Below are 54,728 nucleotides of genomic sequence, written 5' to 3'. Positions count from 1 at the left end.
GACGAACGTCCGGTGTCGCAGGTGCTGCGCCGGGGGCGCGGCTCGTGCAGCCAGCGGCTGGCGGTGCTGGAGGCCGTGGCCCGGGCCTCGGGGACCGCGACGCGGGTGCGCGGCCTGGTGGTCGACGGTTCGTTCTGGTATCCGCGCTTCCCCCGGATGCGGCACGTCGTCCCGGACCAGGTGCTGCTGGCCTGGCCGGAGTTCCACCTGGACGGCCCGGTCGCCGGGCAGTGGCTGACCGTGTCGGAACTCTTCGGCGGCCTGGAGCAACTGAGCGGTGAAAGCGGAGGCGGCTTCACCAACGCCGGCCCGGAGACGCTGTTCGAGGCGCTGTCGCGGACCGCGATCGACTGGGACGGCACCACGACGGCCCTGTGCCCGGCCGTCGGCGGTGACGCCACCGCCTGCGACCTCTCCGCCTATGTCCTCACCGACCTGGGCCACTTCGCCTCCCGCGACGAGCTGTTCACCCGCCACGGCCAGACCTTGTGCACCATGGCCAGACTCCTGGCCGAACCGGTCCTGGGCCGCCACGCAGCCGGCAGTTGAGGGGAGGCGACCGGCCTCCCGGGACAGAAAACCGGTCCGCTGTCGGTGGTGGGTGCGACGATCCCCAGGTCAGCGCCTGGAAGGACAAACCCATGGACGCAGTGGTCGGCGCGGCGTCCGAGGTCGCCGAGGAGTGGGACGAGGTCCCGAGCGGACCGGAGTGGCGGCAGGACATCCGCCGTCTCCGCAACGTTCTCGCCCCGCCGGCCCCGCCGGCCCCGCCGGCCCCGCCGGCCCCGCCACAATGAGCCTGTGCCTCAGGCTCCCGGCCCGCTGCCGCTGTTCAGGACGCGTCCTCGATGAGGCCGAAAGCCTCCGGGAACTCTTCCAGGAACTCGCGACGGGCCGGGTCGGACTCGGCTGAGCACGTCATGGCGGTCTCCTGACAGGTTACGGCCATCCCATCAGACACCGCTGACATCACGTTCCGTGTGCCGCACCGCGCGAACGCCCGACCTGTCAGAGCTCCTTGCGCAGGAGGGTGCACATCGTGTGGTGGCGGCGGATCGAGCCGTCGGGGGCTTCCTCGTCCCAGGCGTCCGGCTCGCGACCGTACACGGCGTAGCCCAGGCGCTCGTACAGGGCGCGGGCGCGCGGGTTGTCCTCCTCCACGGCGAGTTCGGCCCGGTGCAGGCTGCGGCTCCGGATCCGCTGTTCGGCGGCTCGGATCAGCAGGGTTCCCAGGCCGTGGGACTGTAGTGCCGGGAGCACGGCGAGCTGCCACAGGTATCCGGCTCCTTCGCTGACCCGGTAGTCGACGCCGCCGATCGCGACCGGGAGGTCCGCCGGGGTGCACACCGCCAGGTAGTCCACCTCGCCGGCCGCCGCGCGCGTCAACTCGTGCTCCACGTGGCGCAGGTGGGTGGCCGAGCCCGACCAGGTGCACGCGGGCAGGTCGCGGGGCAGCAGGTCGCGCACGCTGACGGGCAGCACGATGGTGGCCTCGGGGGGTTCAGGGGTGTGGATCACAAGGGTGAGCCTGTCTGCCGAGGCGTCGGCACGGCAACGCATTTGGCCGGGGGCGGGGTCGGCCCGGCCGGGGAATCCGCTTCGGGGTTCGGGCGTGGGCCGGGCATGATGCGTGGTGTGGATGAGTGGGGAAACCGGCGCGGGCAGGCGCGGTACACGCTGACGGAGACGGAGCACGGTGACGTCTGGGGCACGTGCGACGAGGTGGACGGGCTGTTCGGGGAGCCCGACCACGAGACGTACGAGCTGGCCGGCTGGGTGCCGGAGGAAGGCGTCGGGGCGGACGGCTGGGTGGGCAGCCGGGTCTGGCTGGTGCCGGAGGACAAGGCGCTCGATCCCTGGCTGCTGAGCGAGGCGGAAGCCCTGGGGCCGCTACCCGGGAGGGACTGCCTGCTGCTCAGCGGCGTGGACGACCACGAGGGTCCGCCCGGGGAATACCAGAGTGCCGTGCGCGTGCACGACGAGCACCGGTGGCTGGGCTCCTGCCGGGAGTTCGCCCACGTCGTCCCGGACCGGTGGGTGGCGTCGCCGATCGTGCTGCGGGGGCTCGCCCCGGGTACCCGGCTGCAGCAGACACTTGCGGCGGGCACCCGGGAGGCCCTGGAACTGAACCAGGCCGCACTGGAGATACGGGACGGCCGGGGCGGCGGCCGGCTCACCGACCGGCTGCTGTGGGGCAGGGTCCGCGGCTGGCGCCCGTCCTCCCGCGGGGCGGACCTGATCGACCTGGAGCTCGACACCGAGCTCGCCCGTCCCGTGCCCGCGTACGCCCGCCCCGTCGTGGAGCGTTGGCTCGCCGGGCCGCCGGACACCCCGGGCGCGTGGGCCGACCTCGACAGCCGGCAGCGCGGGGCCTGGCTCGACCTCGTCCGGGAGCGGGCCTGTCTGCGCACCGTCGACGACCGTCCGGCCGGGCACACCTACGTACTCGACGGCCGCCGCATCACCGACGGCCCGAGCCTCTACCTGGCGCTCGGAGAGGCGGTGAACGGCCCCGGCGGCTACTTCGGCGGATGCCTGGCGGCCGTCGACGACTGCCTCGGCGGCACCTTCGGCTACAGCGCCCCCGCAACCCTCGTCTGGGAGGACGCCGCGACGGCGCGCGAGCACCTGTCCCGGGTTCTGGCGCCCGACGGCGAGCCGTACGACCTGTTCGCGGAGGTGCTCGAAGTCCTGGCCGAGGGGCGGATGAGCGTCCGCCTGGCCTGATCCGCTGTGCTGCGGCGGCGAGCATCGCCCGGATGACGCAGTGGGCGGCCCGCTGCTGGTGCCGGTCTGGTGCCGGCCTGCATGCCGCCGGGCCCGGTGGCGGCGGAGGCCCGCGGTCTGCCGGAGCAGGCGTGGTCCCCGGCCGCCCGGACCGTCCACTTCGGGATGGCGGCGGCGGCGCGGCGCGCTGCTTCGGGCGGACGCGCGGACCGCGTGGAACGATTTCTGTATGACTGAGAGCTCGAGCCCGTACATGTCCTCGCCGCGGGTCACCGTCCTGGCGGTGCAGCCCGGCGATCCGCCGTTCCGGATCGTGGAGGTCGACGGGGAGGTGGTCGGTACGGCGAAGTCCATGACAGACGTGATCCTGATTGCCGCGGAGGCAGGCGTCAGCATCCACGACCTCGACGACCTGGACACGGTCCGGTGGGTGGGCGGCGGGAAGTTCACCTGGCAGGAGCCGCACTGGTGACCGTGCGGCCGATGACGCGCTACCCCTGGGCGAAGGCGAGCAGTTCCTTGATCCCGGGGGCGTAGCCGTCGGTGGTGTCCACGGTGAGGACGGGCAGGTCGAGGGTGATGTCGACGAAGTCGTCCGGCACGTAGCGGCCGGCGGCGATGTCGGCCAGGAGAGTGTGGTCGGCGTGCGCCGCGCGGTGGGCGTCGGTCCCGGCGCGCCGGGTGATCCGCCGGACGAGGGTTCCGGTCGACGTGGTGCAGCGGATCACCCGGATGTCGGCGATCTCGGTCAGGGGCTCCAGGCCCGGGCGCCACACCCGGTCCTGGAACGCGGACTCGGCGACCACGGTCACGCCGGCCTTCAGGAGCACGGCGAGGGTCGCGAAGAAGGCGTCCCGGGCGGGGAGGTTGAGGTGGTCGGTGCCGTCCGGTGCGGGGGCGGCACCGCGGACCATGCCCTGTTTGATCTCGTCGCGGATGATCGCCGGGCAGCCGAGCCCGTCGGCGAGAGCGCGGGCGAGGGTGCTCTTCCCGGTGCCGGGCGGGCCGCTGACGACGAGGAGGGTGGGGCGGTGCGGCATGGTGTCCTTCCCGGGGTCGGGGTCGGGAACGGGGACGGCGGCTGCGGGGCGGCAGAGCAGTCGGCGGAGCAGCGGCAGAGCACAGGGCACAGGGCACAGGGCACAGGGCACGTGCCATGGTGCCGTACGGCTGCCGGCTGCCGCGGTGTCGCCACAGCGGCGGTGCGCCGGCCGCCGACGCCTTCCCTGCCTAGAGGTTCCCGGCGCGGTCGGGGGGCCCGTACCGCAGGAGGATGTTGCCCGAGCGGAACGCGGTCACCGCCCCGGGTGTCAGGTGCATGCGGTCCTCCAGGCCGGCGAACAGGCTGCGGCCGCGGCCCAGCAGCACCGGGTTCACGAGGATCCGCAGCTCGTCCACCAGGCCGCGCTCCAGCAGGGTCGCGGTGAGTCCCGAGCTCCCGAAGATCGCGATGTCACCGGCTGCTTCGGTTCGGAGCCGGGCGATCTCGGCGTCCACTCCGCTGCCGTCGACGACGCGGGTGCCCTCCCAGGGGGTGACCTTGCCGCTGTCCGTCACCACGGTCTTCGGCACGGCGTTCATGAAGGCCGCGATTTCGGGCAGCCGCTGCGCGGCCTCGGCCGAGGTCCAGACGTCGGCGAAGTGCTCGTAGGTGCGTCGGCCGAGCAGCAGGGCGCCCACCTCGCGGGTCTGGCGCAGGGTCCAGTCGAAGAACTCCTCGTCACACAGGCCCCAGTCCAACTCCCCCTCGGCTCCCTCGTGATAGCCGTCGAGGGAGCAGAACAGGAAGGCGAACACCTGGCGGCGCCGGTCTCGGGGGGTCGGGTCGTGGCTCATCTCGTCTCCGTCCGGTGATGGCTGTACCGGGGAGGGACTGCCGGCGCAGGCGGAATTCATCGGTCGGCGGTGACCGTCTGCTGCGGGGCGCTGCCCGTCGGCCGCGGGGGCGCTGCCGCCTGCCGCGGGGGCGCTGCCCGCCGGCCGCGGTGCGGGCCGTGTTCAGCGGCGGTGGACGCGGTCGAGGCCGTACCACTTCGCCACGCAGGCGGCGACCCAGTCGCGCTCGTAGGTCCCCGTGAAGAAGGGTTCGGCGAGGTTCCCGATGTGGAGGGGTGTGTAGCCCGCGTCCGTGACGCCGCGCGCGGCCTCGGCGCGGATGCGGGCGTTCTGGGCGTCCCAGGCCGCGGCGCGGGTGACCGTGGCGGTCGTGAGCTGCTGAACGTTCGGGACGAGCGCGGCCGTCGACGCCAGCGTCAGGCAGCCCGCCGCCACCACGCCGACCCCGACAGCCGCAGCCGTGGCCGTGGCCGTGGCCGCAGCCGTGGCCTTGGCCGTAGCCGTAGCCGTAGCCGCAGTCGTGGCCGTGGCCTTGGCCGTACGGGGGCCTGCGCGGGCTGCCGGCCGGCGTGCGGCCCATGCTCCGAGCAGGGTGCCGTAGCCGCAGAGGGCCAGCTCCATCACCACGAGGTAGCTCGTCCAGGTGCGGGCGTACGTCCACCCGGTCGGGCCGTAGCCGCTGCGCAGGCCGGCCACCACGGCGAACGACCCCAGCAGCACCACGGGCACGGGGAGCAACAGCACGGTGACCGGCAGCTTGCGCCGCAGCCCGGGCGGGGAGCCCCGGCCTCGGCCCCGGCTGCGGGGGCTGCCCCCCGGGCCCAGGCTCAGGCCCAGGAGCACGCCGACGGCGGCGGCCCCGAGGTAGGCCCACTGGCCCGTGACCACGTCCCACATGCGCAGCCAGTCCTCGAAGGTGGCCCTGAGCTCGGCCGCGGAGAGCATCGACTGCCGCTCCGGCTGCTGGGCGCGCCGCCACCGGGCCCCTGGGGATGCGTAGAGCACGGCGAGACCGCAGACGAGGCCGGCACACCACAGCAGGCACCAGAGGAAGGGGCGGCGCCGGATGCGCGCCGGCCCGGGGGGCAGCAGTGCCAGCAGGCCGACCGCGGCGGCGAGCAGGCCGCTGACGAGGGCGAACGGCTCGCTCAGGGTGCCGATCGCGAAGGCGATGAGGAAGGCGGCGGCGAAGCCTGCTGCCCGGACGGCGGCGCTGCGGTGGCGGACGGTGTGGACGGCCAGCAGCAGCGCCCACACCCCGATGACGCTCGGGAGGGTGTGGGAGATCGTGGCGGGGGCCCACAGCAGGACCTGGTAGCTGCGGGTGCCGGCGAAGTAGAGCAGTGCCTGGATGACCAGGGCGCAGGCGGTGAGGGGCAGCACCCGGGGTCTGCCGCCGAGCCGGCGGACGAACTCCCGCCCGAGCAGGACCAGGCCCGCCGTGAAGGCGACGGCTATGACGGTCGGGAAGACCTTGATCCCGGTCAGTCCGTCGGCGTAGACGAGACCGCTGAGGAAGGCGTTGGTGATCCGGCCGTTCTGGGTCGTGTAGAAGTCGGCGGTGATGCCGAGGACTCCCAGGTCGCGGGACTTCCAGGCGGCGCACCAGTCGTCGGACGTGGGCCGTACGTAGAGCCCGAGGAAGCAGCCGACGGCGATCAGGGCTCCGGCCGCGGCGACGACGGTGGCGCAGACCCCCGGCAGGAGAAGCCTGCGCAGCCGCGCGCGGCGGGCGGCGCTCGCCCGGCCCGGCGCGGAGGGATGCCCGCGTACGCCCTCGCCCGCCATCGAAGCAGTGCCCATTCACCACCCCTTGTGCAGCGAGCCCCTTGTGCAGCGAGGCCCGACCTGCCGTCGTCGGGCACCCATCGTGTGCACGGTTCGCGGGCACCGGCATCCCGGGCGGGTCGGGACGGGTTACGGGGCGCGGTGCGGCGACGCGGTACGGGGGCGCGGTGCGGCAACGCAGAACGGGGGCGCGTCGCGGGGCCGCGTGACGGGCCCGCGCGGCCGGGCGGAGCCGTTGCTCACCCGTGCGGCGGTATGGCGTAGCACCCTCCGTACGGCTCTTCCACGATGGGCGATGGGGATGGGATGGGGATGGGGATCAGGGTGCGCGTAACGGAGGCCCGACGGGAGGTGTGGCGATGCCCGGTGTCCAGCTCGTCCGGTGGGCGGTCTTCCGGTGGTCGCTCTTCCGGTGGGCGGTGTTCGCGCTGTGCCTGGCGGGCGTCGCCCTTCCCGTGTGTGCTGCGGGCCGGCAGGTCGGGCGGCCGTCCGACCGGACACCGGAGCGGCCCGGGTTCCTCGTCGGACCCGTCGGGCACCAGGGGGGCGGCGGCCACGGTGACGCCGTCGGCGGCTACGCGCCGCTGTCGGTGCTCGCCGCCCCCACCGTCGGGCTCCTCGCCAACGCGACCACCGCCGTGGGCATCCCGCCGGCCACCGCCAAGGGTGCGCGGTACGTCGGGGAGAGCAACGTACTGCGGCTGCCGTCGGGCTGGTGGGCGTACCTCCCCGCCGCCAGGACGGCGTCGGACGTGGTCCCCCGCGACCATCCGGCGGCCCTGCGGCAGATCGCGCAGAGTCGCGCCTGGCTGGCCGCGGGCCGGGTCCCCGGCAGGACGCCGGCGCAGCGCGCGGCGGCCGAGCGGGCCCTGCTGTCGATGCGCGCCCTGCTCCGGCCGAACGGTGCGATGGCGGCGGGCTGGACGGCCGGCTGGCGGTACTCCTGGCCGCGGGACTCCGGCTTCGCGGCGGCCGCGTTCGCGCACACCGGCCACGACGCCGAGGCCTTCCGGATCCTGCGCTACAGCGCCGCGACGCAGCGCAAGGACGGCACCTGGGAGGCACGGACGAAGCTCGACGGTTCCGGCCCGCCGGACGGCAGGCGGTGGCAGCTGGACGCCAACGGCTGGGTCCCCTGGGCGGCGTGGCAGTGGTACCGGGCGGCTCCCCGGGACACCCGCCGGGCCCGGCTGACGACCCTCTACCCGATGATCCGCAAGGCGGCCGACCGCGCGGCGGCGTCCCTGCGCGGGGACGGGCTGCCCCCGGCCTCCCCCGACTACTGGGAGCTGATGACGACCACGCCGAACATCGGTACGGCCGCGCCCCTCCTCGCCGGGCTCAATGCCTCCGCGGACCTCGCCCGGGAGGCGGACCGGCCGGGCGACGCGGCGCGCTGGGCCGCCGCCGCGCGCCGGCTCTCCGCCGGGATCGCCGCGCGGTTCGCTCCCCTGGGGTACCAGCGCACCGTCGACGGGCGGCACGGGCGCGACAGCGCGGTGGCGTTCATGGCGCCCCCCTTCAACGCGGCCCCGGCCGACCTGCCGCGGGCGCTCGACTCCACGTACCGGGCGCTGCGCCTGCCGAACGGGGGGCTCACCCCGGGGAACGACCCCACCGCGCCGTGGGGCGGGAACGCCTGGACACCGAGTACGGCGTTCTTCGCGCTCGCCTGGGCCGGTACGGGGAGGCCGGCCGAGGCCGAACGGGTGCTGGGCTGGATCCTGTCCAAGCGGAACGCGCTCGGCGAGCTGCCGGAGAAGGTGGACAGGGAGGGGCGGCCCGCGTCGATCGCGCCGCTCGCCTGGACGGGCGCGATCACCGTGCTCTCCCTCGTGGCGCTCGACGGCCGGCCGCTGCCCACGCCGCCCTTGCGGCCTTAGCCCGCCGGTGCGCCCCACGGGAACGGTGGGACGTGGCTTCGCCGGACGTCCGGCTGCCGGGCCGGTGAGTGGCTCGTGTACGAGCGAACCTGCGGGGACGGGCCGTCGGGGGCTGGGGGGAGTCTTCGTCTTCCCGTTCGAGAGCCGCTTTCGAGAGCCGCTCTTGTCGCCGTTTCCGGGACGTCGGCGAACACCGTTCAAGACGGGGCGGGGTTTCAGACGGGATCCGTCCCGTCAGCGGGCGGCGGGGCGGTGCGTACGCGCTCCAGCGCGGCGAGGAGGTGCCGGTACGCGATCCTCTCGGCGGCCACAGCCCGCCTGAACGGTGTGTACCGCGGATCACGGCCGGCCCGGGCGTCCGCGGCGGTGGCGACGCGGAGCTCCCGCGCCCGGGCCAGATCGGTCACGGCGTCGACGTACCCGGCGTCGAGGAGCCGGTGCTCCAGGGCCTGGCCGAAGGCGCGGTCGGCGAGCGGGCCGAGCCGGTCGAGGTCGTCGGCGCAGCGCTCGGGGGCCGTCCCGGCACAGCCCTCGTCGAGGGCGCGGGACAGCGAGCCCAGGGTCGCCTTGAGGTCCGGGTAGCCCCAGGACGGGGCGGTGTCGTTCCTGCACCCGGTGGCGACGGCGGCCAGTACGGCGACGGAGGCGACGGCGCGGACCGCTCCGCCCGGAGCCGTGCGGCCGCACGCGGCAGAGCGGGGGAAGGAAGGCGGAGGCGGAGGGGGAGGGGGAGGGGTCATGGCAGCCCCGATCGCCGTCGGTCACGAACGAGTGGCACGAGCCGACCACCGCCGGGCCGCCGTGCGGCGGTGCTCTGCCCGCGTCCGGGGCCTGCCGGCGGGGTGGTCTGGCCGTCATCCTCGCCCGCGCCGGTCGGCGCTGCCACCGGAGGCGCCGGGGCGTGTCGCCCCGGATCGGCGGCTTACGGCAGTGGGCCTGCGGCGGAGCCCGTGCCCGGGCGTCCGGCCAGGGCGGCCATCCAGGGCTGGACCGCCCGGTGCCAGGGGGCGGGGGCGCCGCTGCCGGGCGGCCCGGACTCGGCCGCGGGAGCGGCCGCCATGATGTGCAGGCCGCCGTCGAGGCCGACCGCCGCCGCGACGGCGCTGCCGTCCGGCTCGGCCACGGCCGCGGGGGCGCCCGTGTACAGCATCTGGGACTGGTGCCAGGACGGCGGGCCGTCCGTCCCCGACACGCTGACCGTGCCCGCGCCGGCCCGGCCCGCGAGCAGGCGGCCCGCGACGCTGACGGCGCCGTAGCCGCCGTCGCCGCCCGCCTCCGTGACCGGGGAGAACTCCGCCTCCGCCGGGCTGTCCGCGTCCACGTCCGTGTCCGTGTCCGTTCCTGCGCCCGTGTCCGTGCCCGCGGCGGCCAGGCCCGTGCCGACGGCGCCCGTGCCGGGGCGGCGGAAGTACAGGCGGACGCCGCCGTCCTCCTGCGGGCTCGCCGAGAGCGGGCCCGTGGTCGCCGGCAGGCCGGTCGGGAGGGGGCCGCTGTGCGGGGCGTCCGGGGCCGGCTGGACCCAGGCGAGCACGGTCGCCGCCGTCGCCGCGTACACGTGCCGCCGCCCGGAGCCGTCGGTCGCGGTCACGGGGTCGCCGAGCAGGCCGGTGCCGCCCAGGTCCTGCCACGCGCCGAAGGCGGCGTCCGGGGCCGGCTGGGTACGGGCGCGCAGGGTGTGCCGGGAGTCCCGTACGTACACCGTCATGCGGCCCGTGCCGTCGACGGAGACGGCCGGTGCACTGATCGCCGAGGTGGCGGACACGTTCGAGACGTCCGGAGTGCCCAGCGACTGCCACGGGCCGAACGCGACACCGTCGGGCGCGCTCTGGACGGCGTACACGACCTCCCGGCCGTACGCCTCGTGCGTCGCGCCCAGGGTGGTGCGGGTGCCGAACACCGCGATCCGGCCGTCGGGGAGCCGGGCCGCCGCCGCCCCGGTGTCGATGCCGGTGCCGGGGAGGAAGCGGGGGCCCTGCCAGGGGGCCTGGGCGCCGCTGCGCGACCAGTACGCCATCTGCCCGTCCAGGGCGGCGAAGGCCCACAGCCGGCCGGCGCGGCCCTCGGTCATCCAGGAGGTGCTGTCGCCGCGGGCGTAGCGGAGGGTCTGGCTCCAGCCGGCGCCGGCGGGGCGGGTCGCGGTCTTGCGGTCGCCGCAGCCGGCCGGGCTGCCGCACCAGTCCTCGCGGTCCATCCAGGCGTAGGTCTTGAGGTAGCCGAGCTTCTCCTCGGCCGTCTGCGGGTCGAGCGTCGGGGGCAGGGAGGTGTTGGCGTAGCTCATGTAGTTCTGGAGCGAGAAGTGCGGCCGGTCCGCGGACTTGGCGTAGCGCTCGGCGGCGGCCTGCACGAAGCGGGCGCCGTACATGTGGTCCTGGTGGTCGAGGAAGGCGCCGCCGCCGGCCGCCTTGCCGGGCGTCGGGTCCTGCGTCCGTATCGCGGTCGGCCGGTACATCGCGAAGACGCCCGCGATGGCGTCCACCGCCTGGTCCTTCGTGTACGAGAACGCGAGCTCGACCGGCGTCCCGGAGGTCAGCTGGGCGCCCAGGGCGGGGACCCGGTCGTCCCACAGGCCGCGCAGGCTGTCCGGGTTGTCGCCGGAGATGCTGCGGGCCTCGCGCAGCTGCATCCACACCAGGTTGACCTCGGGCCGGGCAGTGAGGACGTCCACCTCGGCGCTCCCGCCGCCGGCGGTGGGGACGGACTTCCGCTCCCAGGGGCTGGTGCGGTCGCCGGTGGCCATCTGCGCGTAGGCGGCCCGTATGCCGTTCTGGCGGGCCTCGGCGTAGGCGGCGCGGTCGGCGGGGCCCTCGGGGTCCTGAAGGTGCGGGCTGTGGGCCTCGTTGCGGCCGTCGGACTCGCCGGAGGTCAGGTAGACGGTGGTGACCTTGACGCCCGCGGATATGGAGCGGCTCAGGTCGGGGTTCATGAAGAACAGGTCGTCGTCGGGGTGGGCGACGACGTGGAGGACCGTGCCTTCGGTCACACTCGGGCGGACGGCCGCCCGGGGGGCCGTCGCCGACTGCTCGACGCCGTATCCGTAGGCCCAGGTCGTCACGCCGGCGGCGCCGACGGAGAGCGCGGCGAGCAGGCCCGCGAGGCGGGTGCGGGTGACGAGGGACATGGAGAACGCCTTGGGGATCGGTCCGGTGCGGAGTGCCGCCGGGGAGGGCGGTGTCGGTGCCCCAATGGCTCCATCACTGCCGGAGACGACCGGGCCCGATTATGCATCGCCGGTTTTCGACTGACACACCATCAAGGGGTATATGCCGAAAACTGAATTGAATGGGCCATATGTCGTGGTTGTCCTATTTGTCGCAGCCTGGAGGCCCGGATTTCGGCTCTCGACCGCGCGGCGGGCGCCGACGGGATGACGCACATCACACCGGCGGGGCCGACGGCTGACGACCCGCGGCCGACGGCTGACGACTCGCGGCCGACGGCTGACGACTCGCGGCCGACGGCAGCCGACCGGTCGTTCTCGGCCTGTCGGCGGCCGCGGAGGGTTGCGGGACGGGTCACAATCCCGGCATGCGAATCGTGATCTTGTGTGGTGGTGAGAGCCCGGAGCGAGACGTCTCCCTCGCCTCGGGCGGCTCGGTCGCCCGGGCCCTGCTGGAGCGCGGCCACGAGGTGGTGCTGGTCGACCCGGCCGCCGAGACGCCGGTCCTGGCCGGGCCCCTGCGCCCCGGTGACGTGGTGGAGGCGTTCACGGTCGGCAAGGAGCCGCCGTCCGGCCTCGGCCGGCGGCTCCTGCAGCAGCGCATGGACGCCGCCCTGGCCGACGAGGCCAACGGGGCCGACGGGCCGGTGCTGGGGCTGCTGCGCGACGCGGACCTCGTCTTCCTCGCCCTGCACGGCGGCTGGGGCGAGGACGGCTGGGTGCAGGGCCGGCTGCGGGAGGCGGGCATCCGCTTCACCGGCGCGAACAGCACCGCGTGCCGGGCCGCCTGGCACAAGGACCGGGCACAGGCCGTCCTGGGCGCCGCGGGGCTGCCCGTGCCCGAGCGCGCGCTGTGGCAGCCCGGCACCGACGAGGTGCCGCACGACGTGCAGCGGCTGCTGGCTGCCGGTCCGGTGGTGGTCAAGCCCGTCGCGGACGGGTCGAGCGTGTCGGTGCACCGGGCCGACTCCCTCGCGGAGCTGGAGCGGATCGCCGCGGGGATGCGGGCCGGTGAGGGCGAGCTCCTGGTGGAACCGTTCCTGCCGGGCCGGGAGTTCACCGTGGCCGTGGTGGGCGACCAGGTGCTCCCGGTGGTCGAGATCGAGCTGAGCACGCCGCTGTTCGACTATGCGGCCAAGTACCAGCCCGGAGCGGTGAGCGAGGTGTGTCCGGCCCGGATCCCGGCGGAGTTCGCGGCCCGGCTCCAGGAGCTGGCCCTGCGCGCGCACGACGCCCTGGGCTTCGATGCGCACACCTACTCCCGCACCGACTTCCGCTGCGACGCGGCGGGCGAACCCCTGTGCCTGGAGGTCAACGCCCTCCCGGGGCTGACGGCCACGAGCCTGCTGCCCCTCGCGGCATCCGGCGCGGGCTGGACGTACGCCGACCTGATCCAGCGCATCGCGGACCTCGCCACCACGCCCTGAGACGCGCCGTACGGCTCTCCCTGCCCCGGCCGGCGGGCCCGTACGGCGACGGGGCGACGACGGCGGCGCGGGCGTACCGTGCCAGAATCCGAGGATGAGTTCGACCACTGACTCCACCGCACCGGTCACTCTCCGGCCCGCGGGTGCTGAACACCGTCCCGTCGTCGAGCAGTTGGCACAGCTGTACCGGCACGACCTGTCGGAGTTCCTCGGCCACCTCCCCGCGGCCGACGGGCGGTTCGGGTTCGGCAGCCTGCCCCTGTTCTTCGACGAGCCGGGGCGGGAGGCCCTGCTGATCCGGTACGGCCCGGCGCCGGCCGGCTTCGTCCTGACCCGTCCGCTGCCCGAGGGCGCGACCTCGATCTCCGCGTTCTTCGTCGTACGGGCGCTGCGCCGGCGCGGCGTCGGCCGACAGGCGGCCCTGCAGCTGCTGCGCTCCCGGCCCGGCGCCTGGGCGATCGCCTTCCAGGAGGCGAACGCGGGCGCCGCCCGGTTCTGGCGCGGCATCGCCACGGCGGCCGTGGGCCCGGCCTGGCACGAGGAAACCCGCCCGGTCCCTCCTCCGGCCCCCGCGAACCTGCCGGACGACCACTGGATCCTCCTGAACACGGCCGCCGACCGTGCGAGCGGCGGTGTCAGCGGGCCTTCGTAGGGTGATCGGATGACCGGAAACGGGATCGGGCAGCGGGTCTTCGACGCGGCCGCGGCGGACGCGGACCTCGCGGTCGTGGAGCTGGACGGTGCGCGCCGGTGGCTGGCGGCGGCCGGGCCGGAGCTGGAGGGCCCGCTCGCGGCCGAGGTCTGGGTGTTCGACGGGACGCTGTCCCGCGTCCTGCTGGTGCAGCACCGGTGGCGGGGGCCGGTGCCGCCGGGCGGGCGCGTGGAGCCGGGCGAGACCCCCCGGCAGGCAGCGGGGCGGGAGTTGCTGGAGGAGACCGGGGTTCGGGCGGAGCTGTTGCGGGAGCCGGCTCTGGCGACCGTCCGCTCCTACCGGCCGGGCGCGGCGGCGACGTTCGGGCTGTCGTACGCGGCGGTCGTCGACGCCGGCGTACCGCTGCAGGCGGAGAGCGGGCAGCCGGCGGCGTGGATGCGCCTGGAGGAGGAGTGGGACAGCTGCTTCCCCGGCGACCGGGCCCGGATGCGCCGGCACGCGGCATGGGTGGCCTCGCGCTCCCGACCGGGGCCGGGGCGGCGGCCTGCCGGATCGTGACGGGGCGCAGCGTCACGTCCGTCCGGGCCCGACGACCACATGGCGGCGCCTTTCCTCGCCTCTCCCCGCCGCGCCACGGCAGGCGGGGAGAGGCGAGGAAAGGCGAGGAAAGGCGGGGGAAGCGGGGAAAGGCCGGGGAGAGGCGGGGAGGGGCCGGTGCGGTCCTACTCCGGGCCGACGACGCCGTGTTCCCATGCCCAGGCCGCGATGCCGACGCGGTTCCGCGCCCCGAGTTTGGCCTGCACGTTGGCGATGTGCGTCTTGGCCGTTCCCGCGCTGATGAACAGCTCGGCCCCGATCTCCGCGTTGGTGTGCCCCCGGGCCACCAGCCGTACGATCTCCAGCTCGCGCCCCGTGAGGAGCCGCGCGGCTGTCGAGGGTGCTTTCTGTTCGGGCCGTGTCGCGAGCCGGCTGAGCAGCCGGACCGTGATCTGCGGGCTGATCAGGGTGTCGCCGGCCATCGCGGCCCGGACCCCCTCGATCAGCAGGGCCGGGCCGGATCGTTTCAGCAGGAATCCGCAGGCTCCGGCCTGCAGGGCGGTGTGCACGTATTCGTCGAGGTCGAAGGTGGTCACGACGACGACCCGGGTCTGCGGGGCGAGCAGCCGGGTCACCTCCAGCCCGTCCAGCCGGGGCATGCGGATGTCGGTGAGCACGACGTCCGGGCGCAGGTCCCGGGCGAGGGCCACCGCGCTGTGCCCGTCGGCGGCCTCCCCCACGACCGTCATGTCCGGCTGGGAGTCCAGGATCAGGCGGAATCCGCTGCGGATGTCCTCTTGGTCGTCGGCTATCAGGATGCTCGTGGTCACCGCATCATGATCACCCTTGGGGGGCTCCGTGTGCCGGGAACACGGCCGAAACGCGCCAGCCGCCGTCGGCGCCCGCCGGGCCGGCCGCGAGGGTGCCTCCGGCCGCCTCCACCCGTTCCCGCAGCCCGGTGAGGCCCGTACCGCCTGCGTGGCGGCGCCGGGCCAGGAGGCTGCGCGGGGCTCGCGGGGTGCGCGGGGGCGGGGTGTTGGTGACGGCCAGTTCGATGCCGTCGGGCCGCCTGCGGCGTACGGTCACGCGGACGCCGGCGGCGCCGGGCGCGTGCCGTCGTACGTTCGTCAGCGCTTCCACCGCGACCCGGTACGCGGCGGTGTCCGCCTCCCGGGACAGGCAGGTCAGGGCCTCCTCGTCGGCTTCCAGGACCCCGCCCTCGAACCGGCCGACGAGCCCGTCCAGTTCGGCGAGCCCGGGTGCGGGGGCGGCCGGGCCGCCGCCTGCCTCGCGCAGGGCGTGGACGGTCCGGTCCAGCGAGGCGAGGGCGCTCAGCCCTGCCGCCTCGATGCGTTCCAGCGCGCGTACGGCCTGGCGCGGATCGGCGTCGGCGACGAACCGGGCCGCCTGGGCCTGCACCAGGATGGCGCTCACGTCGTGCGCGACGAAGTCGTGGAGGTCGCGGGCCAGTTCCAGCTGCTGCTCGCGCCGCGCGTCGCGGACGGCCTGCCGGGTGTGCGCCGCGTGCCGGCGCAGGTGGGCGCCGACGGCGACCGCTCCCAGGCCGGGCAGTGCCCAGAAGGCCGCCGCCCCGAAGGCTTCCAGCCACGACGCCCCTTCGGCCCGCACCAGCGGTGCCGGCCACAGTGCCACCGCGGCGATCCCGAAGGCGGCCGCGGGGCTCCCGGACCGTACGGGCGACCATCGCGCGACCAGCCCGAGCAGCGGGAGGAGCACCGCCAGCCCGGCCATGGACCACAGGCCGGGGGCGCGGGCGAGCGAGCCGGCCATGGACAGCACGGCGGCGCCCGCGAGCACCGGGGCGTACGGGAATCGCGGAAGCGTGGTCATGGGACAACCCTATGAACGGCCTTGCGGGCGCGGCATCCGCCGTTCGGCAGAGGCTCCCGCACCGCCCCGGCCGCACGGTCTGCCGATCGGCGAATGGTGCATGGCGGGCGGCCGGAAGGAGCCTTGAGGCACACCGCCCGCCGCCCACCGAACAGGATCCGGACGATGCCGACCACCACCGCAGCAACCGCCGAACACGCGACCCCCGCCGCCCCGCTCCCCGCACCCGCTTCGCTCGCCATCGTGCCCGGTGTCTCGCGGACCGCCCGGTGGGCCGCCAGGGGCGCGGCCCTCACGCTCGTACCGACGGGGCTGTGGCGCACCGCGATCGCCTTCGGGGTGCCCTCGGGCTTCAAGGAGGGGGATCTGCTGCACGTCGACAACTACCCCGGGCGGTATTCCTTCTACCTGATCGCGCTGAGCGTCTTCGCCGAGCTGGTCGGCATGCTGGCCCTCGGCCTCGTCCAGCGCTGGGGGGAAGTGCTCCCCCACTGGGTGCCGTGGCTCGGCGGCCGGCGCATCCCGCCGCTCGCTGCCGTCGTCCCCGCCGCCACGGGCGCCGCGGCGGTCACACTGATCACCATCCACGGGGCGCTGCAGTGGAACAGCCCGGACAACATGGGCGGCGAGCTCACGCCGACGGGCTTCGCCCGGTGGGCCATGACCGCCTGCTACGCGCCCCTGCTGCTGTGGGGCCCGCTGCTGGCCGTGGCCACGGTCGCGTACTGGCGCCGCCGCCGACTCCACGGCTGACCGACCGGCGGAGAGAGCGTACAGCGGAGACGGCAGACGGCAGACGGCAGACGGCAGGTGGCAGGCGGCAGGCGGCAGGCGGGAATGCCTGCCGCCTGCCGGGAGGGTCAGCCGGTTGCCGCGGACAGGAGTACGTCCACGAGCCGGTCCGCGGCGTCCGGGCGCCCGTACGCCCTGGCGCGATCCGCCATCGCCGCCCGCCGGGCGGGATCGGTCAGCAGCGGGCCGACCGCGTGCTGCAGGACCTGCCCGGTGACCTCGCCGACCAGGGCGACGGCCGCACCGGCATCGGCCAGGTGCCGGGCGTTGTGGACCTGCTCGTTGCCGGCCGAGGTGGCGAGCGGCACGAACACGGCCGGCTTCCCGAGCGCGGTCAGCTCCGCCAGCGTCCCGGCGCCGGACCGGGACACCACGATGTCGGCCAGCGCCAGCACGTCCGGCAGCTCCGGCCCGACGAAGCCGGTCACGTGGTACCGGCCGGCCAGGACCGGGTCCAGGCCGGCGGCGGCCGCGCGGAGTTCGTCCACGTTGGCCGGGCCGCACTGGTGGATCACGTTCGCGTGGCTCAGGAGCCACGGGAGTACGTCCCGGACGACCCCGTTGATCTGCTGGGCGCCCTGCGCGCCGCCGGTGACGTACACGGTCGGCAGGCGGCGGTCGAAGCCGGTGAGGTTCAGTGCCTGTACGGCCTTGTCGCCGTGACCGGTGAGGACCTCCGGCCGGATCGGGTTGCCGGTGACGACCGCGGCGCCGCGCAGTTCGGGGGAGAGCAGTTCGAGCGAGGACTCCGAGGACAGGGCGATCCGCGTGGCCGAACCCGCGAGCTTGCGGTTGGCCAGGCCCAGGCGGACGGTCTGCTCGTGCAGCACGAGCGGACGCCGGCACAGGCGGGCCGCCAGGCCGGCCGGGACGGCCACGTACCCGCCCGTGGCGAGGACGACGTCGGGCTGGAACTCCGACACGATGGACCGGGCCTGTGCCACGCCGAGCGGCACGCGCGCCATGTCCTTCATGTTCGCCGCCGACAGCATCTTCAGCGGGTTCGCGGCCCGCCGGATCTTCCCGGTGGCGACCGTCCTGAACGGAATGCCCTCCGCGGGGGCGATGCGCGCCTCCAGGCCGTCGGCGGCACCGATCCACAGCACGTCCAGGGTGCCGCCCGCTGCCGCGAGCCGGCCCTGCAACGTCCGGATCGCCGTCAGGGCGGGATAGGTGTGGCCGCCGGTACCTCCTCCCGTCACGAGCAAGCGGAAGGACCGGGGCAGCAAGGGAGCGTTCACGCGGCAACCCTAACCGCTGCCGCGGACCGGCCGCGATCCGGGGAGTTGGGAACCCCGGGAAACCAACCGGAGGGCCGGGGAACCTGCCCGTCCGCACGCCCCGCGCCCCCCGCGCCCCCGCACCTGCGTACGCCGCCCGCACCCGCCGGCGCCCTTCACTTCAAGGCGTGCGGATCCCCCACGGCTGCCGGAGCAAAAGGAACGGCGAGGGCGGGGCGGGCCAATGCGTCGATCCGGGCCAGGCTCCCGGCCCACTCCGGGCCCATCTCGGTGTGGAGCTTGCCCTGCGACCGCAGGAAGTCGGCGCTCTCGGCAGCGGACCACGGCCGGGAGCGCTCCGCCTCGACGGCCGCGGCCAGCGCCGGGGGGTTCCGCCACGTGCCGGTGGCGTCCAGGGCGTTGGAGTGGCGCGGCGTTCCTTCGCCGCGCCGGAACACCGCAACGTGGTCGGCCAGCGCCTGCTCGTCGACCAGCCGGGCCAGGTCCATGATCCCGTCGTACGACCGGTCGGCGTTGGCCTGGACCGTGAGCCGGCCGTTGCCCCGATCCTTGACCTGCTCGTGGTACCGGTTGATGATCCCCTGGTTGCTCATCGCCTCGGGCACGGCGATGAAGACGCCCTCGACGCGGAAGCCGCTGTCCCGGTACGCCCGGATGGTCACGGCCACCGCCGCGGCGTCCTGCGAGGTCTCCTGGATGACCGCGTTCAGCCGGTTCTCGCGTACGTACTCGTGTGCTCGGGCCATCCACCGGCGGCCGTCCGCCCGGGTGCAGGCGGTCATGAGCCTGTCGTCCTGCTGCAACAGGCGTGCGTACGCGGGGTGGTAGGGCTTGTAGAGGTCGCTGTCCACGTCGACGAAGCCGCCGCGCCGGTTCAGCGGGTCCGCGAGCAGGTGCCCCACGCGGGTCTTGCCCGATCCGGGCTGGCCGACGAGGAACACGACGGTGGGCCGCTCCTGCGGCGACCGCCCCGCGCACTGCTGCGGGACGATCCGGTCGAGGAAGATCCGGCGGTTCTCGGCATCCGGCAGCAGATGCCGTGCCACCGCCTCGGGATCCGTCGTCACGACCCCTCCTCCGCCGGCAGGCGCCGCGCCAGGTCCGCGTAATGGCGGCGGGCCTCGGCGATCTGCGCACGGTCGGTCGGCACCAGCCCCTCGCGGACCCGCGCGCACCGCCCCTGCCCGTCCAGCAGCCGCGAGATCAGGCCGACGTCGGGGCTCTCCTTGCACTGCTCGGCATGGATCCGGGCGGAGTACGCGCCCACCGCGCCGTTGATCGCCTCGATGGCGGCCTCGTAGGCCACCGACTCCTCGCTCGACCAGGCGAAGCCCGTGATCGACGCGATCACCGGATCGTCATGCGGTTCGGAACGAACCATCAGGAACCTCTCTCCCGTCGGGGGCGCACCGTTCCCATGGTCAACCACGGCCGCGCAGGACCGCTCACATTCCCGCCACCTTCCCCGCCAACCCACTTGAACAAAGTTCAAGAAGAGCCTTGCGCGACCTCCACCTCGACCCCTACAGTTCTCAACGCCAGGACTTGAACTAAGTAAAAGTCAACCGTGGCCCACAACCCGCCACCCCACAACCGCACCACCCCATCACCGAAAAGGAACCCCCTCCCGTGAACCCCACCACCCTCGCCGCCATCCTCCAGCTCCTGCTCGCCGCCACCTTCTTCGTCATCCCCACCATCGCCTGGACCCGCGGCGGCGCCTCCCAGGACGCCGCCGAGGCCGAGATCAGCCGCCAGGGCCACAGCCCCTCGGTCCTCGCCCAGCACGGCATCGCCTTCCGTGAGAAGCCGTGGGAACTCGCCCTCGCCCTCACCATCGGCGTCGCCCTCACCGCCCTCGGCGTCCTCAACCTCACCGGGAACCCCACCGGCCGCCTGCTCTCCTGGATCGCCGAGCCCGTCGTCCTCCTCGGCGTCGGCTTCATCACCGCCGGCCAGGTCTTCGCCACCGCCTACACCCGCGCCGCCTTCGCCCGCTCCGCCGACTCCGCTCTCCACACCGTCGACGCCGCCGCCCTCATCGCCGCCGCCAACACCCCCTTCCCTGCCTGGCTCCGCCCCCTCGTCCTCACCCGCTTCGCGCTCGCCACGGCCGGCTCCGCCGCCGTCCTGCTCCTCCTCTGGCTCTGAGCCGCCGCGTCACCCACCGCCCACCGCCCACCACCCCACCCCGCTCCCCCGGCGACTTCCGCTCGACGAAGCATTCGTCCAGCGGAGATGGCCAGGGGAGCGGCGCACGTGCGCGCTGTGCTGACGGATGCGGCCTGGCCCGCCCGCCGAGCAGGCCGTGACGGCCCTGCCTCGCGGCCATGCTGGGCGAAGAAGCCAGGGGTCAGGGCGCGGGTGGCAGCGGCGAAGCTGTGGCCACCCGCGTCAGAGAAAGGCGATGAAGCTACCCTGCGACTGAACCAGGCATCGAGATGGCCTGCCAGAAGCGCCTCAGCCATGGTCAGCCTTCAGAGGGACTACCGGCGGCGGACGATCTCCTCGTAATCCTCTTCGGCGATCTGGTCGAGGAGCAGCGCTCCTGCCACGACGTCAGTCGTGTTGTCCCGGTGGTCCGGCAGGGTATGGGCGGGGTCGAAGTCGCGTTCCTCAAACGGCCAGGCAGCAACCGTACTGATCGTCTCTTCCCTGCCGACCTCTCCACCCTCGTGGCTGTCCAGGCAGGCCCCTCGGACCCGTCACCTGTTTGACCGGCTTCGTGGCCGGCTGGGGGCGCGGGGGCTCCACCGGTTTCTTCTGCGGTGGTGGCGACTTCGGGGGGTACGACGGCGGCAGCTTGGGGCCGCGGGCTGCCACGGCATCACTCATGTCGACCACGCTACGCCTGCGGCCGGTCAAGGCGCCGCGAATCCGCAGAATCAGCACGGAGGGGGGAGCGGGCAGAGGCCCGAGCCCCTCGGAGGCCGAGGGGTCGGGCCCGTTCTGATGTGCTTCGGGCTTGGCGTCAGTTGACGTGCAGGGTCAGGTTCTTCGGCCAGTGCGCCTTCTCCAGGCGGGAGAACAGGTCCTTGATGTGCTCCGGGCGCAGCTTGATGCTGCCGGGCGACGTGTAGTCGGCGTCGCCGTTCCACCGCGTCGGCTCGGTGGAGCCCTGGCTGCCGTTCCTGGTCATCTCGCTGTGGATGAACAGGGAGTCGCGCTTGACGGCCGCCCTCCTCCCGTGCTTGGGGTGGCACACCTTGTCGGAGAGCTGGATGGCGTACCCCTTGATGTCGCCGCCGCGGTTGGTCTGGTGGCCCCTCACCTGGTACGTGCCGTTCGGCAGCCACCCCCTGTTGCTCGCGCATTCGTCCGTGGATCCCAGGCCGGAGCCGGCCCGGTAGGTCCTGACCACGGCGCCGTCGCGGACGAGGGACAGCGTCGAACGGTCCGGGTCGTCCCAGTTCTTCGTGAACTTCAGGGAGTACCCGCGCGAGCCGGTGCGGGTGGTGGAGCCGCCGTTCCGGCCGCCGTCCGCCGGCTGCGCCTTGTGGGCCCGTACGGCCGTGTCACCGGCCTCGGCGGCAGCGACACCGGGGGCCGCTCCGAGGGCCACCGCGGAAAGCGTCGCGAGGGAAACAGCGGCCGTGGTGACGCCGCGGAAAGAGAAACGCGCTGCGATGTTCATATCGTCTCGTCATCCTTTTCTTTTGTGCCGCCGATTCCAGGCCTTCCCGGCCATCCGGAGTGATTTCGCTTCAGGGCACGGGTTTTCCACCGGGTTCGGAGGCGGAGGGGGAATGGCCGGGAACGTCGCACCGGCCGCCGCTACTTTGCCCCGCCGTCCCCGTGCGTTCTACGCTTCCGGGGCCACCGGTCCATACGCGCATATACGCGGCCATGCGTATGGGGTCTGACCTGCTGTTTCAGGGACCGGATGAAGGAGCGTGCCATGGATGCCCAGCAGAATGCGGATGCTGTGGACGGGCGGCAGCCGGACGTTTCCGCACGCGTTCGACTGGCCCGGCTCCTGAGGAGCTGGCGCGAGGGCAACAACCGCAGCCAGTCATGGGTCGCCAAACAGCTCCACACCAACCAGCCGACCGTTTCACGGTGGGAATCGGGAAGTACCCTGCCCGCTCCCGAGTCGATTCGCGAGTTCCGCCGGATCTGCACCGCCAAGGCCGCCGATGTCCCGCCCGGCGATCCGGAACTCGACCAGGCCCTCGCCCTCCACCGGCGCGCCCGCGAGGAGCGGGCCTCCACCGTCCCGAGGCAGCAGACGACGGCGCCGCTCGCGCAGCCGGACCCGCAGCCACAGCCGTTGCCGTTGCCGTTGCCGTTGCCCCACAGGAGCCGGCAGTCGGCGGCCCACGCCGCGGTGGCCGGAGCAGTCGTACTCCTGGCGGCCGCGGTGGCGTGGGCGGGCGCCCGGTACGGCGGGTCGACGCCCGAGGTCGCGCTGTCGCCCTCGGCTCCGGCCTCGTTCTGGTCCCCGCCGGCCGGGGCCAGGCCGGCGCCCACCGCCACCTGCACGGGAACCTCGTGTGCGTCGCTGGAGCCGGCCGCCACGACCTGCGCGTACGACGCCGTCACCGCGCTCGTCGGCCACGACCACGGCATCCGCGTCGAGCTGCGCCACAGCGGCCGCTGCCAGGCCGCCTGGGCCAAGACGAGCGGAACCACCGCGGGGGACCGTGTCACGGTCACCGCCAAGCAGGGCAACGCGCAGGAGCACCGCCAGCAGTACGGGTACGACGCCCACACCAGAATGGTCCCGGCGCTCACCCCCGGCGACGCCCGGGCCTGCGCACTCGTCGACGGCCGCGGCACCGTGTGCGCCACCGAGCCCCCGAAGCGGACCGGCAGCGGCGCCGGAGCCCCCGCCGCCGTCGGCCACCGGCTGCAGGGCGATCCGCCTGCCCGCGGGTACCAGGGACGCGACGGTCTCCGCCCGACGGCACCACCACCGCCGCCATCACCGCCATCGCCGCCAACGCCATCGCCGTCGTCGCCGCCGTCGCCGTCGTAGCCGCCGTCGCCGGGTCCGTGATCCGTGCTGCGCCGTGTGCTGCCGGAGCCTAGAGGCCTTCCCCTTGCGCCACGGCTTCGGCCGCTGCGGCGACGGCGAGCAGGTCGGCCTCCCGGCCGTGCCGGGCGACCAGTTGCAGCCCGACGGGCTCCCCCGCCGGGGTGCGGCCGGCCGGGAGGCTGATGGCCGGGTGGCCGCTGATGTTGAACGCCCAGGTCAGCGCCACGCTCAGGCTGTCGCCGGGCCCGTCGTGGCCGTGCGGGGCGTGGGGGGTGGTCGGGGTCGCCAGGAGGTCCGCCTCGGCGAAGACCCCGTCGAGGGCGGCTCCGAGCGCGGCCTTGGTACGTGCGGCTGCGGCGCGTTCCGAGGCACCGGCGGCTGCGGGGTCCGCGGCTGCGGGGTCCGGCCCGTGCCGCAGGGTCTGCCAGCACCTGGCGGGATCGGGTAGGCGTACCGGCACCTCGACGGCTTCTACCGCCCGGGCCTTGCCCCGGGACAGGGCTTCGAGGCAGGCCCGCGCCGTCGCCGCGACGGCCGGATCCGTCGCCGCGAACCCGAGCGTCGAGGACCAGGCCGTCCGCAGCGGCCGTGCCGGAGCCGAGGGCGGCGGCCCGTCGGCCGCGGTCCCGGTGAGGGCGGCCAGGTACGCGGCGGCGTCCTGGACGTGGCGGGCCAAGGGCCCGGCGATGTTGAGGCCCGCCCGGTCCCGCGCGGGGACCAGGCCGTTGGTCGGCTTGAGCCCGATGACGCCGCACCAGGCCGCAGGAATGCGTACGGAGCCTGCCCCGTCGCTCCCGGTGGCCAGCGGCACCATCCCCGCGGCCACGGCGACGGCCGAACCCGCGCTCGACCCGCCCGGACTCCACTGCCGGCCGAGGGGGTTGAGGGTCACGCCGCGGGCGGTGGCACCCCAGGTCTGCCAGCGGGTCCCCCGGCCGGGGGTGGACGTGGCGCCCACGGGTACGCAGCCCGCCGCCATGAGCCGTGTCGTCTGGAGCGACTCCAGCCCCTCGGTTCCCTTCACCGCCAAGGGCACCCCGGCCAGCGGCAGCCGGGCGCCCTCCTCCCGGATCCGACGGTCGATCAGCTCGGCGTGCTCGGCGGCCTGCTGTGGCCACAGCGCGGTGAAGGCCCGCAGCCCGACGTCGTCCCGGGCGATCCGCTCCAGGGCCGCCGCCGCCACTTCGCGCGCCGACAGCCGGCCCGCGTTGACCGCTGCGGCGATCTCGCAGGCGGACAGGGCGGCGTAGCCGTCGGCAGTGCCGAGGGCAGGCGACGCGAACCGGCCCGGGTCCGGGGTACTCACAGCGACCTCCCGCTGTCGGAGTGATGGTGCCGGGCCGGGAGATCAGGATCGACGACTCCCCCAGCCGGAGAAGTCCATTCAACGTCAGCCGAGCCGAATGGCCGACCTGCATTCCACGCATCGCGGTTCGGCTCGCATGGCTGCCGCGCGCCGCCTGCGGTGAGGACTCCGGTGCGGCATGGGCGGCGCGGCTGTGCGGTGTGTCAACGAATGCGTCGCAGGTCACGGAACCGGGGGTCCCCGGTCGGGCCGTCCCGTCTGGTGTACCCAGTCGCCATGGCCGGTGCGCTCGTTCGGTGATGTGACCTCCCCGTCCCGGGATGCGCCTGTCCGCCTGCGGCTGGGGTCAGTACGTATGTGCAGTCTGGAGATCCGTTCATCATGGCAACACCGCATCAGCCGGCCCCCCCAACAGCCACAGCCCCGTCCCGGGCAACCCCTACAGCACGCCCGGAGAGCATGCGCACGTCCCGACGCCGGGGAACCACGCCCCCGCGCCCGGCGTTTACGTCGGTGCACCTCCCATGGGCCAGGTGCCGCTCGTGTGCCGCGCCTGCGGCGGCCAGGCTGCGGCGAACCACAAGATCCGGGCCCATGTGGGCGTGCTCATCCTCATGAAGTTCGAGCATCTGGACGGACCGTTCTGCCGCGCCTGCGGCATAGCCGTCGTCCGGCAGATGACCACCAGGGCGCTGTGCCTGGGCTGGTGGGGCCCGCTCTCCCTGGTCATCTTCAACCCGTTCAGACTCCTGTGGAATCTGCTCGCCTACCTGAAGTACAGCAAGCTGCCCCCTTCGATGCCCGCCCCGGGACGTGCCCATCTCGACACGGGTCCGCCGGTGCTCCGGCGGCCGCTGGCCTACGTGGCGCTCATCCCGATGGCCTGGGCGATGTGTGTGGTCTTCCAGATCATCGTGCACTCCACGTGAGCCGAGGCCGGGCAGCTCCCGGCATCCGGCGCCCGGCCCCCGGCCCCCGGCCCCCGGCTCCCGGCTCCCGGCACCGTCATCGCGACCGCCTGACCCGTTCGTTCAGCAGTCGTTGAGAAACTCGCCTTAGTCTGCAGACAGGGCGGCCGGGCCGGACCGGACCGGTACGACGAGAGGATCGGGAGAGGTGCGAGGGCGGGGCGGGATGGGATTCGAAGGGCAAGTGTGGCGGCTGATGCGACTGCAGCCGCATCAGCCCCCGGGCGAGCAGCAAGGCGCGCGGAAGCAGGAGCGGGAGCCGGAGCGGGAGCTGCTGGGCGAGATCGAGATCGTGGACACCGACTTTCCGTGGCTGCACGGCCGCTTCACCGCGCAGCGCGCGTTCGCCGAGTTCAGGCCCTGGTTCGACGAGGCCCTCGCGGCGCTGGAGGACGAGGACTTCGAGCGGTTCGACGAGGTGTACGACTCGATGACCCGCACGCTCAGCCTCGTCTCCCCCTCCGGCCCGGTCGCCGAGTTCCTGCTGCACATCCAGGGCGACGCGGCCTGGTTCCGGTGGAGCAACACGCCGTTCGAATCCTGAGCCGCAGGTCGGGTGCGTGAACGTTGCCGACCCTGCGGACGTACGTCCGTAGGGTCGACGCCTAGGGTGGCCCCGGCAGTCCATCCATGTCGCCCACCCCCAGCCGGCCTACCCACAGGAGTCACCCATGGCGCGCTCGCTCGACGACCTCGTCTTCGTCCCCGTGGCCGACCAGGCGCCGGGCCAGGTCGGCCGGCAGACCCGGTTCGCGTACCACGAGGAGGACGGCCGGGTCTGGGCCGAGTACGCCGGCGGGGACGTGGTCAGGGGCTATCTGGTCGGGACGCGGGCGGGCGACGGCATCGACTTCCGCTACGTCCAGCTCCGGCTCGACGGCACCACCGCGTCCGGGCACTGCACCTCGCGCGTGACGGAACTTCCCGACGGCCGTCTGCGGCTGGAGGAGACGTGGACCTGGGAGTCCCAGGAGGGCAGCGGCACCAGCGTGGTCGAACAGCTGCCGCTCGGCTGAGGCCCGGGAGACCCGCCCGGAAGACCGGCATCCGGCTCGGCACGCCGCCCTGGAGACCGGCATCCGGCTCGGCTTCCCGCCCGGGGTTCCCCTCGGTATCCCGCCCGGAATCCCGCAGTCCAGAGCACCGTCCGCCCCACCCGTCCCCCCGGCCCCAGCCCGGGCCGTACCGCACGCCGTACGGGCCGTACCGCACGCCGAAGCGGCGCCGGGGGCGCCCCCGCAAGCGATTTCCGAAGCCCGCTCCGTCCACCGACCGGTTCCGGCCAATCGCCCACCCAGGGCTGCGGCCGGAGCCCGTCCCGAGCCGTCGGGGGACCGGCCGCGCCGCGCCCGTCAGGTCGGCCGGATCGCGCTGCTCCGCCCTCCGGCGTCCTGTGTACTCACTCCTCCGCTCCCCAGGCAGCACCCCGCCCCTCCCCCGCACAGGGGGTCGGGGGCTACCTCGCCATGCCGCCGCCCGCGGGAGCAACCGACTTCCCTCATCGACGAGTTGGCCGAGTTGGAGGAGGAACCCATGTCCCGGAAACAGCCCGCCCAGGGCCAGGCGCAGCAGCAGGAACAAGCCCAGGCCGAGGCCGAGGACCAAGCCCAGGCGCAGCAGCAGCCGCACGCAGCACGGGCCCAGGACCCGGACCCGGACCCGGACCCGGACCCGGACCCGGAGCCGGAGCCGGACCCGGAGCCGGAGCCGGCCCCAGACCAGGGCCCGGAGCCGGAGCAGGAACCCGCCGCGCCCGGCCTCCCCGCGCCCGCGCTCCCCTCACCCCCCGAGTTCACGTACACCTGGGGCCAGCACAACAAGACCATGGAGCAGCTCTCGCTCGCGCAGATGGCCCGCCGCGTCCCGGCCGCGCTCGCCCAGACGGCACGGCTGGCCTGGGCGGTGAACCGGACGGCGTTCACGTGGCTCGTCTGCGCCCAGGTCCTCGGCGGGATCTGTACCGCCGGCGCGCTCGCGGCCGTGTCCCGGGCCATGGGCCCCCTCCTCGCCGGCGGTACCGTCGAGCAGCGCATCAACAGCGCCGCCTGGCCGCTGGTCGCCGCGGCCGCCATGACCGCCCTGGGCGCGCTGGCCTCCATCACGGCCGGCAGCGCCGCCCGGCGCCTGAACCCCGGGATGTCCACGATCGCCGACCTCGCCATGGTCGACGCCCACATGGACGTCGAGCTGTCCGCGTACGACGCCCCCGACTTCACCGAGCGTTCCGAGGCCGCCGAGACCGGTTCGGCCCGTTCCGGGATGCTGTTGCAGGATGCGCTCGGCTTCACCGGCGGTCTGATCGACATGGTGGCCGTCGCCTCCGTCCTGTCCGTCGTCCACCCCGTCCTGCTGCCGCTGCTCCTGCTGTCGGTCATCCCGCGCGGGCTGGGCTCGGTCCTCGCCGCCCGCCTCGACTACCGCCTCCACAACGAGACGATCGCCTCCCGCAACATCCGGCACATGATGCGCTGGCACCTCACCACCCCCAAGCTCGCGGACGAGCTGCGCGGCAACAGCATGCGTCCGTACGCCCACCACTGGTACGCCGCCGTCTGCTCCCGGATCGACTCCAAGATGGTCGGCTCCGCGCCCCGCTACCTCGCCGTCTACCTCACCGCCGCCGTCGTCTCCGGCCTGTTCACCGTCCTGACCTGGGCGAGCCTCGGCGCCCTGGTGGTCGGCGGGTTCATGGCCATCGGCGCCGCCGGCACCGCCATCGTCGCCATGCGCACCTCCACCGCCGCCCTCTCCCAGCTCGTCGTCTACGGGGCCGCGATGTTCCAGCACGCCCTCTACCTCGGGGACTACACCGCGTTCATCCGGCAGGCCGCCGAGCAGTCCGGGCCGCGCGGCCCGCAGGAGCTCGACGCCCCGGAGAAGATCCGCCTGGAGGCAGCCACGTACACCTACCCGGGCAAGGACACCCCCGCCCTCGGCCCGGTCGACCTCACCCTCAACCGCGGCGAGGTCATCGCCCTGGTCGGCGAGAACGGCGCCGGCAAGTCCACCTTCATCCGCCTCCTCACCAGCCTCACCGCCCCCACCACCGGAACCGTCTCCTGGGACGGCGTCCCGACCGCGGACGCCGACCAGCGCTCGGCCTGGCGGCACGTCGGGCTCGTCACCCAGTCGTACGGGTACTGGCCCTTCACGGCCCGCGAGAACATCACCCTCGGCCAGCCCGACCCGCGCGGCGAGGACGCCATCCTGGACGCGCTCGGCGCCGTCGGCATGAAGGAGACGGTGGCGGCGTACCCGAACGGCCTCGACACCCTCCTCGCCCGCTCCCTCTGGGGCGGCCACGAGCCCTCCGGCGGCCAGTGGCAGCGCATCGCGTGCGCCCGCGCCTTCCACCGGAGGCCCAGCCTGCTGGTCATGGACGAGCCGACGTCCGCCATGGACCCGCGCGGCGAGCACATGGTCTTCTCGGGGCTGCGGGAGATGAAGGACGACCGGATCACGGTGATCGTCACCCACCGCATGGAGAACTGCCGCCTCGCCGACCGCATCGTCGTCCTCGACTCCGGACGCATCACCGAGCAGGGCACGTACGAGGAACTCGTCCGCCTGGACGGCTCCTTCGCCGAACTGGTCCGCCTCTCCCAGGACCGGTAGCCACCCGAGCCCCCGCCGCGCCGGCTGTACGCAGCCCTGCCGGCGCGGCGGGGCACGGCAAGGCAGGCAGGCGGGCAGGCGGGCAGGCGGGCAGGCGGGCAGGCGGGCAGGCGGGCAGGTCAAGGCGGTACGGGGCAGAGGTGTGTCGGCGCCGTACCGGATCATGGGCAGTGCGCCCGGCGCTGCGCACTCCGGGCGCGAACACCGGACGCGAACACCGGGCGGGGCACCGGACCGGCCGGGCCCGACCACCACTCACCACAGGAGCACGTCATGACCGCCGCATCCGCGGACCGCGCCAGGGCCACGGCATCCGCCGCTGCCGTCATCACGGACGAACAGGGCAGGGTGCTCATCGTCAACCCGGTCTACAAGGAGCGGTGGAACCTGCCAGGCGGCCACCTGGAGGAGGGCGAGCTCCCCACGGCGGCCGCCCGCCGCGAGGTCCGCGAGGAGCTCGGCCTCGACCTGGAGATCGGCGACCTGCTGGTCACCGCATGGGTCACGAGGGCGGAGGGCTCCCACGTGTTCCACGTCTTCGACGGCCCCCGGCTGACCGCGGAGCAGCAGCGGGCCATCACCCTCCAGGACTCGGAGATCGGCGAGATCCGCTTCTGCCTGCCGGAGGACATCTCGCCGGACATGGTCCCGCCGTTCGCGCTCGCCATATGGCGCCGCGCGCTGCTGGCACGCGAGGAGCAGCAGCCCGCCTACCTCGAACTCGCCCTGTAGCCACCGAGCCGGCAGCCGCTGCCCGGCGTGCCGTCCGCGTCACCGCGTCACCGCGTCGCTGTCACCTGGCCGACCTGTCGGCACGCTGTCGGCGCAGCCTGCGGCTTCAGCAGCGCGGGCAGGCCTCGCGGATGACGCGCCAGTTGAAGGTGGTCGTGCCCGTCTGCCCGATGCTGTCCGTGATGGTGACGGTCACGGCACGGGTGCCGGTGCTGCGGACCACGCCGGAGATCAGACCGGTCGTACGGTTGATCGACGTACCGGCATGCAGGTTGACGGCCGAGAAGGTGTACGGCCGCACGCCGCCTACGCCCCCCATCTGCTCGCGGACGAAGTCGTACTGGAAATCGGTACGGTCGCCGGAGCCGAACACGATCGGCTTGTCCAGCACGGTACCGGCCACCGGGGCGGCGGGCTGCACGGCACCGGCCGCGTCGGCGGCCGCCGGCGCCACGGGCGCGGCCAGCAGGGCGGCCAGGCCGAGGGCCAGCGCGGCCAGCCGGCGCGGGGTGCGCGGGGATGCTGTCAACTTGACCTCCGAACTCGTCGGCAGGCAGCGGGCGTTCCGGTGCGGTTCCCTGATCCCGCCGCCTCCCGCATTGGGTGGAAATGTTCGAGGTGCGGAAGAGCGTCCGAATCCTAGACGGGCACGGCCCGGAAGTCGACGGGACTTCTCGGCCACGTGCGCGCCCACTCACCGCTGCGGTGTCGGCCCCGAGCCCACCGCACAAAACCCGCTGCGGCCCGCCTGCGATGCGTGCTACTCCACTGGGCATGGGAGATCTCGCTGTGGGCGATCTTGTGACGGAGCGGCTCGTGCTGCATCGACTGACCGTCGGTGAGGCGGAGGCGCTGGTGGCCGGGATACGAGCCGGAGGCGTTGGCGTTCTCCGGGCGCCCGAGTACCCGATGGACGGGGATGTGGCGGCGGCCGGGCGCTTCCTGCGCTCTTGCGCGGAGGGGCGTGGCGGCCGGCATCCCGGCGCCCACGAGATCCGGCGCCGTGACGACGGGTGTGCGATCGGGGGGTTGGATTTCCACGGCCCTGCCGGCGAGGACGGCAGCGTCACGATCGGCTATGGCCTGGTGCCGTCAGCCCGCGGCCGGGGATACGCGTCCGAGGCCTTGCGGGCGCTGCTGGCATTCGCGCGCGAGGTCGGCATCACGTGCGTGAAGGGCGACGCCGACCACGCCAACGCCGCGTCTCAGCACGTGATGACCGCAGCCGGCATGCGCCTGGTCGCAGAGGACGAACGAGTTCGGTACTACGAGGCAGCCTGGTCCGACGCATCCACCCCCTGAGGCCGAGCGGCATGGCGGCCCGCCCGGGAAGCGCCGATGGGTGTCGCCGTACTGGTTGTCGCCGTACTGCGGCCTCGGGGAACATCGGTACAGCGGTTGGCACTGAGATTGATCACGGTTCGATCGGGGCGAGCGCGCTGACCCGGTTCTCGTACTCGCGACGGGCCTTGCGCTGGGCCGGGACCGCCGGGGAGCCCTGGGCGCTGTCGAGCGGCCGGCAGCGGGCGAGGAGCCGGCGGTGCACGTCGGGGACGGCGCTGACGCGCAGGGTGTAGCCCTGGCCCCGCCGTACGCTCACGCCCTGGCCGAGCGCGGCCCGCTCGGCGGGCTCCGGTTCGGCGGCGCGGAGGAAGTCGGCGACCTTGCCCGGCATGTCGAGGGTGACCGGCAGCTCCGGAGCCGGGACTTCTTCCTTGCTGCCGTTGGCCTCAGCGGCGCGCAGTCCGTCGTAGGCCAGCTCGCGCTGGAGGTGCTGCTGGTCGGTCGACACTCGCTTGTAGACCAGGTTGTCGGGACGGACTGCTGTCTGCCATCGGTGAACACCACCCCGAGCGGGCGCAACGGTCATTACCGTCCAGTCGCATGACGACGGTCACAACCCGTACGGTCGAATACCCGGCCGACAACCTGACGATGATCGGATACCTCGCGCTCCCGGCCGGTGCCGAGCGCCGGCCGGCAGTCCTGATCGGACCCGAGGGGATGGGGCTCAGTGATGTCGAGCGCCGACGGGCCGAGGCTCTGGCCGAGCTGGGGTACGTGGCGCTGGCCTTCGACCTCCACGGCGGACGCTATTTGGAAGACCCAGAGGAAATGTTGGCTCGTTGCATGCCGCTGCTCGCCGATCCCGACCGCATGCGAGGAATCGGTCACGCCGCGCTCAACGTGTTGCGTGCCGAACCACGGGCCGACCCCGACCGGACCGCCGCCGTCGGCTACGGCACCGGGGGCGCAGTCGCACTGGAACTCGGTCGCGATGGCGTCGACCTGCGCGCGATTGGGACAGTCAACGCACTGACCACGGGCCGACCGGGCGAGGCGGCACGCATTCGCTGCCCGGTATGGGCCGGGGTCGGGTCGGAAGACCCGATCATGCCGCCCGTGCAACGGGAGGCGTTCACCGCAGAGATGCAGGCCGCGGGCGTCGACTGGCGCCTCGTGGTCTACGGAGGAGCCCTTCACGCCTTCCACCACCCACCGGTCGACCACACCGTGCCTCCCGGCGTCGGCTACCACCCACGGCACGCACAGCGAGCCTGGCGTGACATCGTCGCCCTGCTCGCCGAGTGCCTGCCCGTCACGGATTGATCCGATCGGCTCCTGATACTCACTCCTGCCCGCCGCCGTCGTCTCGCCGCCGGCCCCGCCTCCTGAAGGCGTTCGGCGAGCTGTTTCCACCCGGCGTCCAGGCCCCGCACCAGCTCCGCCAGGTGCTCGGTCACAGGCATGCCCAGGCTCAGCCCGGCCAGCACGTCCTCCTCGACCGCGTCCCCGTCGGGCCCGTCCAGCAGGCGGGCGCGCGGGTTGGACCAGCGGTGCGACGGGGCGGCGAAGACGTCGCGGTTGTTCAGGGCCCGGTGCAGCTGCTCCAGTACGCACACCACGTACGCGTCCCGGTCCACCGCGCCCTGCGGCAGATCCGGGTTGGCGTACACCGCCTTGCGCCACGCAGGCGGCACGAGTTTGTCGTCCACCTGGCGCGGCAGCAGCGGCTTCACGGCGATGGCCGCGCAGAGACGCGGGTCGCCGATGGTCTTGTCCCACTCGGCGAGCGGGGAGTTCGTCGCCACGGCATTCGCCTTGCATTCCTCACGCTCGGTGAAAATCTGGAACAGGAGCTTGGCACCCTTCTTGTCCAGGTTCAGATACCCGAACTCGTCCAGGCAGAGCACGTCGACCTTGCTGTAGCGGGCGATCACCGACGACACACTGCGTCCCGCCTCCGCTTCGGCCAGCTCGTTGACCAGCGCGGAGGTGCTGGTGTAGAGGACGGACAGACCGGCTTCGGCGATCGCCGTACCGACCCCGATCAGCAGGTGGGACTTGCCGGTGCCCGAATCCCCGATCAGGACGAGCGGGCGGCCCTGCTGGACCCTGCTCGCGGCGGGCGGCAGTGGACAGCTCCACATGATCATTCTCAGCGCCAACGGCTGTACCGATGCTCCCCGAGGCCGTACTGGTTGTCGCCGTGCTGGTGTGAGTGACCGTCACGTGGGATACGGCTGCAGCTGGAGGTCGTGTGCCTTGCGGAAGGTGGAGACGGTCGCCCAGGCCAGCCTGGGGTTGACCGCGAAGTGCGAACGGACTTCGGCCAGCTGTGCGAGGGATCCGTCGCCGACCCCGGCGGTGAGCCGCTGCACCTCGGCCTCCACCAGGGAGTTGTCGAAGATGTCGATCAGCGTTGCGCAGAAGTAGACGTAGGCCGCCGTTTCGAGGCGCAGCCTGTTCAGTCTGTTCAGTTGGTCGTGGTCGGACCGGGCGGGTTCTGGGGTCGCCGTCGACGGGGACAGCCCGTCGGTGAGGCGTCCCACGGCCAGGAGCAGCGAGAGGGCGGTCGGTGGTGGAGCATGTGTCAGTAGCTCGTCGACCGTGCAGATGAAGTTCCCGGCTTCCGGCTCGGTGTCGAGTCGCTGCGCCGCCACTTCTGCCGCGAGGGCCTTCCGGGTGAGGTCCGTGTGCACCATGGCCCGGGTGAGCTCTTCCAACGACCGGTTCGCGGTCGGGTCCCCGTGTGCGATCAGGATGAGTTCACGCGCCACGCGGATGAGGTCCCGCGGCAGTCCGCCGGAGAGCACGTGGCACAGGCACACGAAGGCCTCGGGCATGCCGATGACCCAGCGGCGCATCAGGGTCTGCGACATGCTCAGCTTGGCCGGGCACACGGTGATCACCGTGTCCAAGGAGGAGTCGAAGGCGTCGCGGACGGGCAGCCCGCGCCGTTCGAACGAGCTCATCGCATTGTCGGAGATCGAGATCAGGTAGTAGCAGTCCTGCTCGCCGAAGATCCCCTTGATGTCGTTGATGAACTGGTACACCTGATCGTCGGAGTCTATTTTGTCCAGTTCGTCGATCCCGATGAAAACCCGGTTGTTGATGGCGAGCTTGCGGAGGAACTCGTTGAGCCTTGCCACGAGCTCCGGGAAACCCATGGGCTTCTCGGTCATCGTGACGTTCGCCGCGACTCCGCCTTCCAGTCCGACCGGGGTCTTCACGCCGGCCGACCACGTACGGGAGACCGACTGCTGGTAGGCAAGGCCGCGGAGCAGTTCGGCGGCCTCGGCGGCGGCTTCTCCGTAGATCTCCTTGTTCGCGCCGAACTCGTCCGGCGGCTCCCGCCCATGACGCTCACGGAAGGTCAGCCAGAGCGGAATTCCGGCAAGGGAGACGAGGATCAGGACGAGTGCGGGCGCGAGGTTCGGCGAGAGCTGCCAGCCGATGAGAACGGTCACCAGCAGGAAGACTCCCCACCCCAGGGTGAACGTGAGGACCGACACGGCCGCCGTGTCCACGGCCCTGCGCCGCCGGCGGTCATCCCACTTGTGGCCGCCGAGCGCCTGATCGGCCTTCTCGGGTGCGACGGCGGCACACACCCTGGTGAACAGCAGCAGGACGAACTCCCGGGCGTCGTACTTGACGGGCGCGTGCAGCAGGACCCGAACCGACGGTTTGCCTGCCGTGGAATCACTCGGCGGTGCGTGTTCCTTCGAGCAGAACTGCTGCAGCAGCGTGGTCTTGCCGACGCCGCGCGGCCCGGCGATCCCGATGCTCCCGCCCGGCATCATGCGGATCAGCCGATCGGTCTCCTTCTCGGCCGGTACCTCGATGTGGAACAGCGGGTTCTTCATGCCCGCCAGCCCGCCGGCTTCCGCGATGTCGAGCGTCAGGGAGTAGGAGGGCAGCCGACGGCGATTGAGGTGCTCGCGCAGCAGCCCCGCCACCGCTCTCCGCAGTGCCGAGCTCCACTCCCCCTTGGCCGCCTCCAACCCGCTCCTCAGCAAGGTGTAGTCGGCCCCTTCCACCGCCATGAGGCGTTCCCGACCGCGGACCTTTCTGGCTGTCAGCGTGATGGCGAAGCATGCCAGGCTCATTGCGAGACCCGTCCACGCTATCCACAAGGCGATGCTCGGAGGAGGATCACTGAGGTAGGCGAACAGGAGGACGAGGCTGAACAGGAGGATGAACATCAGACTGACGTCGGTAAGAAATCGCAAAGCCGACCACTGTGTGCCGGTCGGAGTGCCGGTTCCGCTCACTCTCTGGGTCGCGTCCTCGAAGGCCTGCTCCATATCCTGGAGGCGGTTGCGTTCCACCGAGGTGGCGGCCTCGATGACCTCCGTCCGCTTCCCGACCTCCTTCCGCAGTTCGTCGGCCGAAACCCCGATGTCGGCCATGGCCGACGCGATCTCCGGGTCTTCCAGCTCGGCGGTGATTGCGTCGTCAATCTCTTCCTGCTGGATCTTTCGCTGCTCAACTTCCGCCATCACTCTGCCTCCTCCGCTGACGCGGCGGTGGCAAGCCACACCACACTTCCAGGATGGCTCTTCCACGGCGGGCAGTCGACCCCTCCCACCGCGGACCGGCCACGATGACGGCGCTCGCCTTCGGGAACCGGTGGGTCGACGGCTCCTACCGTCGCAGGCCGGGGCGTCGGTCCCGCATGAGCTCCCGAGGTACCGCGGCGCGGGGTACGGGGCGGTACGGCGCGGGTCGGATCCGGGGGGCGGGCGCCGAGCGTTGTTCGGTGGCGAGGGCTTGGTGTGCGGCGGCGTCGAGCAGGGCGCGGGGGACAGGGGTTCCCGTGCGGTGGGCCGCGTTCAGCAGCTGCCCTGCGCATTGCTGCTCTACGGCCATGACCGCGGAGTACGCGTGGACGAGGGCTCCTGGCCGTTCGGCCACCCAGGGGGCCCAGGGGGCGGTGTACGCCATCTGCCAGCCGGTGGACGGCAGTCGGTACAGGGAGGCTGCGAGCGGGCCGGGGCCGCCGGCGTCCGTGAGGATCTCGGTTGCCGGGCGCGCGGGTCCGGGCGTGGCGGCGGGGGTCCATCGGGCGCCGTAGAGCAGCCCGCCCAGCCGCGTCGCCGTCGTCCGTGAGACCACGGTGGCGGGGTGCGGGTGCGGGTGGGGGTGGGGGAGCGGGGGGTGTTCGCGGGGGTCGGTGACGTCCTGCCAGGCGGCCGCTGTGTTCCTCCATGCGGCGGCGGATTCCCGTAGGGCCGTCGCGGCCCGGGTGAAGTCGTGGGCGGTGTGCCGGTACGCGTGGGGCAGTGCCGGTGTGGCTGCCGTCAGTACCCGGCCGGCGAGGAGGCGGGTGAGGGAGTTCCAGTGGGCCATGTGATGCAGGTCCGAGTCGCTGAGCCGGTGCTCGTCATGGTCGTGCAGGGCCAGGTAGGCGGCGCTGGAGAGCCGTTCGCTGTCTTCTGCGAGGCGTGCCGTCACTGCCGTGGTGGGGTCGGTCGGCAAAGCCTGCACCGGGATCACCGGCAGCGCGAGCGGGAGTGCCGACAGGTGGGGAGCGGCATCCCTTGCGGTGGGGTGCGTGAGGACCGCGGCTGCCTGGTCGAGGCAGGCCACGGCCTCTGCGAAGGCCTCGGCGGCCCCCGGGTGTTCGGTGTGCTGCGCGATCCGGTGGACGACCTGCCCGGCGGCCTGTCCCACCTCGGCGTACCGGCTCGCGAGGTGGTCGGCGGCGGCTCGGTGCCGCAGCAGGCAGGCGTACGGGGTGAGGGGTGCGCCGTCCGGTCCGAGGTGGCTGCCGATGGTGTCGCGCACCGCTGCCAAGGCCTCGCCGGCCGCCTCGATCCGCGTACCCGAAGGCCCGGCGGCGCCGTCTCCGGGAGTCTGCAGATACTGCCGGGCGCGGTTCAGCCGTCCCGAGGCCTGGGTGAGCCACTCCTGCGGGTCATCCGCTGCCGGCGCCGGGGAGCGTCCCTGCGTTGCTGCGTGTGTTGTCAGCGGGTTCGTTTCGGGGCCCAGGCCCTTGCGGATCTGCTGCAGGACGTGGTCGACGCGTCCGGCCAGGGCCGCGCACTCCTCCGGGTCGGCCGGGGTGTGCGGATCGCGGGCCGCCGCTGCGAGATGGGCGAGGGAAGCGTCGAAGAGCTCGCCCAGTGTCGTCATCCGTGTTCCCGCACGGAGGCGAGGGCCTGTGCGGTGAGGTGCATCGCGGGGGGAGGTGAGGACATCCGCATTCTCTCCGTTTTCGTTCTCTTACGGGTCGGTGGCCGGATCCAGGGCCTTGTGGATGCGGCGGGCGGCTGTGCTGTGGGGGCCCTGGATGCTGATGACCGTGGTCAGGAGCTCCTCGCCGAGCCGGTGGCTGAGGGCGGGGTCCGTGATCGTCCGCCAGAGGCTGTAGGTGCGGTGGATGGCGGCTTCGGTGTCGGGGTGGTCCGGTCCGTGCAGGTCGGCGCGCAGGCGGAGCGCGTGCAGGTACCAGCCCACCGCTGTGCGGTGGTCCCCCGTCAGGCTGGCGAGGTAGCCGCGCACCTCCCGGATGTCCGTCATGGCTGTGCTGACGCTCTCGTTGGTGGCTGCGGTGTGCTCGGTGTCGAGTTGCTCGGCGAGCAGGACGGCCCTGCCCAGGTCGCCCTCCCGGGCCAGGGCGGCGACGGCAGCGATCCGGGCGGGTACGTCCACCTCGTGCGGGGGTTCGGGTGGCGGTGGTGGTAGCGGCGTCGGTGGCGTTGGCGTTGGTGGCGTTGGCGGCGTGTGCGAAGGGGCCGGTGTGGTCCAGAAGTCCGTGGTGACCACGCCCCAGGGCAGGAAGACTTCGTCGTTGCTCACCAGTTCACCACCCTGCGGATGCCGGTCACCCGGGTCATGTAGGACGAGGAGTTGCGCCAGCTGCCGTACGGCACGATGCGGGTGCGGACCCCGGTCCGGGGCGCCTCGATGAGCATGCCGGAGCCGATGTACATGCCGACGTGGCCGGGGCTGGCCGCCGAGCCGTCGGAGCCGGCGTTGAAGACGAGGTCGCCCGGCTTGGGGCGGTCCAGGTCGACCTGGCGCGGCAGCTTGATCTGGTCGAAGGTGACGCGCGGGATGCCGATGCCCGCCGCCTTGTAGGCCTGTTGCACGAGGGACGAGCAGTCGCACCAGCGGGTCGGGGCGGGGCCGTGCGCGTCGGTGCAGTCGCCGCCGAGGTGGTACCAGCCGCCCTTCTGCTGCAGTGCCCAGCCGACTGCGGTGCGGACCTGGGTCGGCGTGTCCGGGGGCAGGCTGAACCCGGCGGGCAGGTCGACGGGGCCGCTGCCGTCGCCGGGCGCGGTGTACTTCGCCGACCTCGCCGTGATCTTCATGACGTATGCGTACGTCTGCCCCGCGGCGAAATCGGCCGGGGGAACGCCCCGGAACTGTTCGACGCGGCCCCAGCCCGCGTTGTATCCGGCGAGGGCCAGTTCGACGGGCGAACCGCTGTACTCCGGGTGTTTTTTGGCGGTCTTCAGCAGGCTGCACATCATGCGCCCCTGAGCGGGAATGGCGTCGGCCGGATCCATGACGTCCTTGTCTCCGTCCCCGTCGCCGTCGACGCCTTGAGTGGCCCATGTCGCCGGGATGAACTGGGCTATTCCATAGGCGATGGCATTGCCGTCCGCCGTGCGGGAGATTGCGTTCGGTGTGAAATTCGATTCGGCCCACAGTTGCGCGGCCAGGATCGACGGAGGCAGGCCCTGGTCGCAGGCGGCGGCCGCGGCGAGGATGAGGGGTGCGTACGCGGCGGGTACGCCGTCCGCTCCGCCGATCCGCAGCGCGCCCGCGGTGGGCCAAGTACCGATGCCGGTGCCGGTGCCGCGCTTGCTGTCGTCCTCCGCAAGAGTGGCGAACAGCATCACCATGCCGATCCCGAACGTCAACGGAGCGGCCAGGGCACCCCCCGCAGCGGTAAACCCTAACCACCGCCTCACCCGCATTGACTCCCCCCGGCCCCCGTAACCGATGTGCGTGCATGAAGAGCCCATCAGACCGATCCGGCCAGCATTTGATCTTGCCGGTTTCGCATGACGGATCGCGGCCGACACTATGGCATTTCCGATTGAGGTCGCGCTTGTTGAACATGCATCAGAAATCTCGCCGGGACGATCGGTGTAGGGTGCCCGAACGCTGTGGTGCCGGCCGCGTCGACAGTGGTGTGAAATTCACATGATTGACGGCCGGCTTTGTGGGGCGCAGTCGGGGGGATTCATGGGGAAGAAGACCGAAGCGGCATGCGTGACGCTGCCGGCACCGGCCCGGCTGGTGGCGCCGGTGATGGCCGCCGTCGGGGGCAGCGGCCGCTCCACCGTGGCGTACCTGCTCGCCACCGCCATGGCCCCCCTCGCCGACACGGTGGTCGCCGACTTATCACCGCGGCTCGGCTCCCCCTGGCCCTCGTGGACCGCGGACGCGCCCGCCGGCGGCGGCCTCGCCGCGCTCCCGCCCGACCGGCCGCTGAGCCGCGCCGACATCCGCGGCGCCGCCACTGCCGTCGCCATCCGGGAGGCGGCGCTGCCGGCGGCGTCGCCACTGCCGTCATCGTCGTCGGCCGACAGGCATTGGTCGGTACTGACCGACGCACGCGAATGGCACGCCGCCCCGCTGGAGCTGCCCGCCGACCCCGCCGCCTGGTACCAGCTGGCCGCCGCCGGCGGCTGGCAACTCCTCCTCGCCGACACCGCCCACCCCGTCGCCCACGACATCCTCACGGCACGCTGCTCCGGCCTGCCGGGCCTGACACGGGCCTGGTGCGCCCTGCCGTTCACCGTGCCCGTCCTGTGCGCACAGCCCACCGCCGCCGGAATCCAGGCCCTGCAGCAGGCCGTGATGGTGCTGCACGCCGAGGGCCTGCCCCTGCAGCGCACCGTGGTCGTCTTCTCGGCTGCGTCGGAGGGGCGGCTGCCTGCGGTGGCGCGGGCCGCCGCCACAATGCTGTCCGCCCGCGCGGCCGCCGTGGTCCACCTGCCCCACGACACGGACATCCGCGCGCACGGGCTCGCCGCCACCCAGCCACCGGCCCGCATCCGCGACCGTACGCAGCAGGCAGCCCGCGAACTCGCCTCGGCGGTCCTCGCCGCCGCCCACGAAGCCTTCGGCGAGCCGCTGCCGGCCGCCCCGCAGCCCGCCGCCGCCTCCCCGATCCCCGTACCTGTCGTTTGACGAGGAAGCACAACGATGAGCCAGATCCTGACGACCCTGCACACGCTCACGGCCGACCCCGGCCTCGCCGTCCTGGCCGACGGCCCGGTGCCCGCCTTCAACCCGGCGCTCCCCGAAGCGGTCAACAACTCGGCCAAGACGATGTTGTCGTGGACCGCGGGCGGCGGCCTCACCCTCGCCGTCCTCGGCGGACTCAGCGGATGGGCTCTGACCGCGATCGGCCACAACACCGAACGCGCCGCCCTGGCGGCCCGGGGCAAGCAGGGCGTGCTGTGGAGCCTGATCGGCGCCGGGGGCATCGGTGTCACCTCCTCCCTGGTGCTGGCCGTCTACACCATGTCGAAGGGCGGCTGACCGTGGACTCCTCCCCCGGACCCAAGGCCCGCCGGGCCCGCATGCTCCTGGCCGGCGGCGCGGTGGCGGTTGCGGCGCTGCTCGTCGCGGGTGGGTTCACGGCAGCGACCTTGATGAACGGCAACGACGCCAAGGGGCAGCTGCGGGCGTCCGCCAGTACGGTGGCACCCGCGGCGCCGACCCCGGGCAGTACCGGAATGCCGACTGGCCCCATGACACCGGAGAAGGCTCAGAAGATCACTCTTCGAAAGCCCACAGACCACAAGAACGGCGTGGCCGTCGGCTTCCCCGGCTCTCCGAGCGGGGGAATCTCGGCCGTTGTGTACTTCTGGGAGGAGTACGCCTGGCTCGACGACGAGAAAGCCAGCCAGCAGCTGAACGCCGTGGTCTCCAAAGACGCTCCGGGCTATGCGGACAAGAAGATTTCCGAGATCCGCAAATGGCGTGAGGCCATCGGCTTGGCCCCTTCGGGAGGCATCCCGGCTGACATCACCTTCACCACATCCGTTCACGCGGCACGGGGCAAGACCCTCAAGGCACCCGGCTTGCCGGTCGGCGACGTCATGCAGGTCTGGCTGTCGTACGACCGCTTCGCCACCGGCCCCAAGGGCGGCCGGGATGAGAACCCCCTGCGCGGTGAGACTGTCGCTTTCGTCGTGAAGTGGGAAGACGGGGCCTGGAATTTCACCGACAAGTATGACTTCATGGGCGACTTCCCTGTCGCATACGAGCCCACCAGCCCGTACGCCTGGAACGACGGATGGGTCCAGGTACGCCATGCAGGGTGATCGTCTGCGGCGCCTCGGCCGTTCTTTCATCCTGCTCTCCGTTCTGCTGACGTTACTCGGGGCAAGCGGATCCTTGTCCATGGCGGTGGAAGCCGACGAACGCAAGCACCACGCGTCCGTCGGTCCTCCCTCCCCGATCCCCGCCGAGTGGGCGCAGTGGGCCGTGGGCATCGACCCGGACCGCCACTACTGCCTTGTCGATCAGGTCGACGACCGCAGCAAATGCTGGCTGCCGGGATCTGATGACCCGCCGTTCCCGGGACGGACGAACCTTTGCGAGGGCGCCGACGGCAACGGCGCCCGCAACTGCGACGTGCAGGGCCAGCGCGAGGCGGAGGCCCGGAAGCTGAAGCAGTGGCGCGAGGCCTTCTCGGAGCAGGACCAGAAGAGGTACGCGGAACTGATCACGTTCGTCAGCCACTGCGTGACCAAGAACGGCCGACCCTTCACCGTGTGCAAGAAAGAGGGAACAGACAAGCTCGGGGACCCGGTCCTGACGCCGCTGGAGTGGGCAGCGGGCAAGTTCTCCCAGTTCGCGTCCAGCGCGTTGACCGAGGCTGCGTCCTACATCGGCAAGTCGGTGGTGTGGCTGCTGGAGAAGTTCGCACTGGTCTTCACCTCGAGCTCGTCGATCAACCTCAAGGCCACCGGGTTGGGCAAGTTCACCGCCCTGATGACGGCCCTGTCCGCGGTCGTGGCGTGCTTCCTGCTGCTGCTCCAGTTCGGGAAGGTCGCCATCAGCCACAACGGCGCCCCGGCCGCGACCGCGCTCACCGGCCTGGCCAAGTGGGCGGTGATCTCCTCTGTCTACCTCCTGGTCGCTCAGGAGGCATTGAGGTGGTCGGATGTCGTGTCGGACTGGATCGTCACTTTCACCTTCAACGACGGCAAGGGCAGCGGCTCGACGTCGGCGACCAAGGCGATGCAGGACCAGCTCGGTGCGCTGTTCGGCGGGCTCATCACCGGCGGGGGCGGCGCGGCCACGGTCGGTGGCGCGCTCATCACCGGTGAGGGTGTTGCCGCCGCCGCGGTGGGCGTCATCATCGTCATCGGGATCATCTGCATCCTGGCCATCGCCGCCCTGTGGGTGGAGATCCTGCTGCGGCAGGTCGGCATCATGCTGATCATCGGCACCATGCCGATCACTCTCGCCGGGCAGTTGTCCGACGCGACGGCCGAGTGGTGGCCCAAGGCGCGGAACGCGTTCATCTCGCTGGTGCTGATGAAGCCCGCGATCGTCTGCTGCTTCTCCGTCGGCTACTTCGCCATGTCCAAGGGCGAGGGCGTGCAGAACATGATCGTCGGGCTCGTGATGTTCCTCGCTGCGGCGCTGTGCTGGCCGGCGCTGGCGAAGTTCATGGTGTTCACCACCAACGGGGCCGGTGCCTCGATGGCCTCGGGCTGGATCAGTTCGCTCGGCTCCTCCGCGTCCTCCAGGGCAGGAGGCCTGGCCGAGCCCAGCGGCGCCGGCTCAGTCGGCGGCGGAGTCGGCTACACCAAGGCCCTGGACTCCGAGAACGCCACCGCCCAGGCGGCTTCCTCGGCCCCGGCGGCGGGCGGACGGGCCGGCTCGGCGGCAGGGTCGGCGCCCCGCTTCGGCGGGAGGGCGGTCGGCGTCGCCACGTTCGGGCTGCAGGCCTTGGCGGCCGGGAAGGACACCTTGGAGTCCGGCCTTGCCAACACGGCGTCCCACGCGGGCCTCGACCAAGGCGCCGCAGGCGGCCGGCACGTGGTGATCCCGCCGCGGCGGCAGCCCACCCCCGCACCGATCGGGACCCCTCTGTCCCCTCCCCCTCCCCCTCCCCCGCATCGCCTCGCGCCCGGCTCCGCCGCCCCCAAGGGATGACCGTGTCACAGCCCGTTTCCTACTCAGGGTGGCAGTCCGAGACCACCGGCTTCATGGGCCGCCTGTCCGGCTCCGGCTTCGTCATGGTGGCCGCGGCCGCTCTGATCGCGACCCTGCCCTTCAACGTCGGCTGGCAGAGCGCGTTCCTGTGCCTGCCCCTGTCGCTGTTCCTGCTGGCCCTGGCGTTCGGCCGGGTCATGGGCTTGAGCGCCGACGAATGGATCTCTCTCGCAGTAAGGCACCAGATCTCTGTGGCTACCCGACGCAACCTGTTCTTCTCCGGCGCGTTCGCACCCCGCTCCGCGGCGACGGGCCGCCAGCCGATGGATCTGCCCGGCACCCTGGCCCGCCTGCGGATCCTCGACGCGCCCGACGGGCTCGGCGGGCAGCTCGGCGTCGTCCACGATCCCGTCGCCGGCACCTACAGCGCCGTCGCCCGCATCACCTTCCCCGGCCTGGCGCTCGTCGACACCGACCAGCAGGCTGCCCGCGTCGCCGCCTGGGCGGCGTTCCTGCGTACGTACTGCACCGAGGACACACCCCTGACGCGTATCGCCGTGCACCAGCGGTGCCTGCCCGACGACGGGGCCGCGCTCGCCAGTTGGACCGCCCGCCACATCAGCGCGGACGCCCCCGACGCGGCCGTGACCGTCTTGTCGGAGCTGATGGACAGCGCGGGACCGGCCGCGACCGCCCGCGAGACGTACCTGACGGTCACCCTGTCCGCGTCCCGGGCCCGTCTGGCCGTCAAGGGCGCGGGCGGCGGGCAGACCGGTGCCGCCGCCGTCCTCGTACGCGAACTCCACGCGATGGGGCAGGCGTTGTCGACGGCCAGCCTGCAGGTCGTGGAGTGGCTGTCACCGCGCATGGTCGCCCAGACCGTGCGGACCGCGTACGACCCCGACGCACAGCAGGCGCTGGCCGCCCGCAGGGCGGCTGCCGAGCTGCCCGGCTGGTCGGGGACCGACCCGGGCCTCGACCCGGACCTGGCGGGTCCGGCCGCGGCCGAGACGGCGTGGGGGGTGTACCGGCACGACGGGGCGTGGTCGGTGTCGTACCAGGTCCGCACCTGGCCGCAGTCGGACGTGTACGCGACCGTCCTGCAGCCGCTGCTCCGCCCCCGGCAGAACGCCCGCCGGTCCCTGACCATGCTGTACGAGCCGATCGGGCCGCGCCGGGCCCGGCAGGAGCTGGCCCGTGACAAGGCGAAGCGGTCCTCCGCCCGGCATCTGCGGGCCAAGACGGGGCGGGACGAGAGCGAGGACGAGCGGCGCGAGGAGGCCGTGGCCCGCGCCCAGGACGCCGCCCGCGCCGCAGGGCAGGGTGTCGTCCGGATGACGGCCGTCCTGACGGTCACCGTCACCGACCACGCCGAGATGGAGACGGCCTGCGCCGAACTGCAGGCCGACGCGGCCGCCTCCGGGCTGGAGGTCCGCCGCATGTGGGGCGCCCAGGACACCGGTTTCGCCACCGGCGCCCTGCCGCTCGGCCAGGGCCTGCCCGACCGCCGGACGGGATTCTGATGGGCCGCCTGTTCTCCCGGCGACGCCCCGCCGGCGACACCCTCCTGGAAGCCATGGGCATCGACGAGGCCGCCGGCCTCGCCGAACGTCCGCCCGCGCCCGTGCCCGTGCAGCCGACCGCGCGCGAGCTGCGCCGCGCCCGCCTCCTCGAAGACCCCGAGACATCGATGCGGGTCGCACCGAAGAAGGGCTGGACCCAGCCCTTCGCCGGCCGGGCCGCAGCGGTCCCGCGCGGCGAGATCATCCGCGCGGACACGGCGAACGTCGCCGGCCTGTACCCGTTCCTGCACGCCGGCAGCCTGCCCCCGACAGGCGCCTACATCGGCCAGAACACCCTCACCATGCAGGCATTCAGCGCCCACCCCGCGGTCTGGGTCAAGGAAGGCCTGTGCACCAACCCGAACGTGATGATCACCGGCATCCCCGGCTCGGGAAAGTCGGCACACGTCAAGGCCCTGGCGCTGCGGCTGATGGCGTTCGGACACCGCACCCTCATCGCCGGCGACGTGAAGGGCGAGTACGCGGCGCTGTGCGAGTACCTGGGCGTGGAACCCGTACGCCTCGGCCCCGGCCTGCCCGGCCGCCTCAACCCCCTCGACGCGGGCCCCCTCGGCACCGGCCTGGACCTGGTGAAAGACCCGGCCGAGCTGCGCGGACGGCTCACCGAGATCCACCGCCGCCGCCTCACCCTCCTCAAAGCCCTCCTCGAACTGCAACTCCGCCGGACCCTGGACCCGCAGGAGGAAGAGGCCCTCGACGTCGCCGTCCGGGAGGTCACCGGCGAACTGCACGGCACCGGCGCCACCCGCCTGGCCGTCCCCACCCTCCCCCTCGTCTACGACCGGCTGCGCGACCCCACCGACGCCATGGCCCGCGAACTGCGCATCCGCAACGGCGACATCCAGCGTGCCCGCGAGCAGATGGCGCCCATCCGCTCCGCCCTCGGCGCCATGGTCAGCGGGCACCTCGGCGGCCTCTTCGACGAGGAGACGTCCATCGGACTGGACTGGGACGCCCCCATCCAGTCCGTCGACATCTCCGCCCTGCAGGAGTACGGCGACGAGACGGTCGCGATGGTCCTGTCCTGCGTCTCCACTTGGGCGCAGTCGGCGATCGACCAGCCCGGGCAGCGCCCGTGGATCGTCGTACGCGACGAACTGTGGCGGCAGATGCGGTCCGGCGGGGCGACGATGGTCAAGAAGATCGACGCCGACCTGCGCCTGTCCCGGGCCACCGGCACCATCCAGGTCCTGGCCACCCACCGCCTGTCGGACTTCGAGTCGGTCGGCGCCGCCGGGTCGGAGGCCGTCGCGATCGCCCGCGACCTCATCGCCTCCTGCGAGACCCGCATCCAGCTCGCCCAGGACACCCGCCCCCTCCAGATGACGCGCGAGGCCATCGGCCTCACCGACTCCGAATGCGCCCTCATCAGCTCGTGGGGTGCAGGCCAACGCGGCCGCGCCCTGTGGAAGGTCGGCCGCGGCGGCGGATCCCACGCCGTGCAGCTCGTCCTCTCCCGCACCGAGGAGCGTCTCTTCGAGACCGACGAGAGGATGGTGATCTGACGTGGCCCGGCGCGGGCCCGCCGCGGGGCTGGACGACAACAGCCTCCTGGCGGCGTACGGGGCCGGTACGGCCGTCACCGTCGGCGGCGCCGTCCTCCTCGCCGCGCCTCTGGCCTCCCTCCTCTCGGGCGGCGGGTGGGCGCACAGCTCCCAGGGCATGCCCGTGACCGTGGTCCTCGCCCTGGCGAAGGGACCGGCCGCTGTATACCGGCCGGCCCCACCCACCTTGCTCTTCTACGCCCTGACCGTCCTGCTGGTCCTGCTGGTCCTGTTGCTGGGCCTGGCCATCGCCAAGGCAGCCGGCCGCTTCTCCGCGTTCGGCGGCCGCGGGGGCGGCGCCCAGTGGGGCGGTGCGAAGGTCGAGAAGAAGATGGCCGCCCCCGACGATCCCGGCCGACGCACCAACCGGATCACGGCCGGGCGCGGGCAGCAATCGAAGAAGGTCGTCGCAGCCCAGCCCAACATCAGTGCGACCGTCTTCGGTGTACCCGGCTCTTCGAAGACGACTGGCCTGGTGCTGCCCAATGCGGCCGAGTGGGAGGGCCCGCTGGTGGTGACGACGACCAAGGCCGCCGACCTCGACATCATCCACGCCCGCCGCCGCTGGTTCGGCCCGGTGTGGGTGATCGCCCCGGCCGGGATCCCGGGCCGGGACACCGACCACTGGTCCCCGGTGGAGTACTGCACCGACGCCAAGGCCGCGGACCGCATGGCCGCCTGGCTCGCCGAAGCCTCCTCCTCGGCAGGCGACAAACGGGCCGCCCCCTGGGTCGACCAGGCCAAGAGCGTCCTGAAGGGGATCCTCCTCGCCGCCCATCTCTCCGGCGGCGGGATCTCCGACCTGCGCCGCTGGATCACCCTCGGCAAGGACGCCGTCGACCACGTCCGCGCCGTCCTCCTCGCCCACGGCCACACCGACGTCGCCGACGACTACGCCTCCCCGTGGCTGCGCCTGCACGAGGACGGCGTCGGCTCCGTCCAGTTCAGCCTCAACGTCCTCGCCCGCGTCTTCGCCGACGAGGAGGTCCGCGACACCTGCGCCCGCTCCGACTTCGCCTTCGAGGACTGGCTCGACAAGCGCGGCACGATCTGCGTCATCGCCTCCGAAGCCGACGCCGACCGCTTCGCCCCGCTCATCAGCTCCCTGATCGCCGGCGCCGTCCACGCCGCGGAGACCCGCTACAACCGCTACGGCCAGGCCATCGACCCGGCCGTCGGCATCTTCGTCGACGAAGCCGGGAACATGCTCCGCTACCCGCGCCTGCCGAACATCCTCACCACCGGCCGCGGCATGGGCATCGTCCTCCTCACGGTCTGGCACGACCTGTCCCAGCTCCGCGAATCCCTCGGCGTACAGAAGGCCAACACGGTCCTGTCCGCGTCCGGACTGCGCATGCTCCTGCCCGGCTGCGGCGACCTGGAGACCCTGCGTCACTTCTCCGGCCTCTACGGGCGCACCGAGGTCCTGAAGACCAGCCGCGGCCGCTCCCGCGGAGACCACTCCACCAACACCCAGGCCGTCGAGACCGACCTCGCCCCCGTCCACTCCCTCCAGCAGCTCCCCGACTTCACCGCCGTCGCCCAGTACACCAACCTCCCGCCGATCAAGGTCCGCATGCGCCTCACCTTCCGCGACAAAGACCTCAAGAAGCTGCTGGCCGACCCCACGACCACCACCAAGGGAAAGTGACCGATGACCGACCTCAACCCCGCAGACCTGTGGCCGTCACCGCCCGGCACGGCAACTCCCGACCCGCATCGGTGGGTGTGGGCGGCCATGGACCCCGACGAGCGCCGGATCCGCATGCGCGAGCTCGCCACCTGGGTGGACTGGCTCCGCACCACCTTCGAGCTGCACAACGTCATCACCCACTGCTGGTACCGGCATCCCCCGGTCGTCGAACACCTCACGGCCCTCTACACCGCCTGGACGCGCACCTACACGGGAGAGACCGAGCCGGGCCGCGAACTCGCCGAAGCCGACTGGATCCACACCCTGTACGCCTTCATGCCGCGCCTGCAGCTCCCCGCCTGCGCCACCGGCACCCACCACAACCCGCCGCCCCGCATCCCCCACCCGGCCGACACCGAGGCGGACTTCGCCCTCTACCTCTCCCACGCCACAACCGCGCCGACGGCAACACGCTGAAACCCGCTCCGACATCGCGAGGGCACCGACGCGGCCGGCCCTGGCTGAGCTCGCGAAAGTCAGGGGCGCGGACGGCGTACGGAAAGTGCATGGCGGCTGCCCCTGCGGCTGCCGTACGGTCTGGGTCCCGGCCAGGCTGCATCGGCAGCGCGGCGTGTTCAGAGAGCGATCCCCATGACCGACCAGCGAGCAACGACGACCCTGTGGCGCCCTACCGGCCCCAAGGAGCTGGAGCTGGTCCGGGAGCTGGACTGGCGTGCCTGGCCGCCCCGGCTGCCGGAGCAGCCGATCTTCTACCCGGTGCTCAACGAGGACTACGCGGTGAAGATCGCGAGGGACTGGAACGTGCCGCACAGCGGCGTCGGCTTCGTCGCCCGCTTCGACGTCGATTCGGACTTCCTGAGCCGGTATCCCGTGCAACAGGCCGGCGGGCAGACGATCCTCGAGCTGTGGGTGCCGGCCGAGGAGCTGGACGAGTTCAACGCCCACATCGTCGGCAGGATCGAGGTCGTCCACGAGTTCCGCTGAACGGCCGGGCCCGCGGCCGCTCGGGGCCGCCGGTGTGCCACGGGCAGGCGAACCGGTGGGGCCCACGCAGCGGTGCGGACCGCGGCGCGGGCCCCGCCGCACGCGTATCCGTACGTCCCCGCCACCGCCTGCGGCCCGGAGGGGGATACTGGCCCCATGGCACCGCTGCACCACTCCCCCCACCCTGCAGTCCCGGCGGACGTACTGCTGCGCGCCCGCTACAGCAGCCGCCTCCCCGCCGCGCTCGCGGGGACCTGAACGGCCCGGACACCGGCACCGTGGAGCTGCCGCTCCACCTCGCATGGTCGGGCCTGCGGGCCTACCACCTGGACCGGCCCCGGCAGCGGATGAGCCTCTACCGCACCGTCCTGGCCGAAGGGGAGGCCGCCGACCTGGCCGCCTACCTCACCAAGGACCTGCTCACCGCCCAGTGGCCGGTGCTGCGGACCCTGGTCAGCCGCCATATCCGTACCGTCTGGGAGGACGCCTTCCCCGAGCTGCACGACCGCGCCGCGGCGTGAGGCTCACGCCGCTGCACCGCCGCCTCCTGGCGGACGTGATCGCCATCGGCAGCCCGTACCCGCTCGTGATCACCGGCGGCCACGCCGTACGGGCCCACGGCCTGGCCGGCCGCGGCGCGCCCCGCGACCTGATCGACGTCCACGCCGCCTCGCGCCCTCGACGCCGACGCCGATCCCGACACGGATCCCGATCCCGATGCCGACACCGACGCCCACGACCTGTAGGTGGATCTCCGCGCCGCCCGCGCGCCACAGGGTTCCGGCCTCCGGCCAGTGGGACCAGTGGGGGGAGGGGCGGGTGTCAGCGTTCCCGGAGGACCGACGAGGACGTGGCGACAGACGCAGCGTTGCTCTCCTTCAAGGCCTGGAGTGCCGGCTGCTCCCTCTTGATGGCCTGCTGCTGGAGGCCTGCCTCGACAGCGAACCAGGTCCTTTCGAGCGCATGCTCTTTTCGGCACGCAACATCGGCGACGGCGGTCGAGATTTCGAGCTGGGTCACGACCTTGGGGGCATGGAACCGAGAGTCGTTCCTGGCGTCGAGCGGTGTTTCGTAGGTGAAGCCCTTCCCCTTCATGCAATGCGACCACTTGGCGAACACCGCGAGCACCTGGGGATCCTTCTTGGAGGCGGTAAAGGATCCGGCGTCCATCGCCTTCACCACGTGGGACGTCTTCACCTGCGGCGCCCTGGTGTCCGCCTGCCGGGCGCATTGCCGCAATGTCCCGGCGTCCGCACCCGACGTGTCCACGGCGCCGGCGCTGACGGCCTCGTCGTACGCCTTCTGCACGGATTCGTCCGGGTGGTATCCGCGCTCGGCCGCGAGATCGGCGCGGTGGATGCCGTAGCGAGAGTCCATGGCGGAGACGCCGGAGAGTTGCGGAAGGTCGGGAGCCGGCACCCACTGGGGGAAGCCGGCGTTTGCCATGCACGTGTCGATCAGGATGTCGCGCGCTGCGCTCACCGTCTTGAGGTCCAAAGCCGAAGGCGTGTATGCCTCGAGCGGAAGCCGCCACGTCGATACGTCGTCCGGCCTGCCCACGACAGCAGGAGCCACCGGCCCCGAAGACCCCTCCCCGGCACCGGCTTCGGGTCCGCTTTCGCTCCCCGATGCCGCACACCCTGCGATCCCGAGTCCGGCCAGCAGAAGAACGGCCACGGTCGGCACACGTAAGGGCGACACCCTCTTGGACGACTTCATCTCATACCCCCGTCTGAAATCTGCCCGTGATCAGCTGCCTAAACCGCCAGGCGCCTTCTCCCGCTGTCATGACGCTGGACGGCAACAGCCAACACGGCCACGCGCACCCGGCCAGAGGCCGGTTTTCGCCGGAGCACGGCCCGGACTCGTACCGGCTCGACAGCCCCGCGGGTTCAGGGCGCCGGACGGCAGCGGGTCCGGGTCGTCGCTCTTGCCGTCATCCGTTGGCGGAGGAGTGGCTTCGTCTCGCCGTGGCCTGCGGGATGGTGGTGGCGGTACCCGCGGTGCGGGGGTTGCCGTCGCCGCACATCGTTTTGGCGTGCAGGGCCGTCAGTGCGCCGTCGATGGGGTGGGGCTGCGGCGTGCCCGAGGCGTCCAGCTTGTTCCACCGCATCAGGTTGATCGCCACGGACATCTGCCGCTTGCCGTCCGCCCGGGTCAGGGACAGCGTCCCGGCTCCCCACGCCGAGCCGTCGTGCCCCCAGAAGGTGCCGCAGCCGGTGGTGACCTCGTGCAGCCCGAGGCCGTACTGGATCGTCGACCCGTCGAGGGCGCGGACCGGCAGGGTCTGCTGCATCTGCTGCAGGGACGCCCGGCTGACGATCCTGCCGTCGAGCAGCTTGGCGTAGAAGCGGTTCAGGTCCTCCATCGTGGAGACCAGGCCGGCGCTCGGCCCCAGCCAGGAATTGCTGTAGACGCTGTAGTCCCGGGGCGGGTCGAGGAGGCCGAAGAAGGACTCGTACATCCGCGAGTGCGGGCCCTGGACGCGCGGGCCGGCCGGGAACTCGGTGTGGCGGAGGCCGGCGCGTGCGATGACGTTGCGGGTGATGTGGTCCTCGGCGGTGCTGCCGGTCACCTGCTCCAGGAGCCGGCCGAGGAGGATGTAGTTGGTGTTGGAGTACACGCCCGTCGGGCCTCCGGGCTCGCCGGTGGGGGGCGCCGCGAGCCCCAGCTCGATCAGTTCGGCCGGGCGGAACTCGCGGAAGCGGTTCTCGTCCAGGCTCTTCGACGACATGTCCGGCAGGGACGGGAACCCCTGCAGGGACGGGAACGCGTACAGGATGTAGTCGGGGATGCCGCTGGTGTGGTTCAGCAGCATCCGGACCGTGATCTTCCGGCCGCGCTCCCCCGGTACCAGGTGCGGCAGGTAGTCGCCGATCGGCGCGTCGAGCCGGATCCGGCCCTGCTCGACCTGCTGCATGACCGCGGCGGCGGTGAAGGTCTTGCTGATGCTGCCGACACGGTGCTTCATGTCGGCCCTGACGGGACGTCCGGTCGTGACGTCGGCGACCCCGGAGGCGCCGCGCCAGGTCCGGCCGGAGTCGCGCACCTCGCCGAACACCCCGGGCATGCCGGCGCGGTGGACGTCGTTCAGGGCGGACCTCAGCTCCGCGGGGTCGAAGCGGAGGGCGGGCGCGGCCGCCGCGCTTGTGCTTGCCGCCGCGGGTACGGGGGCTGCCGCCGCGGGTACGGGGGCTGCCGCCGCCGTGACCGCAGGGCCCGTGCACACGCTGAGCGCGGCCGCGCTCGCGCACACCGCCCGTCGGATCTTCATCGCATGCGTCCTTTCGTGGTGGGTGGGGGCGACGGGGGCTCTCCCCCGTGCCCGTCCTCGGCGTGCGCTGCTCACGCGGCCAGGGCGCGGCGCAGGGCTCCGGCGAGTTCGGCGTTCTGCCGCTGCGAGATGTCGGCGGAGAGGATGGCCTGCGACCCGTGGAAGGTGCCGGGCCACTGGTGCAGCTCGACCGGTACGCCCGCCTGCAGCAGCCGCAGCGCGTACTCGATGTCCTCGTCGCGGTTCGGGCAGAACTCCGCCGTGGCGACGTACGCGGGCGGCAGGCCGGACAGGTCGGTCGCCCGGGCCGGGGCGGCGTACGGTGTGGCGGGCTGCGAGCCGAGGTAGTGCCGCCAGGCGGCGGTGGTCTTGTCGCGGGTGAACCAGGGCGTGTCAGTGAAGTTGCGGGCCGACCACGTCTGCTGCCGGTCGTCAAGCCCGGGCTGGTTGAGCAGCTGGAAGCAGATCGCCGGGCCCTGCTCGTCGCGCGCCCGCAGCGCCACCGCGGCCGCGAGCCCGCCGCCGGCGCTGTGGCCGCCGACCGCGATCCGCGCCGGGTCGATGCCGAGTTCGGCCGCGTGTCGGGCGGTCCAGCCCAGTACGGCGTACGCGTCGTCCAGGGCGGCCGGGAACCGGTTCTCGGGCGACCGGCGGTAGTCGACCGAGACGACCACCGCGCCGGAGCCGTCCGCGAGCCGGGCCGCCCACGGGTGCTCGGTGTCCAGGTCGCCGAAGACGAAGCCGCCGCCGTGCAGCCAGACGACGGCGCCCGCACCGCCCTGCCGTGCCCGCGAAGGGTGCGGGCGGTAGATCCGTACCGCCACGTCGGGGTCCGCGGGCACCGTGCGGTCCTCGACGTCCATGCGCGAGGTGTCCGGCGCCGCGCTCACGGCGACCAGCGCGGCGACCGTCTTGCGGGTGGCCACCGGGTCGTTCAGGTCGGTCCGGGGCAGGAACGGGATGAAGGGTTCGAGTTCGGGGTCCATGGCGACGATCCTCACGGCCGCGCCCCGGGGCGGTCACCCGCCAACCGTCGCGCGTCCCGCACCGATTGCGCGCCGATCGGCGCCCCTGCCCCGACCTCCTGCCCTTCTATTCTGTGTGCCATGGAGGCACTGGCCGTACGGCTGTCGGGACTGGATCCGTACGTCGACGGCGCCATGCGCATCGTCGCGTTCTACGACACCCTGATGCGCCGACGGGTCGATTTGCCGGCGCTCGCCCGGGCCTCGGCGGGCCTCGCCGAGTGCGTGGCCGGGATCCGCCTCCACGGCACGGGGCGGGCGATCCGCATCGCGCCCGACGGCAGCCAGGCACCTCCGCCCGGCTTTGGTACCGGCCCCGGTCCCGGTACCGCCTCCGACCCCAGCCCCGGCCCCGTCCCCAGCCCCGTCCCCGTCCCCGGGCCCGGCTCCGCCCCCGGTCCCGGCTCCGCGCCGCGGGCCGCCGCGTCCACCACGGCGCCGATCACCCTCGACGAGGAGGAGATCGGCACCGTCTGGCTGGAACGCCCCGGCCCTCCCGGCCCCCTCGACGAGGTGCTGCTGGACCGGCTCGCGATCGCCGCCGCGGCCGCCGCCGAACGGTACGGGCCCGCCCGCACGACCATGGCCGACCCCGCCCTCGTCGAGCTGGTCATCAGCCCCGACAGCGACGAGGCCGCCCGGGCGCGGGCGTTGCGGCTCCTCGGGTTCGCCGCCGCCGGGCCGCCGGTCCGGGCCGTCGCCGTACGGTCGGAGCTGCCGCTCGACCGGATCGGCGGGCTCGTCTGCCCGGACCGCCCTGTGAAGGCGGCACCGCTCGGCGGCGTGGGGGTCATCCTGGCCGCGTGCGTGGACGCGGCCCGGTTCCCGGCGGGCGTACGGGCCGGGATCGGCGCCGCGGACAGCCCGGACCGGTCCTGGCGGGAGGCCCGCACCGCCCTGCGCTTCACCACCGGGCGCCGACCGGTCGTCCACCACGACGAGCTGGGGGCGCTGGCGCTGCTCGCCCGGATCCCGGAGGAGGCCGTGCGGGAGAACGCGGATGTCGCCGCGATCGCCCGCATCGCCGGCACCCCGGAAGACCTGGAAACGCTGGACGCGTACTGCGCCGCCGGCTCCCTGCGCCAGGCCGCCGACGTCCTGCACCTCCACCACAGCAGCGTCGCCCGCCGCCTGGACCAGATCGCGAAGACCCTGGGCATCGAGCTCACCGACCCCACGGGCCTGACCCGGGCGCGCCTCGCGCTCACGGCATGGCGCCTGATCGACAACTGAGCGCACTGCCTTGTGGAGGTCGTCTCGTGCTTCGGATCCGCTTCCGGCGCCTCACACGTCGGATGTGACGCGGCGGCATTGCCCTACGGGACGTTCCAAGCGGAGCCGTCGCGCCACAGGTCCCAGCCCGGCCTCGCCTCGCGGATCTGCTCGGCGGTCAGGCCTTCGTAGCCGCCGTGGTCCCACTCCAGCAGGTCGGGATCGGGCTTGGCGCTGGTCAGGCCGTCCGTCCAGCGTGCCGGCCCGACAGGCTCCAGTCGATCTGGCCGTGCCTGATCACCATCAGCTCACCCATGGCTGCGCACGCTATCTGATCTTGTGGCAGGTCGAGACGGTTCCTTCGCCTTCGCCACCGCCGCCGTCGCCGGTCCCGAGTCGTCTGCGGTGGGTTCACCGAATGAGATGACCGCCTACCAAGACCGGTCATTTCCGTCAAGCCACGGGTTCGAGTGGCGTGACCCGTCTCCACCGGTCGGGTTTATTGGAAGTACGCCCTCACCGGGAACCCCCGGAAGAGAA

Annotated in this window: 50 protein-coding genes and 3 pseudogenes (1 of these 53 running past the window's edge); 29 read left to right on the top strand and 24 right to left on the bottom strand. The window is 72.8% G+C overall.

The genetic code is table 11. The annotated features are described in order from the left end of the window. A protein-coding gene (locus ACIQUT_RS34050) for a transglutaminase domain-containing protein (protein ID WP_403568744.1) crosses the window boundary here: on the top strand, nucleotides 1-549 show its 3' portion. It extends 276 nt beyond the left edge of the window; only the last 549 of its 825 coding nucleotides appear in the window; the start codon falls outside the window, past its left edge; its stop codon occupies nucleotides 547-549. Nucleotides 550-641: 92 nt separating this feature from the next. Next, nucleotides 642-797 (top strand): hypothetical protein, encoded by a 156-nt coding sequence (locus ACIQUT_RS34045; RefSeq protein WP_403568742.1) that lies wholly within the window; start codon nucleotides 642-644, stop codon nucleotides 795-797. A gap of 211 nt (nucleotides 798-1,008) precedes the next feature. On the opposite strand, the gene ACIQUT_RS34040 is transcribed toward ACIQUT_RS34045, so the two are convergent. Continuing rightward, nucleotides 1,009-1,560: a GNAT family N-acetyltransferase gene (locus tag ACIQUT_RS34040; protein WP_403568740.1), complete on the bottom strand. Its 552-nt coding sequence runs from the start codon at nucleotides 1,558-1,560 to the stop codon at nucleotides 1,009-1,011. 66 nt (nucleotides 1,561-1,626) lie between these two features. Here ACIQUT_RS34040 and ACIQUT_RS34035 point away from each other — a divergent pair, with 66 nt between their 5' ends. Together ACIQUT_RS34035 and ACIQUT_RS34030 are read left to right on the top strand one after the other, a co-directional pair. Further along, the gene (locus tag ACIQUT_RS34035; RefSeq protein WP_403568738.1) at nucleotides 1,627-2,727 is read left to right on the top strand and encodes a hypothetical protein; all 1,101 of its coding nucleotides are present in this window, start codon (nucleotides 1,627-1,629) and stop codon (nucleotides 2,725-2,727) included. A gap of 229 nt (nucleotides 2,728-2,956) precedes the next feature. Continuing rightward, nucleotides 2,957-3,199, top strand: a complete 243-nt coding sequence (locus ACIQUT_RS34030) for a hypothetical protein (protein WP_403568737.1) — start codon at nucleotides 2,957-2,959, stop codon at nucleotides 3,197-3,199. A 19-nt stretch (nucleotides 3,200-3,218) separates the two neighbouring features. On the opposite strand, the gene ACIQUT_RS34025 is transcribed toward ACIQUT_RS34030, so the two are convergent. The 3 genes from ACIQUT_RS34025 to ACIQUT_RS34015 form a co-directional block, all read right to left on the bottom strand. Continuing rightward, nucleotides 3,219-3,857, bottom strand: coding sequence for an AAA family ATPase (locus tag ACIQUT_RS34025; protein WP_403568735.1), 639 nt, complete (start codon nucleotides 3,855-3,857; stop codon nucleotides 3,219-3,221). Nucleotides 3,858-3,957: 100 nt separating this feature from the next. Then, nucleotides 3,958-4,563 (bottom strand): dihydrofolate reductase family protein, encoded by a 606-nt coding sequence (locus tag ACIQUT_RS34020; RefSeq protein WP_403568734.1) that lies wholly within the window; start codon nucleotides 4,561-4,563, stop codon nucleotides 3,958-3,960. 162 nt (nucleotides 4,564-4,725) lie between these two features. Then, complete coding sequence (locus ACIQUT_RS34015) at nucleotides 4,726-6,366, bottom strand: DUF6056 family protein (protein ID WP_403568732.1); 1,641 nt, start codon at nucleotides 6,364-6,366, stop codon at nucleotides 4,726-4,728. Nucleotides 6,367-6,710: 344 nt separating this feature from the next. On the opposite strand from ACIQUT_RS34015, the gene ACIQUT_RS34010 reads away from it, so the two are divergent. After that, nucleotides 6,711-8,234, top strand: a complete 1,524-nt coding sequence (locus ACIQUT_RS34010; protein ID WP_403568730.1) for a hypothetical protein — start codon at nucleotides 6,711-6,713, stop codon at nucleotides 8,232-8,234. Between the two features lie 215 nt (nucleotides 8,235-8,449). Here ACIQUT_RS34010 and ACIQUT_RS34005 read toward each other — a convergent pair whose 3' ends face one another. Together ACIQUT_RS34005 and ACIQUT_RS34000 are read right to left on the bottom strand one after the other, a co-directional pair. Further along, nucleotides 8,450-8,974, bottom strand: coding sequence for a hypothetical protein (locus tag ACIQUT_RS34005; RefSeq protein ID WP_403568728.1), 525 nt, complete (start codon nucleotides 8,972-8,974; stop codon nucleotides 8,450-8,452). A gap of 182 nt (nucleotides 8,975-9,156) precedes the next feature. Beyond that, nucleotides 9,157-11,352 carry a PIG-L family deacetylase gene (locus ACIQUT_RS34000; RefSeq protein ID WP_403568726.1) on the bottom strand — a complete coding sequence of 732 codons (2,196 nt, stop codon included), beginning with the start codon at nucleotides 11,350-11,352 and terminating at the stop codon, nucleotides 9,157-9,159. 407 nt (nucleotides 11,353-11,759) lie between these two features. Between ACIQUT_RS34000 and ACIQUT_RS33995 the strand changes: the two genes are divergently transcribed. From ACIQUT_RS33995 to ACIQUT_RS33985, 3 genes are all read left to right on the top strand, one after another. Continuing rightward, nucleotides 11,760-12,818 (top strand): D-alanine--D-alanine ligase, encoded by a 1,059-nt coding sequence (locus tag ACIQUT_RS33995; protein ID WP_403568724.1) that lies wholly within the window; start codon nucleotides 11,760-11,762, stop codon nucleotides 12,816-12,818. Between the two features lie 94 nt (nucleotides 12,819-12,912). Further along, entirely contained in the window at nucleotides 12,913-13,470 is a 558-nt protein-coding gene (locus tag ACIQUT_RS33990; protein WP_403568722.1) for a GNAT family N-acetyltransferase, read from the top strand. A 9-nt stretch (nucleotides 13,471-13,479) separates the two neighbouring features. Then, nucleotides 13,480-14,028 (top strand): NUDIX domain-containing protein, encoded by a 549-nt coding sequence (locus ACIQUT_RS33985; RefSeq protein ID WP_403568721.1) that lies wholly within the window; start codon nucleotides 13,480-13,482, stop codon nucleotides 14,026-14,028. A 164-nt stretch (nucleotides 14,029-14,192) separates the two neighbouring features. Here ACIQUT_RS33985 and ACIQUT_RS33980 read toward each other — a convergent pair whose 3' ends face one another. Next, nucleotides 14,193-14,837, bottom strand: coding sequence for a response regulator (locus ACIQUT_RS33980; RefSeq protein ID WP_403568719.1), 645 nt, complete (start codon nucleotides 14,835-14,837; stop codon nucleotides 14,193-14,195). Nucleotides 14,838-14,847: 10 nt separating this feature from the next. Beyond that, nucleotides 14,848-15,858, bottom strand: a complete 1,011-nt coding sequence (locus tag ACIQUT_RS33975) for a sensor histidine kinase (protein ID WP_403568718.1) — start codon at nucleotides 15,856-15,858, stop codon at nucleotides 14,848-14,850. Nucleotides 15,859-16,023: 165 nt separating this feature from the next. Between ACIQUT_RS33975 and ACIQUT_RS33970 the strand changes: the two genes are divergently transcribed. Then, complete coding sequence (locus ACIQUT_RS33970; RefSeq protein ID WP_403568716.1) at nucleotides 16,024-16,611, top strand: hypothetical protein; 588 nt, start codon at nucleotides 16,024-16,026, stop codon at nucleotides 16,609-16,611. A gap of 107 nt (nucleotides 16,612-16,718) precedes the next feature. On the opposite strand, the gene ACIQUT_RS33965 is transcribed toward ACIQUT_RS33970, so the two are convergent. The 3 genes from ACIQUT_RS33965 to ACIQUT_RS33955 all read right to left on the bottom strand — a co-directional run bounded on the left by ACIQUT_RS33965 (nucleotide 16,719) and on the right by ACIQUT_RS33955 (nucleotide 19,272). Then, nucleotides 16,719-17,891: a UDP-N-acetylglucosamine--N-acetylmuramyl-(pentapeptide) pyrophosphoryl-undecaprenol N-acetylglucosamine transferase gene (locus ACIQUT_RS33965; RefSeq protein WP_403568714.1), complete on the bottom strand. Its 1,173-nt coding sequence runs from the start codon at nucleotides 17,889-17,891 to the stop codon at nucleotides 16,719-16,721. A 155-nt stretch (nucleotides 17,892-18,046) separates the two neighbouring features. After that, the gene (locus ACIQUT_RS33960; RefSeq protein WP_403568712.1) at nucleotides 18,047-18,958 is read right to left on the bottom strand and encodes a zeta toxin family protein; all 912 of its coding nucleotides are present in this window, start codon (nucleotides 18,956-18,958) and stop codon (nucleotides 18,047-18,049) included. Continuing rightward, nucleotides 18,955-19,272, bottom strand: a complete 318-nt coding sequence (locus ACIQUT_RS33955) for a hypothetical protein (RefSeq protein ID WP_403568710.1) — start codon at nucleotides 19,270-19,272, stop codon at nucleotides 18,955-18,957. Before ACIQUT_RS33955 ends, ACIQUT_RS33960 begins: the two co-directional genes overlap by 4 nt. Before the next feature lie 248 nt (nucleotides 19,273-19,520). Here ACIQUT_RS33955 and ACIQUT_RS33950 point away from each other — a divergent pair, with 248 nt between their 5' ends. Further along, nucleotides 19,521-20,042: a hypothetical protein gene (locus tag ACIQUT_RS33950; RefSeq protein WP_403568708.1), complete on the top strand. Its 522-nt coding sequence runs from the start codon at nucleotides 19,521-19,523 to the stop codon at nucleotides 20,040-20,042. An 820-nt stretch (nucleotides 20,043-20,862) separates the two neighbouring features. Here the strand turns inward: ACIQUT_RS33950 and ACIQUT_RS33945 are convergent. Beyond that, nucleotides 20,863-21,525, bottom strand: coding sequence for a L,D-transpeptidase family protein (locus tag ACIQUT_RS33945; protein WP_403568706.1), 663 nt, complete (start codon nucleotides 21,523-21,525; stop codon nucleotides 20,863-20,865). A gap of 264 nt (nucleotides 21,526-21,789) precedes the next feature. Between ACIQUT_RS33945 and ACIQUT_RS33940 the strand changes: the two genes are divergently transcribed. Then, the gene (locus ACIQUT_RS33940; protein ID WP_403568704.1) at nucleotides 21,790-22,869 is read left to right on the top strand and encodes a DUF2690 domain-containing protein; all 1,080 of its coding nucleotides are present in this window, start codon (nucleotides 21,790-21,792) and stop codon (nucleotides 22,867-22,869) included. A 49-nt stretch (nucleotides 22,870-22,918) separates the two neighbouring features. Here ACIQUT_RS33940 and ACIQUT_RS33935 read toward each other — a convergent pair whose 3' ends face one another. After that, a complete protein-coding gene (locus ACIQUT_RS33935; RefSeq protein WP_403568702.1) occupies nucleotides 22,919-24,175 on the bottom strand; it encodes an amidase in 1,257 nt (418 codons plus the stop codon). Nucleotides 24,176-24,699: 524 nt separating this feature from the next. Between ACIQUT_RS33935 and ACIQUT_RS33930 the strand changes: the two genes are divergently transcribed. The 5 genes from ACIQUT_RS33930 (at nucleotide 24,700) to ACIQUT_RS33910 (ending at nucleotide 29,490) form a co-directional block, all read left to right on the top strand. After that, a complete protein-coding gene (locus tag ACIQUT_RS33930) occupies nucleotides 24,700-25,104 on the top strand; it encodes a hypothetical protein (protein WP_403568700.1) in 405 nt (134 codons plus the stop codon). Between the two features lie 205 nt (nucleotides 25,105-25,309). Next, nucleotides 25,310-25,687 carry a hypothetical protein gene (locus ACIQUT_RS33925; protein WP_403568698.1) on the top strand — a complete coding sequence of 126 codons (378 nt, stop codon included), beginning with the start codon at nucleotides 25,310-25,312 and terminating at the stop codon, nucleotides 25,685-25,687. Nucleotides 25,688-25,814: 127 nt separating this feature from the next. Then, nucleotides 25,815-26,159: a hypothetical protein gene (locus ACIQUT_RS33920; protein WP_403568696.1), complete on the top strand. Its 345-nt coding sequence runs from the start codon at nucleotides 25,815-25,817 to the stop codon at nucleotides 26,157-26,159. Between the two features lie 517 nt (nucleotides 26,160-26,676). Continuing rightward, nucleotides 26,677-28,758, top strand: coding sequence for an ATP-binding cassette domain-containing protein (locus ACIQUT_RS33915; RefSeq protein ID WP_403568694.1), 2,082 nt, complete (start codon nucleotides 26,677-26,679; stop codon nucleotides 28,756-28,758). 273 nt (nucleotides 28,759-29,031) lie between these two features. Continuing rightward, nucleotides 29,032-29,490: an NUDIX domain-containing protein gene (locus ACIQUT_RS33910; protein ID WP_403568693.1), complete on the top strand. Its 459-nt coding sequence runs from the start codon at nucleotides 29,032-29,034 to the stop codon at nucleotides 29,488-29,490. Between the two features lie 106 nt (nucleotides 29,491-29,596). On the opposite strand, the gene ACIQUT_RS33905 is transcribed toward ACIQUT_RS33910, so the two are convergent. Then, a complete protein-coding gene (locus ACIQUT_RS33905; protein WP_403568691.1) occupies nucleotides 29,597-30,019 on the bottom strand; it encodes an Ig domain-containing protein in 423 nt (140 codons plus the stop codon). A 272-nt stretch (nucleotides 30,020-30,291) separates the two neighbouring features. Between ACIQUT_RS33905 and ACIQUT_RS33900 the strand changes: the two genes are divergently transcribed. Then, nucleotides 30,292-30,792 carry a GNAT family N-acetyltransferase gene (locus ACIQUT_RS33900; protein ID WP_403568794.1) on the top strand — a complete coding sequence of 167 codons (501 nt, stop codon included), beginning with the start codon at nucleotides 30,292-30,294 and terminating at the stop codon, nucleotides 30,790-30,792. A gap of 112 nt (nucleotides 30,793-30,904) precedes the next feature. Here ACIQUT_RS33900 and ACIQUT_RS33895 read toward each other — a convergent pair whose 3' ends face one another. Continuing rightward, the gene (locus ACIQUT_RS33895; RefSeq protein WP_403568689.1) at nucleotides 30,905-31,282 is read right to left on the bottom strand and encodes a resolvase; all 378 of its coding nucleotides are present in this window, start codon (nucleotides 31,280-31,282) and stop codon (nucleotides 30,905-30,907) included. A gap of 92 nt (nucleotides 31,283-31,374) precedes the next feature. On the opposite strand from ACIQUT_RS33895, the gene ACIQUT_RS33890 reads away from it, so the two are divergent. After that, the gene (locus tag ACIQUT_RS33890) at nucleotides 31,375-32,100 is read left to right on the top strand and encodes a dienelactone hydrolase family protein (RefSeq protein WP_403568687.1); all 726 of its coding nucleotides are present in this window, start codon (nucleotides 31,375-31,377) and stop codon (nucleotides 32,098-32,100) included. Here ACIQUT_RS33890 and ACIQUT_RS33885 read toward each other — a convergent pair. The 6 genes and pseudogenes from ACIQUT_RS33885 to ACIQUT_RS33860 all read right to left on the bottom strand — a co-directional run. Then, nucleotides 32,091-32,516: pseudogene (locus tag ACIQUT_RS33885) on the bottom strand (Tn3 family transposase); the annotation flags it as partial. The gene ACIQUT_RS33890 and the pseudogene ACIQUT_RS33885 overlap by 10 nt on opposite strands. Nucleotides 32,517-32,525: 9 nt before the next feature. Then, nucleotides 32,526-32,921 (bottom strand): annotated as a pseudogene (locus tag ACIQUT_RS33880) (ATP-binding protein); the annotation flags it as partial. A gap of 78 nt (nucleotides 32,922-32,999) precedes the next feature. Next, entirely contained in the window at nucleotides 33,000-35,273 is a 2,274-nt protein-coding gene (locus tag ACIQUT_RS33875; protein WP_403568686.1) for a hypothetical protein, read from the bottom strand. A gap of 145 nt (nucleotides 35,274-35,418) precedes the next feature. Continuing rightward, the gene (locus tag ACIQUT_RS33870) at nucleotides 35,419-36,909 is read right to left on the bottom strand and encodes a hypothetical protein (RefSeq protein WP_403568685.1); all 1,491 of its coding nucleotides are present in this window, start codon (nucleotides 36,907-36,909) and stop codon (nucleotides 35,419-35,421) included. A 90-nt stretch (nucleotides 36,910-36,999) separates the two neighbouring features. Beyond that, nucleotides 37,000-37,575 (bottom strand): hypothetical protein, encoded by a 576-nt coding sequence (locus ACIQUT_RS33865; RefSeq protein WP_403568683.1) that lies wholly within the window; start codon nucleotides 37,573-37,575, stop codon nucleotides 37,000-37,002. Continuing rightward, complete coding sequence (locus ACIQUT_RS33860) at nucleotides 37,572-38,645, bottom strand: NlpC/P60 family protein (RefSeq protein ID WP_403568681.1); 1,074 nt, start codon at nucleotides 38,643-38,645, stop codon at nucleotides 37,572-37,574. Before ACIQUT_RS33860 ends, ACIQUT_RS33865 begins: the two co-directional genes overlap by 4 nt. 328 nt (nucleotides 38,646-38,973) lie before the next feature. Between ACIQUT_RS33860 and ACIQUT_RS33855 the strand changes: the two genes are divergently transcribed. The 10 genes and pseudogenes from ACIQUT_RS33855 (at nucleotide 38,974) to ACIQUT_RS33810 (ending at nucleotide 49,198) form a co-directional block, all read left to right on the top strand. After that, nucleotides 38,974-39,924 (top strand): hypothetical protein, encoded by a 951-nt coding sequence (locus ACIQUT_RS33855; RefSeq protein ID WP_403568680.1) that lies wholly within the window; start codon nucleotides 38,974-38,976, stop codon nucleotides 39,922-39,924. 15 nt (nucleotides 39,925-39,939) lie between these two features. Further along, nucleotides 39,940-40,278, top strand: a complete 339-nt coding sequence (locus ACIQUT_RS33850; protein ID WP_403568678.1) for a hypothetical protein — start codon at nucleotides 39,940-39,942, stop codon at nucleotides 40,276-40,278. A 2-nt stretch (nucleotides 40,279-40,280) separates the two neighbouring features. After that, nucleotides 40,281-41,066, top strand: coding sequence for a hypothetical protein (locus ACIQUT_RS33845; RefSeq protein WP_403568677.1), 786 nt, complete (start codon nucleotides 40,281-40,283; stop codon nucleotides 41,064-41,066). 79 nt (nucleotides 41,067-41,145) lie between these two features. Beyond that, nucleotides 41,146-42,912, top strand: coding sequence for a hypothetical protein (locus tag ACIQUT_RS33840; RefSeq protein WP_403568675.1), 1,767 nt, complete (start codon nucleotides 41,146-41,148; stop codon nucleotides 42,910-42,912). Next, nucleotides 42,909-44,435, top strand: coding sequence for an SCO6880 family protein (locus tag ACIQUT_RS33835; protein ID WP_403568674.1), 1,527 nt, complete (start codon nucleotides 42,909-42,911; stop codon nucleotides 44,433-44,435). Before ACIQUT_RS33840 ends, ACIQUT_RS33835 begins: the two co-directional genes overlap by 4 nt. After that, nucleotides 44,435-46,000, top strand: coding sequence for a type VI secretion protein (locus tag ACIQUT_RS33830; protein WP_403568673.1), 1,566 nt, complete (start codon nucleotides 44,435-44,437; stop codon nucleotides 45,998-46,000). Before ACIQUT_RS33835 ends, ACIQUT_RS33830 begins: the two co-directional genes overlap by 1 nt. A 1-nt stretch (nucleotide 46,001) precedes the next feature. Then, a complete protein-coding gene (locus ACIQUT_RS33825) occupies nucleotides 46,002-47,690 on the top strand; it encodes a type IV secretory system conjugative DNA transfer family protein (RefSeq protein WP_403568671.1) in 1,689 nt (562 codons plus the stop codon). A 3-nt stretch (nucleotides 47,691-47,693) separates the two neighbouring features. Further along, the gene (locus tag ACIQUT_RS33820; RefSeq protein ID WP_403568670.1) at nucleotides 47,694-48,149 is read left to right on the top strand and encodes a hypothetical protein; all 456 of its coding nucleotides are present in this window, start codon (nucleotides 47,694-47,696) and stop codon (nucleotides 48,147-48,149) included. A gap of 174 nt (nucleotides 48,150-48,323) precedes the next feature. After that, entirely contained in the window at nucleotides 48,324-48,677 is a 354-nt protein-coding gene (locus tag ACIQUT_RS33815) for a hypothetical protein (protein ID WP_403568669.1), read from the top strand. A gap of 156 nt (nucleotides 48,678-48,833) precedes the next feature. Next, a pseudogene (locus ACIQUT_RS33810) lies at nucleotides 48,834-49,198 on the top strand (hypothetical protein). 301 nt (nucleotides 49,199-49,499) lie between these two features. Here ACIQUT_RS33810 and ACIQUT_RS33805 read toward each other — a convergent pair. The 3 genes from ACIQUT_RS33805 to ACIQUT_RS33795 form a co-directional block, all read right to left on the bottom strand. Then, nucleotides 49,500-50,174, bottom strand: coding sequence for a hypothetical protein (locus ACIQUT_RS33805; protein ID WP_403568800.1), 675 nt, complete (start codon nucleotides 50,172-50,174; stop codon nucleotides 49,500-49,502). Between the two features lie 439 nt (nucleotides 50,175-50,613). Further along, nucleotides 50,614-51,951 carry a serine hydrolase domain-containing protein gene (locus ACIQUT_RS33800; RefSeq protein WP_403568667.1) on the bottom strand — a complete coding sequence of 446 codons (1,338 nt, stop codon included), beginning with the start codon at nucleotides 51,949-51,951 and terminating at the stop codon, nucleotides 50,614-50,616. A gap of 71 nt (nucleotides 51,952-52,022) precedes the next feature. Next, nucleotides 52,023-52,937: an alpha/beta hydrolase gene (locus ACIQUT_RS33795; protein WP_403568665.1), complete on the bottom strand. Its 915-nt coding sequence runs from the start codon at nucleotides 52,935-52,937 to the stop codon at nucleotides 52,023-52,025. A 120-nt stretch (nucleotides 52,938-53,057) separates the two neighbouring features. On the opposite strand from ACIQUT_RS33795, the gene ACIQUT_RS33790 reads away from it, so the two are divergent. Then, the gene (locus ACIQUT_RS33790) at nucleotides 53,058-54,209 is read left to right on the top strand and encodes a PucR family transcriptional regulator (protein ID WP_403568663.1); all 1,152 of its coding nucleotides are present in this window, start codon (nucleotides 53,058-53,060) and stop codon (nucleotides 54,207-54,209) included. Nucleotides 54,210-54,728 lie beyond the last annotated feature (519 nt).

This window comes from Streptomyces sp. NPDC090445 (assembly GCF_044769385.1).
GTDB lineage: Bacteria > Actinomycetota > Actinomycetes > Streptomycetales > Streptomycetaceae > Streptomyces.
This window is presented reverse-complemented; position numbering and strand designations above follow the sequence as displayed.

What these genes read in the sequence shown, in the direction of transcription:
- ACIQUT_RS33875 (WP_403568686.1), bottom strand. Translation starts at nt 35,273, where the DNA reads ATGGCGGAAGTTGAGCAGCGAAAGATCCAGCAGGAAGAGATTGACGAC.
- ACIQUT_RS33945 (WP_403568706.1), bottom strand. Translation starts at nt 21,525, where the DNA reads ATGAACATCGCAGCGCGTTTCTCTTTCCGCGGCGTCACCACGGCCGCT.
- ACIQUT_RS33975 (WP_403568718.1), bottom strand. Translation starts at nt 15,858, where the DNA reads ATGACCACGCTTCCGCGATTCCCGTACGCCCCGGTGCTCGCGGGCGCC.
- ACIQUT_RS33925 (WP_403568698.1), top strand. Translation starts at nt 25,310, where the DNA reads ATGGGATTCGAAGGGCAAGTGTGGCGGCTGATGCGACTGCAGCCGCAT.
- ACIQUT_RS34020 (WP_403568734.1), bottom strand. Translation starts at nt 4,563, where the DNA reads ATGAGCCACGACCCGACCCCCCGAGACCGGCGCCGCCAGGTGTTCGCC.
- ACIQUT_RS33830 (WP_403568673.1), top strand. Translation starts at nt 44,435, where the DNA reads ATGGGCCGCCTGTTCTCCCGGCGACGCCCCGCCGGCGACACCCTCCTG.
- ACIQUT_RS33915 (WP_403568694.1), top strand. Translation starts at nt 26,677, where the DNA reads ATGTCCCGGAAACAGCCCGCCCAGGGCCAGGCGCAGCAGCAGGAACAA.
- ACIQUT_RS33990 (WP_403568722.1), top strand. Translation starts at nt 12,913, where the DNA reads ATGAGTTCGACCACTGACTCCACCGCACCGGTCACTCTCCGGCCCGCG.
- ACIQUT_RS34000 (WP_403568726.1), bottom strand. Translation starts at nt 11,352, where the DNA reads ATGTCCCTCGTCACCCGCACCCGCCTCGCGGGCCTGCTCGCCGCGCTC.
- ACIQUT_RS33820 (WP_403568670.1), top strand. Translation starts at nt 47,694, where the DNA reads ATGACCGACCTCAACCCCGCAGACCTGTGGCCGTCACCGCCCGGCACG.
- ACIQUT_RS33930 (WP_403568700.1), top strand. Translation starts at nt 24,700, where the DNA reads ATGGGCCAGGTGCCGCTCGTGTGCCGCGCCTGCGGCGGCCAGGCTGCG.
- ACIQUT_RS34040 (WP_403568740.1), bottom strand. Translation starts at nt 1,560, where the DNA reads ATGCGTTGCCGTGCCGACGCCTCGGCAGACAGGCTCACCCTTGTGATC.
- ACIQUT_RS33815 (WP_403568669.1), top strand. Translation starts at nt 48,324, where the DNA reads ATGACCGACCAGCGAGCAACGACGACCCTGTGGCGCCCTACCGGCCCC.
- ACIQUT_RS33910 (WP_403568693.1), top strand. Translation starts at nt 29,032, where the DNA reads ATGACCGCCGCATCCGCGGACCGCGCCAGGGCCACGGCATCCGCCGCT.
- ACIQUT_RS33940 (WP_403568704.1), top strand. Translation starts at nt 21,790, where the DNA reads ATGGATGCCCAGCAGAATGCGGATGCTGTGGACGGGCGGCAGCCGGAC.
- ACIQUT_RS33800 (WP_403568667.1), bottom strand. Translation starts at nt 51,951, where the DNA reads ATGAAGATCCGACGGGCGGTGTGCGCGAGCGCGGCCGCGCTCAGCGTG.
- ACIQUT_RS33790 (WP_403568663.1), top strand. Translation starts at nt 53,058, where the DNA reads ATGGAGGCACTGGCCGTACGGCTGTCGGGACTGGATCCGTACGTCGAC.
- ACIQUT_RS33890 (WP_403568687.1), top strand. Translation starts at nt 31,375, where the DNA reads ATGACGACGGTCACAACCCGTACGGTCGAATACCCGGCCGACAACCTG.
- ACIQUT_RS33840 (WP_403568675.1), top strand. Translation starts at nt 41,146, where the DNA reads ATGGCGGTGGAAGCCGACGAACGCAAGCACCACGCGTCCGTCGGTCCT.
- ACIQUT_RS33855 (WP_403568680.1), top strand. Translation starts at nt 38,974, where the DNA reads ATGGGGAAGAAGACCGAAGCGGCATGCGTGACGCTGCCGGCACCGGCC.
- ACIQUT_RS34010 (WP_403568730.1), top strand. Translation starts at nt 6,711, where the DNA reads ATGCCCGGTGTCCAGCTCGTCCGGTGGGCGGTCTTCCGGTGGTCGCTC.
- ACIQUT_RS33850 (WP_403568678.1), top strand. Translation starts at nt 39,940, where the DNA reads ATGAGCCAGATCCTGACGACCCTGCACACGCTCACGGCCGACCCCGGC.
- ACIQUT_RS33970 (WP_403568716.1), top strand. Translation starts at nt 16,024, where the DNA reads ATGCCGACCACCACCGCAGCAACCGCCGAACACGCGACCCCCGCCGCC.
- ACIQUT_RS33985 (WP_403568721.1), top strand. Translation starts at nt 13,480, where the DNA reads ATGACCGGAAACGGGATCGGGCAGCGGGTCTTCGACGCGGCCGCGGCG.
- ACIQUT_RS34035 (WP_403568738.1), top strand. Translation starts at nt 1,627, where the DNA reads ATGCGTGGTGTGGATGAGTGGGGAAACCGGCGCGGGCAGGCGCGGTAC.
- ACIQUT_RS33955 (WP_403568710.1), bottom strand. Translation starts at nt 19,272, where the DNA reads ATGGTTCGTTCCGAACCGCATGACGATCCGGTGATCGCGTCGATCACG.
- ACIQUT_RS33835 (WP_403568674.1), top strand. Translation starts at nt 42,909, where the DNA reads ATGACCGTGTCACAGCCCGTTTCCTACTCAGGGTGGCAGTCCGAGACC.
- ACIQUT_RS34045 (WP_403568742.1), top strand. Translation starts at nt 642, where the DNA reads ATGGACGCAGTGGTCGGCGCGGCGTCCGAGGTCGCCGAGGAGTGGGAC.
- ACIQUT_RS34030 (WP_403568737.1), top strand. Translation starts at nt 2,957, where the DNA reads ATGACTGAGAGCTCGAGCCCGTACATGTCCTCGCCGCGGGTCACCGTC.
- ACIQUT_RS34005 (WP_403568728.1), bottom strand. Translation starts at nt 8,974, where the DNA reads ATGACCCCTCCCCCTCCCCCTCCGCCTCCGCCTTCCTTCCCCCGCTCT.
- ACIQUT_RS33920 (WP_403568696.1), top strand. Translation starts at nt 25,815, where the DNA reads ATGGCGCGCTCGCTCGACGACCTCGTCTTCGTCCCCGTGGCCGACCAG.
- ACIQUT_RS33995 (WP_403568724.1), top strand. Translation starts at nt 11,760, where the DNA reads ATGCGAATCGTGATCTTGTGTGGTGGTGAGAGCCCGGAGCGAGACGTC.
- ACIQUT_RS33795 (WP_403568665.1), bottom strand. Translation starts at nt 52,937, where the DNA reads ATGGACCCCGAACTCGAACCCTTCATCCCGTTCCTGCCCCGGACCGAC.
- ACIQUT_RS33870 (WP_403568685.1), bottom strand. Translation starts at nt 36,909, where the DNA reads ATGACGACACTGGGCGAGCTCTTCGACGCTTCCCTCGCCCATCTCGCA.
- ACIQUT_RS34015 (WP_403568732.1), bottom strand. Translation starts at nt 6,366, where the DNA reads ATGGGCACTGCTTCGATGGCGGGCGAGGGCGTACGCGGGCATCCCTCC.